Source organism: Rhodoglobus sp. GW821-FHT12B09 (assembly GCF_058809925.1).
In genome coordinates this window covers 753,810-809,422 of record NZ_JBXATB010000001.1, presented here as the reverse complement: position 1 = coordinate 809,422, position 55,613 = coordinate 753,810, and the positions used below count along the sequence as shown (strand labels likewise).

Below are 55,613 nucleotides of genomic sequence, written 5' to 3'. Positions count from 1 at the left end.
GGTCGCAGCGGCCCGCAACGAGGACCCGGCGGCGATCGCCAAGCAGATGGCGTCAGACCAGGACGGCGCGGATGCGACGGCCTACGCGGTCGACGGTGTCATCACCTTCGAGCGCGCGCGCAGCAGGGGCATCATCGTCGAGGCCTGGAACTTCAGCACGGGCCGCGGTGCCCGCATCGGGCTGCGCTACGAGCTCAAGGGCGCCATGCGCAAGAGGGCCACGCTTCTCGGCAGCACGCTGTACCTCGCCCGCAACGGCTGGTACGACCCCGAGGACGGCGAGCCGCCCGAGGCGCCGACGTTCCCCGAGATGTGGGTCAGCCCCGCGCCGGATGCCCCTCGGCCCAAGCTCAGCGACCCACAGGACTTCGCGCCGCCGCCCGCCGCCTCGCTCGCCCCCGCGGAGCCGCCGGCGCTGCCGATAGCGTTCTCGGCGCCCGCAGCGCCTGTTGCAGCCGAGCCCGCGGCGCCGCCCTCCCGCCCGCTTCCGCAGTGGGACCCGCCGGTGCTGCGCGTCGCGCCGGGTGCTTCGGGGGCTGCCGGTACTGCCGCCCCGGACTTCGGGCCGCCGCCGACCACGGCGCCGGTGCCGGGCTTCGACCCTCCGGCCTCTGCCCTGCCGTCCGCGCCGGCCGTTGCGCTGCCCGCCGCGCCGCCGCCGCCGGTTCCGGTGCCGCCGGTTCCGGTGCCGCCGGTGTCGGTGCCTTCCGTCGTTGAAGCGCCGCGAGCCGCGCCTGCGCCCGCTGCTCCCGTCGCCCGACCTCCCGTTGACACCGCGCCGCCGACCGCCGCTCACCCGGTCGATGTGCCGTCCGGTCCGGCAGCCGTCCCCGCCTACGTGCCCGTGCCCCTCCAGCGCAACGAGACGCCGCTGGGCAACCGCGCGATGTTCGCCGGCATCATGGAGCTCGCCACGAAGGGCCGCTCGTTCCCCGCCTTCGCCATCGTGCAGAAGGACGGAGCCTGGGAGCAGGTGACCATGACCGATTCGAGCCTCGCGGATGCCGCGGCATCCGTTCGCGTCTATGCCAGTAGCCGCACCGACGCCGAGTTCATCGCCTTCGCCGTCGACGGCACCGTGCCCGTGGACGGCGCCGCCGCTCCCGCCGTGATCGTCGAGGTGTGGGAGTACGCGACCCGCGTGTCGTTCTCGGTCGCACAGCGCTACGTGCCGACCGGCGACCCGCCGTCGCCGCGCCTCAGCGGCCGGCCGCTGATGCGCACCCAGGCGGGATGGATCGACGTACCCTCCTCGATGATGCTGGGCGGCCAGGTTCAGTTCGGCTACCGGGACCCCGACTCGGCATGAGGTCCATCGAGATGTGGGTGTTCGGCGTCGTCTCCGCGGTGCCGGAGCTGACGCCGCTCTACGAATCGCACGTGCGTGCGAACGGCAGCCTCGACGGCGAGGTGTTCCTCGGCATGGCGAGCCGCTGGGCGGGCAAACAGGGCCCCACGGAGCCCGTCCTGCGCCTGCTCGCCGCGCTCGAGCGCGACTACGCCCGCAGCGGTCCGAAGGTGCGCGGAATCATCGAGGGCTCGTTCGTCGAGCCGCTCGCGGCCGACCCGCTCGTACACCACTTCGGCCCGAGCCTGCGCAGGGCCGGGCGGCCGCACTCGCTGGGGCACGGTTCGCCCGGGGAGCGCTAGCAGTTCTGGGGCGCGTCCCGTTGGCCTTCCGGCGCGGAGGCTGTGACGTCATGCGGAGGTTTCGGCGACCGCATGGTGTCGAAACCTCCGCGTGAGCGGACGGCCGGTTCAGTGCTTTCCCTGTGTCGGGATGCCCGTGCGCGCCGATACCGTTGGCCGCATGTCGACTCCGCCAGCGCCGCGCCCGAGTAGGGCTATCGGGGCGTGGGCGCTCGTGTGCGCTGTAGTCGCGCCGGCGTGGTTGGCCGCGGGGTTCGCGTTCGTGATCCTCGCCATGGCGGACACGGCCCCAACAGCGGTGGTCGTGCTCGCCAACATCTTCGCCTGGGGCTGGTTCGTGGCGCCGCTCGCGCTCATCGGGGCTCTTGTGCTGGGCATCCTCGCCGTGGTCCGCCGGCGCGGCAGGGCGCTCGGCGTCGCCGCCTTCGTGGTGCTGCTGCTCGCCGCCGTGGGCGTCGTGCTCTACGTCGTGGCGGCGTTCAACTGCTGGGTGTGCTGACCGGTCAGGACACGCCGTTGGATGTCGGCGGCAATTGACACACTCGAACATATGTTCGACTATGAACAGGTGTCCCCTGCTGCCTCGTTGACCGCTGTGCTCAATAGAAGCGCTGTGCTTAATAGAAGCGCTGTGCTTAATAGAAGCGCTGTGCTGAGCAGAAGCGCGGCGCTCGAGAGAGGCGCGCTCGAGCCTGCACAGGACACGGTGGCAGAGCTGCAGGCGCGCATCAGGGCGATGCAGGCCACCAAGCTCGACTCGAGGCTCATCCCCACTCATCCCGCGCTCGCGGGGCTGCTGCCGGGTGGCGGGCTGCAGCAGGGCGCCGCTTACTCGGTAGACCGGTCCGCGATGCTGCTCATGGCGCTGCTGGCCGCGCCCTCCGCCGCCGGCACGTGGTGCGGCATCGTCGGCATGCCCGAGTTCGGCGTCGAGGCCGCCCAGCACTTCGGCGTCGACCTCGCCCGGCTGGTGCTCGTGCCGCACCCCGGCGACCAGTGGCTCGCCGTCACGGCCGCCATCGCCGACATCATGGGCGTTGTCGTCACCCGCCCGCCGAAGCGCGCCTCCGACTCGAGCGTGGCGCGCCTCGCCGCGCGGCTCCGGCAGCGCGGCACCACCCTGCTGGTGCTCGGCCCGTGGCCGCAGACAGAGGCGATGCTGTCGCTCTCTCAGAGCGAGTGGCACGGCATCGGCGAGGGGCACGGCCATCTCGCCGCGCGCGAGGTGACGGTGACGGTGACGAGCCGCACGGCGAGCCGCCCTCGCAGTGCGCGGCTGTGGCTGCCCGACGCGGGTGAGGGCGTGCGGCAGGCTGCGACCCCGCTGCAGGAGCGGCAGTTGGCATGAGCAACAGCCTCGGTGCCGACCTCCCGGGCGCCCAGCCGCCCAGGGTCGCCGTGCTCTGGTGCCCCGACTGGCCAGTCACCGCTGCCGCCCAGCACGAGAAGCTTCCCGTGGAGGCCGCGGTGGCCCTGGTGGCCAAGAACCTCGTGTTCGCCTCGTCCGCGGCGGCCCGCGCCGAGGGCGTCGTGCGCGGGCTCCGCGTGCGCGAGGCCCAGGCGCGTCAGCCCGGCCTCGTCGTGCTCGACTACGACCCCGCGCTCGACAGCCGCGCGTTCGAGCCGGTCATCGCCGCGATGGAGGAGCTCGTGCCCGGGGTCCAGGTGCTGCGGCCGGGGCTGTGCGCGGTCCGCGTGCGCGGGGCGGCGCGCTACTACGGGGGCGAGAAAGCCGCGGGACTGTTCCTCGCCGGGCGCGCCGACGAGGAGGGCGCGGGCGGCGCGCGGGTGGGTATCGCCGACGGCATCTTCACGGCAGACCAGGCTGCGCGCCGGACCGACTCCGTGAACGTGGTGCCCGCCGGTGGGGCCGCGAGCTTCCTCGCTCCCCTCGGCATCGGACTCCTGGAGGACCAGCAGCTCGTCACGCTGCTGCGGCGGCTGGGCATCCGGACCCTCGGGGCTTTCGCGCAGCTCGCCGCCGACGACGTGTTCACCCGGTTCGGGCCGAGCGGCGCGCGGCTGCACACCCTGGCGAGCGGGCGCGACTCGTGGCCGCTCACACCGCGCACTCCCCCGCGCGACCTCGACGCGGTTGTGCAGTTCGAGCCCGCTCTCGACCGTGTCGACCAGGTCGCGTTCGGGGTGCGCACGGCTGCCGAGGACTTCATCGACGCGCTCACGGCGGCGAAACTCGTGTGCACGGCGATCAGGGTCGAGCTCGACTCCGACTCGGGCGAGCTGTCGGAGCGGGTGTGGCTGCACCCGCACTCGTTCACCCCGGCCGACGTCGTCGACCGCGTGCGGTGGCAGTTGCAGGGCTCTGGCGAGGTCGGGCTCAAGTCCGGTGTCACGCGCGTGCGAGTCTCCCCGGAGGCGGTCGACGCGATCGGCAACCACGAGGGCGGGCTGTGGGGCACCGCACCGGACGAGCGCGTGCACCACGGCCTCTCCCGCGTGCAGAGCATGCTCGGCCACGGGGCGGTGCTCATGCCCTCGGTGGGCGGCGGGCGCACGCTCTCCGACCGCCAGCAGCTGGTGGCGTGGGGCGACCGGCCCGTGGGGGCGAAGCCCGTCGACCAGCCCTGGCCGGGGCGGCTGCCGAACCCGCTGCCCGGCACCGTGTTCAGCCCGCGGCATCCGGTGCACGTGCTCTCGTCCGACGGCGCGAGCGTCGCCGTCGACCCGCGGGGCGCGGTGTCCTCGCCGCCCGTGCGGTTCTCCGCCAATGGCAGCGAGGTACGGCGGCTCACCGCCTGGGCGGGGCCGTGGGCGATCGACGAGCGCTGGTGGTCGGCCGATGCGCGCAGTGCCTGGCGCTTCCAAGCCGTCGACGAGACCGGGTGCGCGTGGTTGCTGGTGCTCGACGCCGGCGGCTGGTGGGCCGAAGCACGGTACGACTGATGGGCTGGAGCAACCCGCCGATCTCATGGTCGGAGTTCGAGAAGAAGCTCAGCGACGCCTCGCGCCCGGGCAGCGCACCGCCCGTCGGCGCTGACGGCGGCGACAGCCCGGCATGGTCGCTCAAGCGAAAGGCCTACCGGGCTCCGGATGCCGCGGCTCCTCCTCCCGACAGCATCGTGCCCTACGCCGAACTGCACGCCCACTCGAGCTTCAGCTTCCTGGACGGCGCGAGCATGCCCGAGTCGCTCATGGAGGAGGCATCCCGCCTCGGCCTGCACGCCCTCGCACTCACCGACCACGACGGCTACTACGGCATCGCGCGGCTCGCAGAGGCGGCTGCGGCGATGGCCCGGCGCGACACCGCGGCGGGGCGCCGGCCCACGGCGACGGTCTTCGGGGCCGAGCTGTCTCTCGGCCTGCGCACTCCGCAGAACGGCATCCCCGACCCGGAGGGCACCCACCTGCTCGTGCTGGCCCGCGGCGAGGAGGGCTACCACCGGCTCGCGCTGGCGATCACCACCGCGCAGCTCCACGGCAGGGAGAAGGGCAGGCCGGTCTACTACCTCGAGGATCTCGCACGGCAGGCGGGGGGCAACTGGCTGGTGCTGACCGGATGCCGCAAGGGCGCCGTGCGGCAGGCGCTCAGTACCGGTGCCGAGGCCGCCGGCACCGAGCTCGACCGGCTCGTTGCGCTGTTCGGCAGCGAGAACGTGGCCGTGGAGCTGTTCGACCACGGCGACCCGCTCGACAGCGACTACAACGACGCGCTGTACGAGCTGGCCGTGGAGCGCGGCCTCCGCGTGGTCGCGACCGGCAACGTGCACTACGCGACCCCGGCGCAGCACCCGCTGCACACCGCCCTCTCCGCGGTGCGCGCCCGCCGCAGCCTCGACGAGCTCGACGGGTGGCTGCCCGCGTCCGGAGGCGCCTACCTGCGCTCGGGGGCGGAGATGGCCGCGCGGTTCGCGAGGTACCCGGGTGCTATCGAGAACACTGTGCTGATCGCCGACGAGCTCGCCTTCGAGCTGCGCACGGCCAAGCCCGAGCTGCCCGACACGGAGGTGCCGGAGGGCCACACTCCGGACAGCTACCTCGCCGAGCTCGTGTGGGGCGGGGTCGCCGACCGTCGCATCGAGCTGACTCCGGAGAACCGCGCCCGGATCAGCGGCGAGCTCGCGGCGATCGAGAAGAAGCACTTCGCGGGCTACTTCCTGATCGTGTGGGACATGGTCAGGCACGCCAGGAGCCTGGGCATCCTGTGCCAGGGCCGCGGGTCTGCCGCCAGCTCGGTCGTCTGCTACCTGCTCAAGATCACCGCTGTCGACCCGATCAAGTACAAGCTGCCCTTCGAGCGGTTCATCTCGAGCATGCGCGAGGAGGAGCCCGATATCGACGTGGACTTCGACTCCGAGCGGCGTGAGGAGGTCATCCAGTACATGTTCGACAAGTACGGCCGCGAGAACGCAGCGCAGGTGTCGAACGTCATCCAGTACCGTCCGAAGTTCGCGGTGCGCGACATGGCGAAGGCGCTCGGGCACAGCCCCGGCCAGCAGGACGCCTGGTCGAAGCAGGTCGAGCGGTGGGGAGCCACGATCTCCAGCGACGACCACGACATCCCCCCGGTCGTCATCGACCTCGCCATGCAGACGATGAAGCTGCCGCGGCACCTGGGCATCCACTCGGGCGGCATGGTGCTCACCAAGCGGCCCGTCGGCGAGGTGGTACCGGTCGAGTGGGCGCGCATGAAGAACCGCACGGTCGTGCAGTGGGACAAGGACGACTGCGCCTTCATGGGCCTCGTCAAGTTCGACATGCTCGGGCTCGGGATGCTCTCCGCGCTGCAGTACACGTTCGACCTGGTCCGCGGCTCGCTCGGTGAGAGCTGGGACCTCGACAGCCTCCCGAAGGAGGAGGCGGGGGTCTACGACCAGCTCTGCCGCGCCGACGCGATCGGGGTGTTCCAGGTGGAGTCCCGGGCGCAGATGGGCCTGCTCCCCCGGCTGCAGCCGCGCGAGTTCTACCACCTCGTTGTGGAGATCGCGCTCGTGCGGCCCGGTCCGATCCAGGGCGGGGCCGTGCATCCCTATGTCAGGCGCAAGACCGGCGAGGAGGACATCACCTACCTCCACCCGAAGCTGGAGAAGGTCCTCAAGCGCACTCTGGGCGTACCGATCTTCCAGGAGCAGCTGATGCAGCTCGCGGTGGAGGTGGGCGGCTGCACCGCCGATGACGCCGACCTGCTCCGTAGGGCCATGGGCTCGAAGCGCGGCGTCGAGAAGATCGAGAAACTGCGCGCGAAGCTCTACGAGGGCATGGCTGGCCACGGCATCCACGGGGAGAACGCGGACAAGATCTACGGCGCTATCCAGGCCTTCGCCGGGTTCGGGTTCGCGGAGAGCCACGCCCTGAGCTTCGGCCTCCTCGTCTACGCGAGCGCCTGGCTGCGGCTGCACTACCCCGCCGCGTTCCTCGCGGCCATGCTGCGCGCGCAGCCGATGGGCTTCTACTCCTCGCAGAGCCTGGTGGCGGATGCCCGGCGCCACGGTGTCGAGGTGCTGCGGCCCGACATCCTGAAGTCGGGGGCGTACGCCGGTCTCGAGGGCGCCGGCGGCGCCACCGGCCAGGGCTCGTGCCTGCTCCACGAGCAGCCGCCCGTGCCCACGACGTTCGACCGCACCGCGCACTTCGACACTGACGACCACCGCCGGGACGGGGCGTTCGCCGTGCGCCTCGGGCTCGACGAGGTCAGCGGCATCGGAGAGAAGGTCGCGCTGCGCATCGTCGCGGAGCGGGAGCGCGGCGGGGCGTTCACGAGCATGAACGACCTGGTGCGGCGTGTGGGCCTCACCACCGCCCAGCTCGAGGTGCTCTCGGCGGCCGGCGCTTTCGACACGTTCGGGCTCGAGCGGCGCGAGGCGATGTGGAACGCCGGCAACGCCGCCCAGGACCGCGCCGAGTTCCTGCCCGAGAGCATCGTGGCTGTGCAGCCGCCGTTGTTCACGCTGCCCTCGCGGCTGGAGGAGCTCATGTCCGATCTGTGGGCGACGGGGCTCTCGACCGACAGCCACCCTGTGCAGCACGTGCGGCCGGCGCTGGAAGGCCGGGGCGTCCTGACCGCCGCGAGCCTTGCCAGCGCGGAGAGCGGCCGGCGCATCGAGGTGGGCGGCGTGGTCACCCACCGGCAGCGGCCCGCGACCGCGAGCGGCATCACGTTCCTCAACCTGGAGGACGAGACGGGGCTGGTCAACGTCATCTGCAGCGTCGGGGTGTGGACCCGCTACCGGCGCATTGCGCGGGAGGCGCCGGCGATGATCATCCGCGGGATTCTCGAGCGCTCACCGGAGGGGGTCATCAACGTGCTGGCCGACCGTTTCGAGGTACTGGACATGGCGCCGAAGACCCGATCACGGGACTTCCGCTAGATGAACGTTTGTTACCATCTCGCACCGATTCTGAAATACATGGCGCTCGCAGCCGTCTCCTGCTATAGCCTTGGCTCATCATCGACTGTTCTCTCGGGAGCGGTAGATGTGGCCTCGACTGTCGGGGCCAGAAGAACGCTCCTGGAGGAGTTTTAAATGGCATTAGGCACCGTCAAGTGGTTCAACGCGGAAAAGGGCTTTGGTTTCATCGCCCCTGAGGACGGAAGTCCCGACGTGTTCGCCCACTACTCGGCGATTTCGACCAGCGGTTACAAGTCTCTCGACGAGAACCAGAAGGTCGAGTTCGACATCACACAGGGACCGAAGGGTCCCCAGGCGGAGAACATCCGCCCCCTCTGATCTTGATAGTTCAGTAACGGGAACGCCCCGGCACTGCCTTTCACAAGGCAACTGCCGGGGCGTTTTCATGTGCACGGCGAGGGTGCCCTAGGCTCGGCGCGTGACATCGCTGCGCGCCCCGATCGCCCTTGCACTGGCCTCCGTCCTCGCCCTCTCGGGCTGCACGGGCCTCCTCTTCCCGCGCACCGTGGAGCCCGGCGGGTACGACCCCTCCCAGGGCGACCCGATCGGCGACGACACCCTCGACGTGCTCGGCATCTACGCGGTCGAGGGCGACGAGATCATCGGCTCGATCCCGTCCCAGTACGAGGCCGTGTGGAACCGGTTCACCCAGCTCTTCCCCGCCGACACCCACCCCGAGATCACCCTGTTCGTGGCGATCGACGCTGAAGGGTCGGACAACACCGACGGCGCGATGCAGCCCAACCTGCTCCACCCCGGCGAGCAGTACCTCGCGCTCGACACGACCGGCTTCGACAGCCCTTCCGAGGCCGACCGCACCATGATCCACGAGTTCGGGCACCTGCTCACTCTGCGCACGACGCAGGTGCCGCTGAACGTCGGCTCGTACGATTGCGACGTCTACAACGACGGCACGGGATGCCCGCTGCCCGACTCCTACCTGTACGCGTGGGAGTCGGAGTTCTGGCCCGGCCAGGTCGACGTCGACGAGTCCGACGACGCTATTGCCGAGCGGCACGTGTCGGGCGGTTACGTGAGCCAGTACGCGGCCACGAACCCCTACGAGGACATCGCCGAGTCCTTTGCGGAGTGGGTGCTCGACGACGACGTCTCGGCCGCGGGCGGCGTGATCGGCGACAAGCTGCGCTTTTTCGAGGCCTACCCGGAGGTCGTCGCGCTCAAGGACGAGGTGCGCGCCGCGCTCTAGCTGCGCAGCCCCTTGCGCAGGTAGTCGATGCGCGACTGCAGCTGCGTGACCGTCGCCTGCGCGACCGCCGGGCCGCCGCAGATGCGCCGGAGCTCGGCGTGGATGAGCGCGTGCGGCTCCCCCGTGCCCTTCGCGCGGATCCCCACGAGCGCGTTGAGGAGCTTCCGCTGCTCCTTGAGGTTGCGGAACAGCGCCGGCTCGCGCTCCTCCTGTGGCTTCGCCGCTGATCGGCGGGACTGCCGCTGCTGGCGGTGCCACAGCAGCTCGCGCACCTGCTCGGGCTCGAGGATCCCGGGCAGGCCGATGAAGTCGAGCTCCTCATCGCTGCCCGGCTCGGCGGCGAAACCGAACTCCTCCTTGCCGAAGTAGACGCGATCGAAGTTCGCATCGGACTCGAGGGCCTCCCAGACGAACTCCTCCGTGAGCTCCTCGCTGGTCTCCTCCTCGCGGTTCTCCTGCTCGAGCAGCGAGTCGTCCAGCAGCTGGTCGTCCTGCTGCTTGCGGTCGATGGCGTGGTCGCGCTCGAGCTCCAGCAGTCCGGCGAGCTCGACGAGGGTGGGCACACTCGGCAGGAAGATCGACGCCGTCTCACCGCGGCGCCGGGCCCGCACGAAGCGCCCGACGGCCTGGGCGAAGAACAGGGGCGTTGAGGCGGAGGTCGCGTACACGCCGACCGCCAGGCGGGGCACGTCGACGCCCTCGGACACCATGCGCACGGCGACCATCCAGCGCTGCTCCCCCTCGGAGAACCTCTCGATGCGCGCGGACGACTCCTTCTCATCGGAGAGCACGATCGTGGCGGGCTCCCCGGTGATGTCGCGCAGCAGCTTGGCGTAGGCGCGGGCGGACTGCTGGTCCGTCGCGATCACGAGGCCGCCGGCATCCGGAACCAGGTGCCGCACCTCGGTGAGCCGGCGATCTGCCGCCCGCAGTACCGCGGACATCCAGTCGCCCTTGGGGTCGAGGGCGGTGCGCCAGGCCTGGGACGTCACGTCCTTCGTGTCCGGCTCGCCGAGCCGCGCCTCCATCTCGTCGCCCATGCGGGTGCGCCAGCGCATCTTGCCCGCGTACGACATGAAGATCACGGGGCGCACGACGCCATCGGCGAGGGCCCGGCCGTAGCCGTAGTTGTAGTCGGTGACGGAGGTGCGAATGCCCTTCTCGTCGGGTGCGTAGGTGACGAACGGGATCGGCGCGAGGTCGCTGCGGAACGGCGTGCCCGTGAGAGACAGCCGCCTCGTGGCGGGGCCGAAGGCCTCTCGGATGGCGTCGCCCCAACTCAGGGCGTCCCCGCCGTGGTGCACCTCGTCGAGGATGACGAGCGTGCGCGCCGACTCGGTGATCTCGCGGTGCAGGGATGCCCGCACCGCGACCTGCGCGTAGGTGACGGCCATCCCGTGGAACCGCCGGCCGCCGTAGCCGTCGCCGTTGTTGTACTCGGGATTCAGGCGCAGGCCGACCTTGTGCGCGGCATCCGCCCACTGGCGCTTGAGGTGGTCGGTCGGCGCCACGACGGTCACCCGGTCGACGACGCGGCGCGCGATGAGCTCCACGGCGAGCCGCAGTGCGAACGTGGTCTTGCCGGCGCCCGGGGTCGCGGCCGCAAGGAAGTCTCTCGGCTCGCGCAGGAAGTACTCGTCGAGCGCCTCGGCCTGCCAGGCCCGCAGCTTGTCGGCGGTGCCGCGGGCGGCCCGCTCGGGGTAAGAGGGTGAGAGGTGCTCCGCCGCGAAGGTCCCGACTGTCGGGCTCGGGAAGGGGGTGCTCACTTGATAAGACGATACCCGAGGGGTGTGACGTTCAGTCGCGCTGCCCCAGCCGCGGGCGGTCGTGGGCGGAGTGCCCGAGAAGGCGGGCGGGCTTGACTGCGCCCCTGCCGAAACGGGCGCTGGCGGCATCCATGACATCTTCCGCCTCCCGCCACCCCTCAGACTCGTCCCACAGGCCCAGCTGGGCGGAGGAGGCCTCCTGGAGCTGCTCGGCGCGCACGCCGACGAGGCGGATCGGGGCGTCGTGCTTGCCCAGCGCCTCGTAGATCTCGCGGACCTCCTCGTAGATCTTCCTGCCGAGGTCGGTCGGCTCGGCGATGGTGCGCGAGCGGGTGATCGTGGTGAAGTCGCCGAAGCGCAGCTTGAGCACCACCGTGCGGCCGACGAGCTGCGCCTTCCGGAGGCGGACAGCGACCATGTTCGACATGCGCAGCAGCTCCGTGCGGATGACCGCCGGGTCGGTGATGTTCGTCTCGAAGGTGAGCTCGTGGCCGACGCTCTTCTCCTCCGCGCGGGTGTGCACCCGCCGCGGGTCGATGCCCCATGCGAGGTCGTGCAGCCGGTCGGCCCCGGCTTCCCCCACGGCCTTGAGCAGCATCTCCCGAGAGGCGTGCGCGACATCGCCGATGGTGTGCAGCCCGCGGCCGCGCAGGTTCTCCTCCGTCTTGCCGCCCACTCCCCAGAGCTTGGCGATGGGGAGTGGGTGCAGCAGCGCGATGGTCTGGTCCGCGGGGACTACGAGCAGCCCGTCCGGCTTGGAGAGCCCCGAGGCCAGCTTCGCCACGAACTTGGTCGATGCGGCGCCGACGGAGCAGACGAGCCCCGTCTCGGCGCGAACCCGCGCACGGATGAGCTCGGCGACCCGCATGGGCGACCCGAAGACGGTGCGCGCACCGGCGACGTCGAGGAACGCCTCGTCGATGCCCAGGCGCTCCACGACCGGGGTGATCTCGTCGAAGATGGTCATCACCATCGAGGAGAAGTGGGTGTAGCGCTCGAAGTGCGGCTCGAGCACGATCGCATCCGGGCACCGGCGCAGCGCGATCGACATTGGCAGCGCCGAGTTCACGCCGAACTTGCGCGCCTCGTAGGTGGCAGCCGTGACGATCGAGCGCGCGGACCGGTGGCCGACGATCACCGGCTTGCCCACCAGCTCGGGGTGGTCGAGCAGCTCCACGGAGGCGAAGAAGGCGTCCATGTCGACGTGCAGGATAGTCGCCGTGCTGTCGTCGACGCCGGCGGGGGTGACGTGGCGCCCCGTGCCGTCCTGCTTGCCCATGCCGTCATCCTGCCACCTGCCTGCGACCTAGCAGCGACCGGCCCCGGGCATGCAGAAGGCGGGCGCCCGTGAGACGCCCGCCTTCCGGTGGTCTAGGCCTTGCGACGGCCGAAGATCAGGCCCTGGATGAGCAGGACGACGATCGCGCCGCCGAGCGCGAAGAGCCAGGTGAGCGGCGAGGTGAGGCCGCCGTCGCCGAAGACGTCGTAGCCGAGCACCGCGCTCGCGACCCAGGCACCGAGGGCGGCGCCGAGCAGGCCGAGGATGATCGTGAGGAACCAACCGACCTTGCGGCGCAGGATCAGCTTCGCGATGATCGCGGCGACGATTCCGACGAGGAGGAAGGGAAAGAAGCTCATACGAGTACTCCAAGGGGTAAGGGTTGCGCACGCGAGCGCGTGCGCACCTCAGTGTGGCAGGAGCCGGGCTCCGGCAACAGCATTCCGGCAACAGCAGAAGGGCGGGGGCCGAAGCCCACCGCCCTTCTGATGTCTGTCGCTCTCGCGGGGTTAGGCCCGGCGACTGCCTCGCGTGACGAGGCCGTAGATCAGCAGGACGACGATAGCGCCGCCGATCGCGAGCAGCCACGTCTGGATGGAGAAGAACCCCTCCAGGCCGATGCCGAACACGGCGCTTCCGATGAAGCCACCGAGCAGTGCACCCACGACGCCGAGGATGAGGGTGATGATCCAGCCACCACCCTGAGTTCCGGGCAGGATTGCCTTTGCGATAGCACCGGCAACCAGTCCCAGTACGATCCAGCCGATGATTCCCATGACGACCTCCCAGTCGTTCTTTTACTCCGGCTCCGGGTCTCGGTGCCTCAACAACACAATCACAGACCCTCATTCGGGGGATGCCCCTTGCCCTAGACCGCCGTGTCTGGTAGCTGTGCGTGCGCAGGGTGAGTAATGCTGGACTCATGGCACAGCAGCATCCCTGGAGCAGGTACGTCGCGATCGGTGATTCGTTCACCGAGGGGATCGGCGACCCGGAGCCCGAGAGCCCCGGCGGGCACCGGGGGTGGGCCGACCGGGTGGCCGAGGTACTCGCCGAGCAGACGGAGGATTTCGCCTACGCGAACCTCGCGATCCGCGGCCGGCTGCTGCAGCAGATCTCCGACGAGCAGGTGGATGCCGCACTCGAGCTCAAGCCCGACCTGATCACGGTCTCGGCGGGCGGCAACGACATCATCCGCCCTGGCACGGACGCTGACGACGTCTCCCGCCGCTTTGAGTCCATGGTCGAGCGCCTCCGCTCCGACGGGGCGACCGTGGTGATGTTCAACGGTCCGGACATCGGCATGACCCCGGTGCTGGGCCGGGTGCGCGGGAAGGTCGCGATCTACAACGAGAACCTGCGCGCGATCGCGCAGCGGCACGACTGCATCGTGGCGGACATGTGGGCCCTGCGGGAGCTCGCCGATCCGCGGATGTGGGCGCCTGACCGGCTGCACTTCTCCCCCATCGGCCACAACACGATCGCGACGATGGTGCTCGACTCCCTCAACGTGGAGCACACGCTCGAGCCGTTCAACCCGGAGCCGCTGCCGCCTCGGCGCTGGCGCCAGGCGCGCGCGGAGGATATCGGCTGGGCGCGGGAGTACCTGGTGCCGTGGGTCCTGCGGCGCGTGCGCCATCAGTCCTCGGGCGACAACGTGACGCCGAAGCGCCCGGGCTACTAGGGCCCGAGCGCTCGGTGAGAGCTAGATGCCGGCGTAGCCGGTGCGGCCGGCGGCCGGGCAGTCGAACGGGTCGGTGTTGCGGCCGACCTCATTGAGGTAGCGCACGACGGTTCCGTACGCGGTGGTGAGCCCCACCGCGGTGTACTCGATGCCCTTGGCCTCGCAGTACTCCTTGGTGATCTCGGCAGCGCGCCGCAGGTTCGGTCGCGCCATGCTCGGGAAGAGGTGGTGCTCGACCTGGTAGTTGAGCCCGCCCATGAAGTGGTTCATGACGTGCCCGCCGCGGATATTGCGGCTGGTGAGCACCTGGCGGCGCAGGAAGTCGACCTTCGAGCCCTTGGGCAGGATCGGCATCCCGATGTGGTTCGGGGCGAACGACGCGCCCATGTAGAGGCCGAAGATGGCCAGCTGCACGCCCAGGAAGGCGAACGCCATTCCCAGCGGCATGAACGTGAAGATCACGGAGACGTACACGATGTTGCGCACTGCGAGCAGCACGATCTCGAGCGCCCGCTTGTCGACCTTGCCCTTGGAGAACACGGTGATGAACGCGTGGCGGTGGAGGTTGATGCCCTCGAGCAGCAGCACCGGGAAGAACAGGTAGCCCTGCTTGTGGGCGAGGAACCTGCTCAGGCCCGTGAGGCCCTGCGCCTTCTGCTCCTGGAAGATGATGAAGTCGGTCTCGATATCGGGATCGCGGTCGACCGTGTTCGGGTTGCCGTGGTGGCGAGTGTGCTTGGTCATCCACCACGAGTAGCTGATGCCGACGAGCAGGTCGGCCATGATGCGTCCGCCGAAGTCGTTTGCCTTGCCCGACTCGAACACCTGGCGGTGGGCGAGCTCGTGGGCCATGAACGCGTACTGCGTGAAGATCACGCCGAGCACGCCCGCGATGAGCAGGACGTACCAGGTGTCGTTGAGCAGAGCGAAGCCGAACCACGCGGCGACCATTGCCGTCGTGATGACGGCGAACGTGAGGCCGTAGAACCGCTTGCGGCGCCGAAGGAGGCCCGCATCGCGAACTGTGTGCAGCAGAGCCGAGAACTCCGAGAGCGGATTCGGCAGGCCGCGGTTGCCCGTCTTGATGATGCGGGTGGGTTCGGCAGAAGCAGCAGCAGTAGTCACGTGGCCTCAAGGGTCGAATGACTTCACAGCCACAGCGGATGAGCAGATGCTCGATACGGCAAGCGTAGCGGTGGAGCCTGTGAACACCCCGCTTATCGGCTAGAAGAGTTCTGCGGGATTCGTCAGGCGCCACCACGGACCGGGGTCGTCGATGGTCGCGGACAGCTCGAGGGGCACTGTGACCCGCTGGGTGCCGACCGCGAAGAGGAGCGTGCCGACCCGGGTGCCGGCGTCGGCGAGGTGGACGTCGTCCACGGTGACATCTACGGTCACGGGCGTAGCCGACCAGACCGCCACCGAGGAGTCCTTCGCCGCAACCGCCGCCGCGGCATCCCCCCACGGCGTTTCGTAGCTCGCGAACTCCTGTCCGGCGGTCGTGAGCGTGACCTCCGTGAAGCCCGCGTCCACCTCGGCGAGCAGAGAGCGGATCGCGGCGTCGATCGTGTCGTGGTCGGGCCCGCCGAGAACGACGCCGACGACGGTGATCGTGGTCGAGCCGACCGCGTGCTCCTGCGAGAACAGCAGGCACGCACCGGCCTCGTCGAGCGTGCCGGTCTTGATGCCGTCGACGCCGTCAACCCCGAGGAGTTCGTTCCGGTTCTCGATGGTGCCGATGTCGGGGACGTCCATGGTCCGGGTGGCGACGATCTCGGCGATGACCGGGTTTGCCTCCGCGAGTTTCGCGAGCTCGACGAGGTCGGCGACCGTGCTGCGGTTGTTGGGCGAGACGCCGGTGGGCTCCTCGATCGTCGTGCTGGTGAGGCCCTTCGCAGCGAGCCAGGCTTTCGCTGCATCGATGAACGCCGACTCGGAGCCGTAGCCCCAGGTGGCGAGCGACTCGGCGTAGTTGTTCGCCGACTCCATGAGCATCACGTTCATGACGTTGCGCTGCGACATGACCTGGCCGACGGACACGGACTCCACGACTCCCCCGTCGGCGAGTTGCGCGTCGTAGTACCCCTGGTCGACGTCGCCGAACGTGATATCCGGACCGGACTCGCCGAGGGCCAGCGGATGCGCGTCGAGCACGACGAGGGCGGTGATGACCTTCGAGATCGAGGCGATCGGCAGCGGATCGGTGGACCCGGCGCTCGCCAGCACCCCCGGGTAGCCGACGGCCCCGACGCCCGACGCGCCGTACTCGGGGAAGGCGACAGCCGGCTGCGATGCCGCGGGCGGCGTGTACGACTCGAGCGCTGCCGCGACCGGCTTGAGCGGCGCGAGCAGGGTGAGCGGGAGGTAGAACGCCGTCGCGAGCACGACGGCCGCGCCGCCGAGCACGGCGATCCGACGGCGCCGGTAGATCTGGCGTCTGGTCAGCGGCACGCTAAAAGAATAGGCGAACGGCTAGGCGAGCCCGCCGTCGACGGAGCGCCGGGCGGGCACAGTCTCCTCCGGGACGAGCACCTCCGTCGACTCGTTGAGGGACTCCCCGCGGAAGAACGGCCGTGCCCGCACGAAGAACGACCACACGATCATCAGCACGATGCCCACCGCGAGGGATCCGATCCCGACCACGAACACCCCGCCGACGCCGAAGAGCACGGTGTAGCCGTAGTCGGGGTTGAACATGTCGATGGCGGAGAAGATGAACGCGGCAGACAGCATGAGGGCGCCCAGCAGCGGGAAGAGGAACTTGAAGAACACGTTGTGTGCGTTGTCGAACAGCTCGCGGCGGAAGAACCAGACGCACGAGAATCCGGTGATCGCGTAGTAGAACGCAATCGCGAGGCCGAGAGAGAGGATCGTGTCCGAGAGGAAGTCCTCGCTGATGAGCGTGAGCCCGACGTAGAAGACGGTCGAGACGATGCCCATCACGATCGTCGAGAACGCGGGCGTGTGGTACTTGGGATGCACGACGCCGAACCGCCGCGGAAGCGCGCGGTACGCCGCCATCGCCAGCGTGCCGCGGGCGGTCGGCAGGATCGTGGTCTGCGTCGACGACACCGCCGAGACGAGCACCGCCACCACCAGCAGCCACGCGAACGGGCCGAACAGCACGTCCTTGAGGGCGAAGAACACGTCCTCCGAGTTGTCCTCGTTGCCGAGGCCCAGGCCGCTCGACCCGAGCCCGGCGTAGGCCATTGCCGCAACGGTCACTCCCACGTAGGTGACGAGCAGGATCAGGGTGGAGAGGATCGCAGCGCGGCCGGGCGTGCGCTGCGGGTCCTTGGTCTCCTCGTTGAGCGCGAGGCAGGTGTCCCAGCCCCAGTAGATGAAGAGGGCCAGCAGCACCGCCTCCACGAAGCCGGACGCCGACTCGAAGGCGAACGGGTTGAACCACGAGAGATCCGGTGCCGTTGCGCCCGCCGGGGCCGTGCCGGTCGCGACCGCGACGATCGCCGCGACCACGAAGACTCCGAGGGCGAGGTACTGGATGCCCAGCAGCACGTTCTGCAGCTTCTCCCCGATCTCCGTCCCGCGGTAGCTGATGAAGGTCATGAGCGCGATGAAGACCACGCCGGTGGCCGTGACGATGACCGGGTTGGCCGCGAGCTCCGGGTTCACCAGCAGCCAGAAGTACTTGCCGCCGATCTGGGCGAGGTTGGCGAGGACGACGATGCCCGCAACTGCGACTCCCCAGCCGCCCATCCAGCCGACCCGCGGGCCGAACGCCTTCGTCGCCCAGGTGAACGTCGTGCCGCAGTCAGGCACCGCGCGGTTGAGCTCCCGATAGGCGAAGGCGATGAGCAGCATCGGTACGAAGGCGATGATGAACGCGATCGGCGCCTGTGCACCCACGGCGAGCACGACGAACCCGAGCGTCGCCGCGAGCGAGTACACGGGGGCCGTCGAGGCGAGCCCGATGACCGTGTACCCGAACAGGCCGAGAGTGCCGGTGGCCAGGCCTTTTCCGCCGAGATCTGACATTCTCAACCTCCGTCGTTGGGGTAGTCGCGAGCCTACACAGGCTTCGGGTTATGGTCGATCCATGGAGACGGCTCCGTTCGAGACCACGGCGATCGACGCCTATCCGACCAGGTCGGCGTGGGATGCCGCGGCCGCCGAGCTCGTCGGCACGATGCTCCACCGCTGGAACCTCACCCCCGGCACCGCGTTCGTCGGCGGAGAGGCCGCCTCCGTCCTCCGGGTCACCACGGCGGACGGCACCTCGGCCGTCCTCAAGGTCGGCTTCCCGCACGTCGAGGCGATCTGGGAGGCTGTCGCGCTGGAGGGCTGGGGCGCCGAGCTCGCGCCGCGCGTGCTCCGGCAGGACCCGTGGACGTGGAGCCTCCTCCTCGAGGACGTGCAGCCGGGCATCCCGCTGCTGCGCTACCAGGTGCCAGCGAAGAACGCGCTGCGCTCCGCGGCCCGGCTGCACCGCGTGCTCTCCGCGATGCCGGTGCCGGACGGCGTACCGCGGCTGGACGAGTCGATGCGCCCCTTCTACGACAAGGCCGTGTCGCGGCTGCGCCAGCACCTGCCGCTACTGGGCGAGAACGGCGCCGTTCTCGAGGAGGGGCTCGCGGTGCTCAGCGGGCTTCTCGACTCGGCGGCCGGCGACGCGTTCCTGCACGGCGACTTCAACCCCGGCAACGTGATCAGCAGCGACCGGGGCTGGCGGGCGATCGACCCGAAGCCCATGCGCGGGGATGCCGCGTTCGACCTGTGGCCGCTCGTGAGCCAGTTGGGCAGCCCGTGGACGGACCAGCACCCCGAGCGCGTGCTGCTGGATCAGCTGCGGTTCGCCTGCGAGCTCGCCGAGGTCGACTCCCAGCGCGCCGCTCAGTGGGGATTCGCCCGCGCGGCGCTCAACATCAGCTGGTTCCTCGATGACGAGGACGGCCGCGCGGCACTCGTCGCGATGCGCGAGGCGAGGGCGTGGCGGGCGGTCCGCGGGTTGAGTAGCGCCCTCTAGGGCGCGTATCGAAACCGGGAGGTGCATGGTTTCGATACGGCCGCGGGCGGCCTACTCAACCCGCGGGTAGGGCGCGTATCGAAACCGGGAGGTGCATGGTTTCGATACGGCCGCGGGCGGCCTACTCAACCAGCCTGAGCGCGTAGACGCCGACCGCGCTGGCGGCCGCGACGTTGAGCGAGTCCACGCCGTGCAGCATCGGGATCGTCACGACCGTGTCCGCGGCCTCGAGCGCCGCGGCACTCAGGCCGTCGCCCTCCGTGCCGAGGACCAGCGCGATGCGCTCCGGCTGGCGGGCCGCGAACTCGTCGAGGGTCACGGCGTCGTCGGAGAGCGCGAGCGCGGCGATGTGGAACCCTGCGGCCCGTAGCTCCTCGGCACCCAGGGGCCAGTCGGGCAGGCGGGTCCAGGGCACCTGGAGCACCGTGCCCATGCTCACGCGCACGCTGCGGCGGTAGAGCGGGTCCGCACAGCGGGGCGTCACGAGCACGGCGTCGGCGCCGAGCCCCGCGACCGAGCGGAAGATCGCGCCGACGTTGGTGTGGTCGACGATGTCCTCCAGGACAACCACGCGCCGGGCATCCCGCAGCAGCTCTGCGACCGGCAGAAGAGCGGGGCGGTGCATGGAGGCGAGCGCACCCCGGTGCAGGTCGAAGCCGGTGAGCGACTCGAGCAGCGGCCCCTCGCCCACGAAGACGGGCACGTCGTACGGTTCCAGCAGCGGTGCGAGCTCGCCCAGCCACTTCTCCAGCATGAGCACCGAGCGCGGCCGGTGGCCCGCCGCGAGGGCCCGGGCGATGACCTTCGCGGACTCGGCGATGTAGAGCCCGCCCTCGGGCTCCGTGCGGCGGCGCAGCGCGACATCCGTGAGGTTGGCGTAGTCGGCGAGCCGGTCGTCCGACAGGTCCGTGATGGTCACAACCTGCACACGAACCTCCGGATCAGGGCGCGGGGAAACATATCCGCAACGTCCGTTGTTTAGTCTTGCAGAGACCGGAGGGAGTGGCATGTCGCAGACTGCAGTGGAGTCCCCCGCGTTCGAGGCGGCGGTCACGGCCCTTCGCGGCAAGACCCTTGCCGTTCTGACCGGGGCCGGCGTGAGCACCGACTCGGGCATCCCGGACTACCGGGGCGAGGGCGCACCCGTGCGCACGCCGATGACCTTCCAGCAGTTCCTCGCCGATCTCGACTACCGCAAGCGCTACTGGGCGGGCAGCCACTTGGGCTGGAAGCGCTTCTCCGCGGCCTCGCCCAACGCCGGCCACCGCGCCCTCGCCGACCTCGAGCTCGCCGGCCACGTCGACGGCATCATCACCCAGAACGTCGACGGCCTCCACCTCCGCGCCGGCTCCCAGCGGGTGGTAGACCTGCACGGCAGCATGGACCGCGTCGTGTGCCTCACCTGCGGCCAGTACTACGCGCGCGGCGGGGTCGCCGACCAGATCGCGGCGGCCAACCCCTGGCTCGAGTCCCCGGAGGCGGTGGAGCTCTCCCCCGACGGCGATGTCGAGATCAAGGATGTCGCGGCCTTCGTCCTCCCCGAGTGCACGGTGTGCGGGGGCATCCTCAAGCCCGACGTAGTGTTCTTCGGCGAGTTCGTGCCGAAGGAGAAGTTCGCGGAGGCCAGCGCTCTCCTCCAGGCCGCCGACGCCCTCGTGATCGCGGGCTCGTCGCTCGTCGTCAACTCGGGCATCCGGCTGCTCGAGCAGGCCAGCCGCCGCAAGATCCCGATCGTGATCATCAACCGCGGGGTCACGAAGGGCGACAATCGCGCCTCCGTTAAGATCGACGCAGGGACTTCGGAGACACTGGTGTCACTCCTGGAGCGACTCGGCGACTGACCGGGCATCCCCGCCCGGAAGGATCGATGTGCTGCTCTACCTTGTTCGCCACGGTGAGACGGACTGGAACAGCCAGCGCCGCATCCAGGGCACGACGGACATCCCGCTGAACGATGTCGGCCGCGCCCAAGCGGCCCGTACCGGCCGGCTGCTCGCCCGTCGGCAGTGGGACGCCGTGGTCTCGAGCCCGCTCTCGCGCGCGTTCGAGACCGGGAGCATCATCGCCGCCGAGCTCGGTCTCCCCATCCCCACCACCGACGGCCGTCTCGTGGAGCGAAACTACGGCGAGGCCGAGGGGCTCGACTTCGAGGAGATGCAGCGGCTCTTCCCCGAGGACACGAAGGTGCCGGGCCGGGAGCGGCGCTCGGTGGTCGCGGCCCGGGCGCTGGAGGCGCTCATGGACATCGCGCACGCCCATCCCGAGGAGTCGGTGGTCGTCGTGAGCCACGGCGGGCTCATCCGCTCGGTGCTGCGCAAGGTCGACCCCGACGGCGACCACGGCATGATCACCAACGGCTCGGTGCACAGCTTCCGGTACGAGGACGGCGCACTGAGCCTCATCGCGTTCGACGACCCGATCGAAGACGAGTCCCTCGAGGGCGAGGATGTGCGCCAGCAGAACCCGATGGAGGCGCGCAAGTGACGGACCCGCGGGCCCTCGCCTTCCAAGCGCGCCTCGCCGAGCGCGGTATCGACATCGAGCCGCGCGAGATGGACGAGAGCACCCACACCGCCCAGCAGGCCGCCGATGCCCTCGGCTGCAGCGTGGCGGCCATCGTCAAGAGCCTGCTCTTCGAGGCCGACGGCGAGCCCGTGCTCGTCCTCGCCTCCGGCCCGAACCGGGTCGACACCGCGCTGATCGAGGAGCTGCTCGGGGTCTCCGTGACCATGTCCGACGCCAAGCGCGTGAAGGCTGTCACGGGGTCGTCGATCGGCGGAGTACCGCCGTTCGGGCATCCCGAGCCCCTTCGTACCGTGCTCGACGAGACGCTGCTCTCGCTACCGGTGGTGTGGGCGGCGGCCGCCAGCGCGCACTCGGTCTTCTCGATCGAGCCCCAGCGCCTTGCCGAGGTGACCGGCGCTACTGTCGCGCGCGTTTCTTGACCGAGCGGCGCTCGTAGGTCTCGGTGAGCACCTCGAGGAGGGCCTTCGCGGCATCCGGCCAGTTGAACCTCTTCGCCCACTCCGCAGACGCCGCCGAGCGGCGCGCCCACTCCGCCGGGTCGTCGAGCTCGTGGACGGCCGCCACGAACGACGCCGTGCTCGACGGGTCGAAGTAGCCGGCGGCCGGGCCGCCGATCTCGCGGAATATCGGGATGTCGCTCAGCAGCACGGGGGTGCCGAGTGCCTGCGCCTCGACGACGGGCAGGCCGAAGCCCTCGTCGCGCGAGGCGGTCACGAGGGCGGTCGCGCCGAGCATGGCCTTCTCGTAGTCCTCGTCGCTGGCCCCGTTGTAGAACACGACCGAGCCCTCCGGGGCGAGCGCGGTGAGGCGCGCCTGCTCCTCCGGCGAGACGCGGCTCATCAGCAGCAGCCGGTAGCCGGGCAGGTCCCGCATGGAGTTCACGAGCAGGTCCACGTTCTTGTAGGGCATGAACGACCCCATGTAGACGAGGTCACGGGATGCCGCGGCGCTGCGCCTCGGCGCGGACTCGGGCTGCTCGGTGCCGAGTAGCACCACCCGCACGGGGTTCTTCGTGAGCCGGTGCCGCTCCATGAGCTCGCGCGTGGTCTCGGAGTCGACGAGGTGCGCGTCCGCCCGGTTGAGCAGGGCGCGCTGGAAGCCCCACCAGAGGTGGTAGCCGCGCCACAGCAGGCGCAGTGCGGGGTTGAGGTCGCGGGGCGGCGTTCGGTGCGTGTAGTAGATCAGGTCGTGGACCGTCGTCACGAGGCCGTACTTGCGGAAGCCCGGGCCCATGGTCTGCATGGGCGTGAACACGACGTCGGGCTCGTACTTGTTGACCGTGAGAGCCACCCAGGGCTCCCCCGGGCTCGTCGAGGAGGGGCCCATCACCCAGGGCAGGTCGGGAAGCATCTCGAGCTGCTTCTCGTCCTGGATGAGCATGGTGACCGGGTGGAGCTTGCTCAGCTCCTCCACGAGGCGCGCGCCGTACCGGCTGATGCCGTCGTGGCGGCCCAGCCGCGTGTAGCGGTTGTCGAAGATGATCTTCACGCGGCGACCGTGCCGTCGCCGAGGAAGTCCACGATCTCTCGCGCGGCCTCGCGCGGCTTCTCGTAGTGCACGAGATGGCCGACGCCCTGAAGGATCGTGAGGCGGGCATCCGGGAACAGGGTTGCGAGCTTCTCCTGGTCGGCGACGGACGTGATCGGGTCGCGGTCGGCGCCGATGAGAAGGGTGGGGACCGTGATCGTCGAGGCGAACATGCTCACATCATTGCTGATGGATGCCTCGAAGCCCTCGACGACCGTGTCGCGATTGGCGTAGCTGCTGAAGTAGGTGTCGTGCTGGTCGTGGATCCAGCGGCGCAACGGCCTGCTCTTCGTCTGCACGAGGAAGGCGCTCATGCCGCGCACGATCGGCGGGAAGGAGAGCAGGCCCTTGCCGATGCGCTCGGGCAGCGCCCGCGCGACGCGGTAGAAGCCGAGGGTCAGCTGGCTGCCGAACCGGTTCGGGCCTTCGAGCGCCGGTGCGGCGATCGGGTTCACCAGGATGAGCTTCGGCGTCGCGAGGCCGCCTGCGACCGCGGCCGAGGCGACTATCGAGCCGAACGAGTGGCCGAGGATGACGGCGGTGCCGCGCAGCTCGAGCGCGTCGGCGAACGCCTCCAGCCACTCGGAGTACGCGGCGATGTCGTGCGTGCGCCCGGGCAGCGGGGTGGACGCGCCGAAGCCCGGGAGATCCGGGCTGATGACACGGAGGCCGCGCAACTGGGCGACGACCGGCTCGAGCCCGTGGTGCTCGCCGCGGTAGCCGTGGACGACGAGGACGGTGGTGCGGGCATCCTCGGGGCCGTAGTCCCAGTAGGCGGTGGTGCTGCCGAGCACCTCGACGGAGCGCTCGCGCACCGGGATTTCGGCGAGCAGCGAGGAGTACGGGGAATCGACGGGCACGGTCGCAATTCTAGGCAACGCGAACTGCACAAGCGCTTGCAGAGCGGCCCTAGACTCGAACGGTGACCTTCACCGCGCCCATCCAACTGCCCGGACTGGCCCTCGACCCGCAGTGGTACAAACGAGCGGTCTTCTACGAAGTGATGGTGCGCTCGTTCTACGACAGCAACGGCGACGGGTCCGGGGATATCGCGGGCCTCGTGGGCAAGCTCGACTACCTGCAATGGCTCGGCATCGACGCGCTGTGGATCCCGCCGTTCTACAACTCGCCGCTGCGCGACGGCGGCTACGACGTCTCCGACTTCACCACCGTGCTGCCCGAGTTCGGCACCCTCGACGAGTTCAAGGACCTCGTCACGAAGGCGCACGAGCGCAACATGCGCATCGTCATCGACTACCCCCTCAACCACACCTCCGACCAGCACGACTGGTTCCAGCAGTCCCGGGAGGACCCGGAGGGGCCCTACGGCGACTTCTACGTGTGGAACGACACCGACGACAAGTACCCGAACATCCGCATCATCTTCGTCGACACGGAGGAGTCGAACTGGACGTTCGACCCCGTGCGCCGCCAGTTCTTCTTCCACCGGTTCTTCTCGCACCAGCCCGACCTCAACTTCGAGAACCCGGCGGTGCGCCAGGCGGTGCTCGACACGATCCGGCACTGGATGGACCTCGGGGTCGACGGGGTGCGCCTCGACGCGATCCCGTACCTGTTCGAGTCGGACGAGGGCAACGGCGAGGGCGAGCCGAAGACGCACGAGTTCATCAAGGAGATCCGCGCGATGGTCGACCGGGAGTACCCGGGGCGCGTGCTGATCGCCGAGGCGAACCAGTGGCCGCAGGAGGTCGTTGCGTTCTTCGGCACCGAGGAGGAGCCGGAGTGCCACATGGCCTTCGACTTCCCCGTCATGCCGCGCATCTTCTACTCCCTCCGCTCGCAGCACGCCGGCGAGCTGGTCCGAGTCCTCACCGAGACGACGGAAGTGCCCGCGGGCGCCGCCTGGGGCGTCTTCCTGCGCAACCACGACGAGCTGACGCTCGAGATGGTCAGCGAGGAGTACCGGCAGGCCATGTACGGCTGGTACGCCTACGACCCGCGCATGCGCTCCAACGTCGGCATCCGGCGCCGGCTCGCGCCCCTGCTCGACAACTCCCGCGCGGAGACCGAGCTCGCCCACGCGCTGCTGTTCTCCCTGCAGGGCTCTCCCTTCCTCTACTACGGGGATGAGATCGGCATGGGCGACAACATCTGGCTGCCGGACCGCGACTCGTCGCGCACCCCGATGCAGTGGACGCCCGACCGCAACGCCGGCTTCTCCACCGCAGACCCGGGCAAGCTCTTCCTGCCGGTCGTGCAGTCGCTCGTCTACAACTACAACCTCGTGAACGTGGAGTCGCAGCTCGCTCAATCGCGGTCGTTGCTCCACTGGGTGCGCAACGTCATCCACGTGCGGAAGGGGCATCCGACCTTCGGGCTGGGCTCGCTGCGCGTCCTGGACACCAACCACGAGTCGGTGCTCGCGTTCGTGCGCGAGTACGAGGGTGCCGGCACTCAGTTCGGCGACTCTCCCGAGTCGGTGCTGTGCGTGTTCAGCTTCGCGCACAACCCCGTCGCGGTCACGATCGACGTGGAGGGGTACGAGGGCGCGACGTCCTTCGATCTGTTCGGCGGCGGCGAGTTCCCCAACATCGGCGAGGACGGAAAGCTCACCCTCACGCTCGGCACGCAGAGCTTCTACTGGCTGCACCTCGGCGACGCGCACTTCGCCGGAGGCCGAACGTAGGCACAGTGCCGGAGGGCGAACGTAGGCACAGTGCCGGAGGCCGAACGTAGTGACGGCTTTCCACCGTGCAGCGAGCCTCCCGGCCGCTGTCAGGTGCCCCGCTTAGCCTGTCAGCATGAGCAATTGGGGCCGTCTGGCCGTCTTCGACCTCGAGACGACAGGCATCGACGTCGAGACGGCCCGTATCGTCTCCGCGTGCGTCGCCGTCCTGGAGCCTGACGGCTCGGTCGTCGACCGGTGGGACTGGCTGGCTGACCCCGGCATCGAGATCCCCGAGGGGGCGTCCGCCGTGCACGGCATCACCACCGAGCGGGCGCGGGCGCTCGGCCGGCCCGCGGTCGATGTCATCGGCGAGATCACCCAGACGCTCCGGGTGCTCGTCGGGCTGGGCATCCCGCTCGTCGTCTACAACGCCCCCTACGACCTGACGCTGCTCGACCGGGAGTGCCGCCGCCACGGCCGCGCGCCGCTCGCACCTCCGACCCTCGTGATCGACCCGCTCGTGCTCGACAAGGCCGTCGACCGGTACCGCAAGGGCAAGCGCACCCTCGAGGTCACCGCGGAGCTCTACGGGGTCGCCCTCGACGACGCGCACGACGCCGGCTCCGACGCGATCGCGGCCGGGCGCGTCGCTCAGTCTCTCGCGCGGGCCTACCCGGAGGAGCTCGATGTCTCCCCCGCCGACCTGCACGGCCGCCAGGAGGTCTGGTTCGCGGAGCAGGCAGCGAGTTTCGCCGACTACATCCGGAACGTGAAGGGCGACGACACCTACGTCTCCAACGAGTCGTGGCCGCTCCGCGTGAGCGACCACCCCACGAGCGTTGTCGACACGCAGCCGATTCCGGCACCCGAGCCCCGCCCCAGTCGCACGGTGCCGCACCTCGACTTCAGCACCGGCGTGCTCGAGCTGGAGGGCATCCCCACCGCCCTTCCGGGCCTCGAGGTGGTGCCCGCCGTCGAGGTTGTCGAGGTCGTCGAGGAGGTGTACACGCCGCCCATGACAGGTGCGTATGCGAGTGCGCCGCCCCCCAAGCGCCAGACGGTCCTGCGGGTCGCCGCGGCGATCATCACGGATGCCGCGGGCCGCACGCTGCTCGTCCGCAAGACGGGCACGAGCGCCTTCATGCAGGCCGGCGGCAAGATCGAGCCCGGCGAGAGCGCGCTCGACGCCCTGGTGCGCGAGCTGCGTGAGGAAGTGGGGCTCGAGGTCGACCTCGACGCCACCGAGTACCTCGGCAGCTTCCGTGCTGAGGCAGCGAACGAGCCCGACACGGTTATCCGGGCCGAGGTCTTCGCGATGGCTACCGACCGCATCATCGTGCCCGGCAACGAGATCGAGCAGGTGGTGTGGATCGAGACCGACGAGCCCTTCGGCATCGAGCTCGCGCCGCTCACCCGCGACACCGTGCTGCCGCTGTGGATGTCGCGGCGGTCGGCTCTGTTCTAGAGGGACGTCGGCCCGAGCGGCTCGCCGTCAACGCCGAAACGACCGCCCGAGGGCGGCCGTTTCAGGGAAGAGCGAGGGACTACTAGTCCTTCTTGGTGCCGAAGCCCGCGTAGCGCGAGTTGAACTTCTCGACGCGGCCCGCGGAGTCCATGATGCGCTGCTTGCCGGTGTAGAACGGGTGCGACTCCGACGAGATCTCGACGTCGATGACCGGGTAGGTCACACCGTCGAGCTCGATGGTCTTGTCGCTCGTCGCGGTCGAGCGCGTGAGGAACGTGGCGCCCGACGCGAGGTCGCGGAACACGATCGCGTTGTACGTGGGGTGGATGTCGGTCTTCATGGTGATGTCCCTGTCGAAAGAAGAAGTCATTGGCCGCGAGGGCCAGCTATAAAGCCTACCAGATGGTCAGGCCGCGCGAGCTGCGAATCGTCCGTCGTGCTTGGTGACCTCGAGCGTGAGGCCGAATGCGCTGCTGAGGTTCTCGGCGGTGATGACCTCGTCGATCACCCCGGCCGCCTGGAGCTCGCCGCCAGCGAGAAGCAGGGCGTGGGTGAATCCGGTCGGGATCTCCTCCACGTGGTGGGTGACCATCACGATCGCCGGCGACTTCTCCTCGCGGGCGAAGCCGCCCAGCAGGCCGACCAGCTCCTCGCGCGCGCCGAGATCGAGGCTCGCCGCGGGTTCGTCGAGCAGCAGGAGCTCGGGGTCTGTCATGACGGAGCGGGCGATCTGCACACGCTTCTGCTCGCCGTCGCTGAGGTCGCCGAACCGGCGGTCCTCGAGGTGGCTGAGCTTCCACTCGGCAAGCACGCGCTGCGCACGGCGGAGGTCGACCTCCTCGTAGGCCTCGTTCCAGCGCCCGGTCACCGAGTACGCGGCGGTGAGCACCACGTCGATCACGCGCTCGTCGCGCGGCACGCGCCGGGCGAGGGCCGTCGAGGCGAAGCCGATACGGGGCCGCAGCTCGAACACGTCGGCCTTGCCGAGAGCGTCGTCGAGCACTTGCACGCGCCCGGAGGTCGGATGCATCTGCGCGGCGGCGAGCTGGAGCAGCGTCGTCTTGCCGGCGCCGTTGGGGCCGAGCACGACCCAGCGCTCGGCCGCGTCGACGATCCAGGAGACCGACTTGAGAATGGGGTTGCCATCGCGCACGACTGACACATCGGAGAACTGGAGAACACTTGCCATGGTGACTCCAGCCTAGGCGCTCGCGAGTGCGCCTCAGACGAGGCTCGCGTAGATCTCTCGTGTGCGTGCGGCGATCGTCGTCCAGCTGAAGTCGGTCTCCGCCCGCTGCCGGCCTGCGGCACCCATCCGCTTCGCCGCGGCGGGGTCGCTCACGACCTCGGTGAGGATGCGCGCGAGGTCGGCGACGAACTTGTCGGGGTCGATCGGCGTGCCGGTGCCGTCGTCGAGCTGCTCGATCGGCACCAGGCGCCCGGTGACGCCGTCGACGACGACCTCGGGGATGCCGCCGGTGGCCGTGCCGACGACCGGCGCCGAGCAGGCCATGGCCTCGAGGTTGACGATTCCGAGCGGCTCGTAGACCGAGGGGCACACGAACGTGGTGGCCTGGGTGAGCACGGCGGAGAGCTCGTTCTGGCTGAGCAGCCTGTCGAGCCACACCACTCCGGAGCGCTGCGCCTGCAGCGCGGCGACACCGGCCTGGACCTCCGCGAGGATCTCCGGGGTGTCCGGCGCGCCCGCGCACAGCACGAGTTGCACCTCCGGCGGGAGCAGGGCGGCAGCGCGCAGCAGGTACGGCAGACCCTTCTGGCGCGTGATACGGCCGACGAACACGACGGAGGGGCGGTCGGGGTCGATGCCGAGGCCGCGCACGAGGTCCTTGTCGTCGACGCTCTTCCACCGCTCGAGGTCGATGCCGTTGTGCACCGTCAGCACGCGCTGCTCGTCGAGCCAGGGGTAGGAGCGCAGGATGTCGCGGCGCATGCCCTCGCTCACCGCGATGATCGCGGCAGCGCCGGTGAACGCGGTGCTCTCGATCCAGCTGGAGACGCGGTAGCCGCCGCCGAGCTGCTCGGCCTTCCACGGGCGCAGCGGCTCGAGGCTGTGCGCGGTGACGACGTGCGGGATGCCGTGCAGCAGCGACGCGACATGGCCGGCCGCATTGGCGTACCAGGTGTGGGAGTGGACGAGGTCGGCCCCCTCGACGTCCTGCGCGATCTGCAGGTCGACGCCGAGCGTGGCAAGTGCGGGGTTGGCCGCCGTCAGTCCCGGAGGGACCAGGTAGGAGAACACGCCGACCTCATCGCGGGGCATCCCGAAGCATCGAACTGCCACGTCGACATCGCCGCGCAGCGCGCGGACGAGCTCGGCGACGTGCACGCCGGCGCCGCCGTACACCTCCGGCGGATATTCACGGGTGATCAGGTCTACTCGCATCTACATGACGGTAGTACACGGCCCGTCGCTATCCGCGCACGCACTCGCCGCCTTACTGTTGCTCCATGGCGTCGAAGAAGATTTTCGGGATAGTGCTCGCTGGTGGCGAGGGCAAGCGGCTGATGCCGTTGACGGCGGACCGGGCGAAGCCCGCGGTGCCGTTCGGAGGCGGCTACCGCCTCATCGACTTCGCGCTCAGCAACCTCATCAACTCGGGCCTGCGCCAGATCGTCGTGCTCACCCAGTACAAGTCGCACAGCCTCGACCGGCACGTCTCGCAGACGTGGCGGCTGAGCGGCCTGCTCAACGCCTACGTCGCGTCGGTGCCCGCCCAGCAGCGCCTCGGGAAGCGCTGGTTCAGCGGCTCGGCCGACGCGATCCTGCAGAGCCTCAACCTGCTGCGCGACGAGAAGCCCGACATAGTGATCGTGGTCGGCGCCGACCACGTGTACCGCATGGACTTCAGCCAGATGATCGAGGCGCACATCGCGTCGGGCCTCGGGCTCACGGTAGCGGCGATCCGCCAGCCCATCGAGCTCGCCGACCAGTTCGGCGTGATCGAGGTCGACCCGGCGGATCCGACGCGCATTGCCGCCTTCCACGAGAAGCCGCAGAAGCCCATCGGACTGCCGGACTCCCCCGGCGAGGTTCTCGCGTCGATGGGCAACTACATCTTCGACGCCGACGTGCTCATCGACGCCGTGCTGCGGGACGGTGAGCGCAGCGACTCCAACCACGACATGGGCGGCGACATCGTGCCCGACTTCGTGTCGCGGGGGCTGGCGGGCGTCTACGACCTCAACCGGAACGACGTCCCCGGGTCCACCGATCGTGACAAGTACTACTGGCGTGACGTGGGGACCATCGAGTCCTTCTTCGACGCCCACCAGGACCTGATCTCGGCCCTGCCGATCTTCAACCTGTACAACACCGAGTGGCCCATCTTCAGCCAGCAGGTCAACTCGCCGCCCGCCAAGTTCGTGCGGGATGCGAAAGGCAACCTCGGCCAGACCATCGACTCGATAGTCTCGCTCGGCTGTGTGATCTCCGGCGCCCACATCGAGCGCAGCGTGATCGGTCCGTGGAGCACCATCGAGTCCGGTGCGAACGTCACCGACGCGGTGATCTTCGAGCGCGTCCACGTGCACGCGAACGCGACTGTGCGACGCGCTATCCTCGACAAGGACGTCGTCATCGCCGAGGGGGCGTCCGTCGGCGTCGACCACGAGGCCGACCGCGCACGCGGGTTCACCGTCACCGAAACGGGAATCACCGTCGTGGGCAAGGGCGTCACAGTCAACTAGCCCACTCCCGTAAGGAAGTCCCCCGCACCATGGCTCGCTTCCTCGTGGTCCTCGATGTCGACTCGACCCTCATCGAGAACGAGGTGATCGAGCTCCTGGCCGCCGAGGCGGGCTCGCTGCCCGAGGTAGAGCGCATCACGTTCCGCGCGATGAACGGCGAACTCGACTTCGAAGAGAGCCTGCGGGCGCGCGTGGCCACCCTCGCGGGCCTGCCCGACTCCGTGTTCGAGCAGGTCCGTGCGCTGGTGCGGGTCACGGCCGGAGTGCCGGACATGATCGCGGGCATCCACGCGGCCGATGGCTGTGTGGGGGTGGTGTCTGGCGGGTTCCACGAGGTCGTCGACCCCGTCGCTGCAGAGCTGGGGCTCGACTACTGGCGCGCGAACCGCCTTGAGGTGTCGGACGGCCGCTTGACCGGCGGCCTGACCGGGCCGATCATCGATGCCGCAGCGAAGGCGACGACGCTTCGCGAGTGGGCCGCGGAGTGCGCAGTGCCACTCTCGCGCACGGTCGCCGTGGGCGATGGCGCGAACGACCTCCCCATGATGGCGATCGCGGGTCTCGCGGTCGGCTTCGATGCCAAGGCCCCCGTGCGCGACCTGGCTGGCGTCCTCATGGACGCGCGCGACCTCTCGCAGGTGCTGCCGCTGCTGGGCCTGCGGGGCTAGTGGCCCATCCCCAGGCCGCCGTCCACCGGGATGACCGCGCCGGAGATGTAGCCGGCGTCATCGCCGGAGAGCCACACGATCACCTTGGCGACCTCGGCCGGGCTCGCGTAGCGGCCGGCGGGGATCTGCTTGATGTAGGCCTCCTGCAGCTCCGGTGACAGCTCGGCCGTCATGTCGGTCTCGATGAAGCCGGGTGCGACGACGTTGGCGGTGATGCCGCGCGAGCCGAGTTCGCGGGTCACCGAGCGGGCGAGGCCGATGAGGCCGCTCTTCGAGGCGGAGTAGTTGACCTGGCCCGCAGAGCCGAGCAGGCCCACAACGCTCGAGACCAGGATGATGCGGCCGAACCGCGCCTTGAGCATCCCTTTCGACGCGCGCTTGACCACGCGGAAGGAGCCGTTCAGGTTGGTGTCGATGACGTCGGTGAAGTCCTCCTCGGACATCCGCAGCAGCAGCAGGTCGCGCGTGATCCCCGCATTCGCGACGACGACCTCGACCGGCCCCAGCTTGGCCTCCACCTCCGTGAAGGCGGCATCGATGGATGCGGCATCCGTGACGTCCGCGATCACCGTGAGGCTGCCCTCGGGGCCGGATCCGGAGCGGGCGGTGACCGCGACCCGGTGCCCCTGGGCCACGAACTCCTCGGCGATGGCGTAGCCGATGCCTCGGTTTCCGCCGGTGATCAGAACAGTCCGCGTCGTAGAGGAGGGCGTAGTCATGCGCACCAGCCTATAGTCGGCCCCGAGCGGACGTAGGCTGGACCAAATGAACGAGCCGCAGTCGATCACCTCCCTCCCGGAGTCCCCTGACGACGAGCGCCATCGCCGCATGATCCAGTACGGCATCGCCATGGGAATCAGGGTGCTCTGCGTCATAGCGTGCTTCTTCGTGCACGGCTGGTGGCTCTTGGCCCCGCTCGCCGGTGCAGTTCTCCTCCCCTACGTCGCCGTAGTTCTCGCGAACGTCGGCACGAGCAAGAGCGGCACCGTGGTGCGGCCGGGCGGGCTCGTTCGCGTCTCGCGGCCCAAGCAGGGCGAGATCGACGGATGATCGGAGCGGAGGGCCCCGCAACGGAGCGCTGCTCGCGGGCGGGGTGCACGGCCCCGGCGGTGTTCGCCGTGCACTGGCGCAATCCGCGCATCCACGGTGAGGACAGGGTGAAGACCTGGCTGGCCTGCGACGAGCACGTGGAGTACCTGCGGGACTACCTCGCAACCCGTGACTTCCCGGTCGCAGTGACCCCGGTCGGCGAATCAGTGGAGCGAGTGTGATGAAGGGCTGGAGGTTCACGCTCTCCCGGCGCTGGCTGGGATATCTGGGGCTCGTCATCGTCTTCGCCGTCGCGTGCGCGGGCCTCGCGAACTGGCAGCTCGCCCGTCGCGACGAGGCGCGCGCCGAGATCGCGCGGGTGGAGGCGAACTGGGAATCGGCTCCCCGGCCGGTCGCGGAGGTCCTCCCGACGCTCGACGGGTTCGACGCCGATGACAAGTGGACGCGGGTGAGCCTCACCGGCCGCTACCTCACCGACGAGGAGCTGCTCGTCCGCGGGCGCCCGCTCGATGGGAATCCCGGCTTCGAGCAGCTGGTGCCGTTCCAGCTGGAGGACGGCACGGTGTTCGTCGTCGACCGCGGCTGGCTCGCGACCGGCAACTCGCAGGACCTGCCGGACACCGATCCCGCGCCGCCCAAGGGAGGTGTGACGGTGGTGGTGCGCCTGAAGGCGGGCGAGCCCACGGTCGCGGGCCGCTCGGCGCCGGAGGGCCAGATCGCCACGATCCACCTGCCGACGATCGCCGGTCTCGTCGGTGCGCCGATGTACACCGGCGCCTACGGGCTGCTCGACACGGAGAGCCCTGCCGCCGACCGGCCCAAGGCCTTTCCTAAGCCCGTGGCGGATGAAGGCCCCCACCTCTCCTATGCGTTCCAGTGGGTGGTCTTCGGCATCATGGCGTTCGTCGGGCTCGGCTGGGCGATCCGCCAGGAGTACCGCATCCGCAACGCGGACGATCCCGAGGAGCAGGCGCGAGCCGAGGTGCGCCGGCGGAAGGCCGCGGCCAAGCCCAAGACGGACGCCGAGATCGAGGACGAGCTGCTCGACGCCGGCCGGTGAACGTGGCTCAGGCCAGCGAGATCAGGTCCGCGTAGTCCTTGTTCCAGTGGTCCTCGACGCCGTCGGGCAGGATGAGCACCCGCTCGGGGTTGAGCGCCTCCACGGCGCCCTCGTCGTGGCTCACGAGAACCACGGCGCCCGTGTACGTCGCCAGGGCGCCCAGGATCTCCTCGCGGCTCGCGGGGTCGAGGTTGTTGGTCGGCTCGTCGAGCAGCAGCACGTTCGCCCCGCTCACGACGATCATTGCGAGGGCCAGCCGGGTCTTCTCGCCGCCCGACAGCACTCCCGCGGGTTTCGTCGCGTCATCCCCCGTGAACAGGAACGAGCCGAGCACTCGGCGCGCCTCCGTCTCGGTGATGTTCGGCGACGAGGACACCATGTTCTGAAGGACCGAGCGCTTGACGTCGATCGTCTCGTGCTCCTGCGCGTAGTAGCCGATGCGCAGGCCGTGGCCGGCCTCGATCACCCCGGTGTCGGGCTTGTCCGTGCCGGAGAGGATGCGCAGCAGCGTGGTCTTGCCGGCACCGTTGAGCCCCAGGATGACGACCTTCGATCCGCGGTCGATCGCGAGGTCGACCGCCGTGAAGATCTCCAGCGAGCCGTAGCTCTTGGAGAGGTTGTGGCCCAGCAGGGGCGTGCGGCCGCAGGGGGCCGGATCCGGGAAGCGCAGTTTGGCGACGCGGTCGACCGTGCGCACCTCCTCGAGCCCGGAGAGCATGCGCTCGGCGCGGGCCACCATCTGGTGCGCGGCGGCGGCCTTGCTGGCCTTCGCGCCGAAGCGGGCGGCCTGCAGCTGGAGCGAGGTCGCCTTCTTCTCGACGTTGACGCGCTCCTTCTTGCGTCGCTCCTCGTCGGCCTCGCGCTGCTTGAGGTAGTTCTTCCACCCCATGTTGTAGATGTCGATGCTCTGGCGGTTCGCGTCGAGGTAGAAGACCTTGTTGACTGTCTCTCCCACGAGCTCGACATCGTGGGAGATCACGATGAAGCCGCCGGAGTAGTTCTTGAGGAACTCGCGCAACCACACGACCGAATCGGCATCGAGGTGGTTAGTGGGCTCGTCGAGGATCATGATCTCTGCATCGGAGAACAGGATGCGCGCGAGCTCGATTCGCCGCCGCTGGCCGCCCGAGAGCGTCTTGAGCTGCTGGTCGAGGATGCGGTCGGGAAGGCTCAGGTTGCTCGCGATCGACGCCGCCTCGGCCTCGGCCGCATAGCCGCCCAGCGCCTCGAAGCGGTCGGTCAGTGCGCCGTACTTCTTCATGGCGGCCTCGCTCACGGCGGGGTCGTCGCTGCCCATCTCGCCGCTGGCCTTGGTCATGCCCAGAACGAGGTCACCGAGGCCGCGGGCGTTCAGGATGCGCGTGCGCGCCAGCTCCTCCGGGTCGCCGGAGCGCGGGTCCTGCGGCAGGTAGCCGATCTGGCCGCCGCGCTCGATCGTCCCGGCGGTCTGCGGCTGCTCCCCCGCGAGTACCTTCGTCAGCGTCGTCTTACCGGCGCCGTTGCGGCCGACGAGGCCGATCTTGTCACCGCGGTCGACGCGGAAGGACACCTCGTCCATCAGGAGGCGTGCGCCAACGCGCAGCTCGAGATCGTGCACAGAGAGCACAGCGAAAGTCCGTATCTTTTGGAGGGGAAGGGCGCGGTCCGTCAGCGCACCAGCCCACTAGTCTACTTCCATGACCAACCTGACCCTCGCCTTCGGACGCCAGACTCTCGCCGACCGCATCTTCAGCCGCCGCCTCGCCATCGACATCGTGCTCATCGTCTCCGGTGCCGCACTGACCGCGATCGCCGCGCAGGTCATCGTCCCGCTCTGGCCGGTGCCCATGACGCTACAGACGTTCGCGGTTCTCTTGGTGGGGACGACCCTCGGCCCGTTGCGCGGCGTCCTCTCGATGGGGCTGTACCTCGCTGTGGGCGTCCTCGGGCTCCCGGTGTTCGCCGAGGCCAAGTCGGGCAGTCTCTTCTCCCTCACCTCGGGCGGCTTCATCGTCGGCTTCATCCTCGCGGCGGCCCTCGTCGGCTGGCTGGCCCAGCGCGAGTGGGACCGCAAGGTCGTCGGCACCCTGGTGTCCTTCCTCGCCGGCACCGTCGTGATCTACGCGGTCGGACTCCCCTGGCTCTACGTCTCCCTTTCGAACCTCGGTGCCGGCGTGTGGCACGACTACCTCGGGTTCGACAGCGTGCTCAGCGCCACGATCGGCGCGGGCATCCTGCCGTTCCTCGTCGGCGACCTGCTCAAGGCGCTCCTCGCCGCGGCCCTGCTGCCGCTGGCCTGGCGCGGTGTGAAGCGCCTCGGAGCCCCCAAGGAGTAGATTCTCCGTATGCCGCCCGGTAGGGGGCGTGCCGCTGCGAGCGGCACGGCGGACGGCAGATCGGGGAGGTACGCGTGTCAACCGACGGCATGTCCATGGCTGCACCGTCGAACGAGCGCCGTCGGCGCGCGGGCGGCGTGTGGATCGCCGTCATCGGCCTCGTGCTGCTCGGCGCGGTCATCGCGGTCGTGATCACGGCCACGAAGGGCGGCGCCACCGCCGACAACCCCTTCACCGGGGCATCCCTCTACGTCTACCCGGACTCGTCGGCGGCCAAGGCGGCGAAGCTGGCGAACGGCACGGACGCCTCCGCGGCATTCGGCAAGCTCGCACGCACGCCCACCGCGATCTGGCTGCTTCCAGAGTCCCACCCCACCGGCGAGATCACCGAGTTCTTGTCGAAGATCGAGGCCGATGCCGCGGTCAAGGCTCAGCTACCGGTCTTCGTGGTCTACGGCATCCCCAGCCGCGACTGCGGCAACTACTCGGCGGGCGGCGCGGACGACCAGGAGTACCCGCTCTGGGTGTCCGCTATCGCGGCGGGCATCGGTGCGGGCCCCGCCGTCGTCATCCTGGAACCCGATGCACTCGCGCTCTCCCCCTCGTGCGGCACCGAGAAGGCGACCGCGGCCCTGATCAAGGACGCCGTCTCGCGCCTCGTCACCGGCCCCGCCACGACCGTCTACCTCGACGGTGGGCACTCCGACTGGCTCGAGCCCGCGCAGATGGCCGACCTGCTGAAGGCGGCGGGCGTCAGCGCGGCGCGCGGCTTCGCGACGAACGTCTCCAACTTCAACACGACTCAGGATGAGCGCGACTACGCAACTGCCGTCAGCGAGCTGTTGGGCGGCGCTCACTTCGTGATCGACACCTCGCGCAACGGCAGTGGATCCACCGGAGAATGGTGCAATCCCCCCGGCCGCTCGGTCGGAGACACCCCTTCTGGGGTTGACGATGGGAGCGCCCAAGACGCTAGCCTGTGGATAAAGAATCCGGGCGAAAGCGATGGAGAGTGCAACGGCGGGCCCCCTGCGGGCCAGTGGTGGCCCTTACAGGCGCTCGAACTCACACGCGGCGGGGTGTGACCGGGTTCAGACCTGATTCGGGGGAATCGAATGACCAACGACGTCCCAGGCACGACACCGCGCGTCGCGGTCGTGATCGAGGACGACGCCGACATCCGCCACCTGCTCGAGACCGTCCTGACCCAGGGCGGGTTCCAGGTGATCAGCGCGGGCAACGGACTCGACGGAATCGAGGCCGTGCGCCGCTATGAGCCGCTCGTCACCACGCTCGACGTGAACATGCCGGGCATGGACGGCTTCGAGACCGCGCGCCGCATCCGCGACTTCAGCGAGACCTACCTCATCATGCTCACCGCGCTCGGGGAGGAGATCGACGCCATGCAGGGCCTCGACGCCGGTGCCGACGACTACATCCTCAAGCCGTTCCGGCCGCGCGAGCTCCGGGCGCGCGTGGAGGCGATGCTCCGCCGTCCGCGCTCCATCGCCACGGCGGCCCCTGTTGCACCGGCACCTGCGCCGCCCACGGTCATCGCCGCCCCTGTGGCTGCTCATCCTGTGGAGGTTGCCGCGCCGGAGGTCGTGCATCCGCCCGTTGTCGAAGCGCCCACGGCCACTCAGCCCGCCGAGCAGCCCTTCCCCGCGGCATTTCAGCCGCGACCGGCGGCGCCAGCACCCGCCGCTCCCCCACCGGTCCACGTGGCCGTGGCCGACGACGACGGCTGGCTCGAGCACAACGGCCTGTGGGTGAACCCGCAGACGCGGGTTGTTCAGCAGGACGGCGTGGAACTCGAACTGACCAGGAGCGAATTCGACCTGCTCGCGGGGCTCATGACCACGACGCGGCGCGTACGGACCAAGGCCGACCTCGTGCTGCTCCTGCGCGGCGAGAGCTACGTGACGTCCCACTTCGTGAGCGACGCGGACAAGCGCGCCATCGAGGTGCACCTCGCCAACCTCCGCAAGAAGCTCGGTGAGAACCCGTCTTCCCCGCGGTGGATCGAGACCGTGCGCGGCGTCGGATACCGCCTCACGGCCGCCGATCCCACCTGATCGGCCTTGAGGAAATCCTGAGCCAAAGCTGCGCGAACTCCGCCGCCGGTCCTGATCTTGATGCCGAACACTGGACGTAGGCACTGACCGCGCCGAATCGCAGACCAGAACGGAACGCCCCATGACCACTCTCGACAACGGGTACGTCTCGCAGGAGAGGCTCCCCGCCAACCCCGACGAGTACCTCGACTCGGTGGGCATTCAGGCTCGCTTCCGCCCGACCATCGGCTGCGTCATCCCGGCGTACAACGAGGCCGACTCGATCGCCTCCGTGCTTGAGTCGCTGCTCGCGCAGACCAGACTCCCCGACGTGATCCACGTGATCGTCAACAACTCGACGGACGACACGGTCGCGATCGCCAGTGCCTTCGCCGGCCCGCACACCGTCGAGATCGACGGCGAGGAGCAGTTCACCGAGATCTACGTCCACGACATCGGGCAGAACCCCGACAAGAAGGTCGGCGCGCTCAACTACGGCTATTCGCTCGTGGAGGGCTGCGACTACCTGCTGGGCGTCGACGGCGACACCACGGCCGCTCCCAACGCGGTCGCCGCTCTCGAGGCCGAGATCGCCTCGGACACCCGGATCGGCGGCATCTCCGCGATCTACAGCATCGACGACCGACCGTTCACCGGGGTCATGGCGCCGTTCCTCATCGCCGGCCAGCGCGCGCAGTTCGCGGCCTTCAACATGCAGAACATGCTGCGCGGGCGCAACATGGCAGTTCTCGGCGGCCAGTTCTCGATCTTCTCGATGAAGGCCCTCCTGCAGGTCATGGTCGACAACCACCAGCAGACCCCGTGGGTCAAGGACTCCGAGGTGGAGGACTCCCTGCTCTCCCTCCAGATCAAGAGCGCCGGCTACCTCACGAAGATCAGCGCCCAGGCTCGCGCGGACGTGGGCGGGATGACTACGCTTCGCGGCCTCGACGGCCAGCAGGTGAAGTGGAACTTCGGAGCCATCGAGCTCATGTGGCCGGGGCAGCGCGGCGACACGAAGGGCCAGCCCTTCCACCCCAACCTGCGACTGCGCTGGTTCGAGAACTTCTCCATGCTCGTCAACGGGTTCACGCGCGTGATGTTCATCGTGCTGCTCGTCGCCTCGCTCTCCATCAGCGCGTTCGTCTTCAGCCCGATCTGGCTGATCCCGCCGGCCGTCGCGATCCTGCTGAACCTCCGGATCGCGATCTCGATGAAGAACCGCAACTGGAAGGACATCCTGTTCGCCCTCGCGGTCGTCCCGGCCGAGGCGTACATGCTCGTGCGCCTGGGGCACTTCTTCCGGGCGTGGAGCAAGTTCCTCAGCCGCAAGCAGACCGACAACTGGGCCGAGCAGGCCAAGGCCGAGCGCGGCTCGGGCAACGCGTACCTGACGCCGGTCATCATCGCAGCCCTCGTGATCGTCGGCCTCGTCGTGCTCTGGTTCCAACTCGACGTGGTCGTGCAGTCCTCGATCCTCTGGGTCGGCTGGCCGATCCTGGGCGTCATCACGGGCCTGCAGACCTTCTCCATGTTCCTCAGCCTCGCGCGCCGCCACCGCGGCTACCGCGTCTAGCCCGAAAGGCAGCCCATGGCTCTCCGACTCTCCCGCCGCCTCGCCGGCGCCGCCCTGGCCGCCGTCGTGGCCGTCACCCTGAGCGCCTGCGGCACTCCGCCCTGGGAGGATGCCGCGACGCCGGCTCCCACTGCGACGCCGAAGCCCACCAGCACTGAGATCACCACCGTGGTCAACGAGCTCGCGAACGGGTCGACCAAGCACCAGCTCACCGCCGGCAGCATCGGCCTGGCGGTGGACTACTTCTCGACCCTGTCGATGGACCAGTGGACCGCGGATGCCAACAAGCCGCTGAGCATCTCGATGATCGCGAGCATTGCCAACGACGAGAAGCAGGCGGTCTACCTGTCGAACATGACCCTGCTGGTGTCGGTGTACGGCCCGGACGGCAAGCTCGACGGTCCCCCGGAGCTGGCCGATCGCGCCACCGTCAACCCGGGCTACCTGGTGAAGACGCCGTACAGCTACAGCCAGACCTTCAACCTGCCGGCGGTCGACCCGGCCGCGACGTACGTCCAGGTCTCGCTGACCTACGAGCTTCTGCTCCAGTCGACACCGACCTCGTCCCAGTACGCCAAGCAGACCGCGTCAGACACGCTCACGATCGCGATCGCACCGCCGAAGGCGGGTTGAGTAGCGCGCTCTGGCGCGCATATCGAAACCGAGGTTTCGATACGGCCGCGGACGGCCTACTCAACCCACCGGGTTTCGATACGGCCGCGGGCGGCCTACTCAACCCACCGGGTTTCGATACGGCCGCGGACGGCCCACTCAACCAGCTAGATCGAGAAGCCCAGGGCGCGCATCATGTCGCGCCCGTCGTCGGTGATGTTCTGCGGGCCCCACGGCGGCATCCAGACCCAGTTGATGCGGAAGGCCTCGACCACCCCGTCGAGCGCCTGCGCGGTCTGCTCCTCGATCACGTCGGTGAGCGGGCACCCGGCCGAGGTGAGCGTCATGCTGATGATGAGCGCGTTGTTCTCGTCGTCCCAGCTGAGGTCGTAGATCAGCCCGAGATCGACGACGTTGACGCCGAGCTCGGGGTCCATGACGTCCTTCAGGGCCTCTTCGACCTCGTCGAACTTCGCGGGCGCTAGTGCGGTAGCCATACTTCTACGCTACGACTTCGTCGGTGAGAAAGCGATCATAGCCCTCGTTCTCGAGGCGCTCCGCGAGCTCCGGGCCGCCCTCTTCGGCGACGCGACCGTCGACGAAGACGTGCACGAAGTCGGGCTTGATGTACCGCAGGATGCGCGTGTAGTGGGTGATGAGCAGCACACCCAGGTCGTTGGCCTCGTGAGCACGGTTGACACCCTCGGAGACGATCTTGAGCGCGTCGACATCCAGACCGGAGTCTGTCTCGTCGAGGATCGCGAACTTCGGCTTCAAGAGCTCGAGCTGCAGGATCTCGTGGCGCTTCTTCTCGCCGCCCGAGAAGCCCTCGTTCACGTTGCGCTCACCGAAGGCCTTGTCCATGCGGAGGGACTTCATCGCCTCGTTGACCTCCTTGATCCACGGGCGGAGCGCGGGGGCCTCCCCGTCGAGCGCGGTCTTCGCCGTGCGGAGGAAGTCGGTCATGCGCACGCCCGGGATCTCCACGGGGTACTGCATGGCGAGGAAGAGGCCGGCGCGGGCGCGCTCGTCCACGGACATCGTCAGCACCTCGACGCCGTCGAGCAGCACGGAGCCGCTCTCGACGTGGTACTTCGGGTGCCCGGCGATCGAGTACGCGAGGGTGGACTTGCCCGAGCCGTTGGGGCCCATGACGGCGTGCACCTCGCCCTGCGCGATCCGGAGGTCGACGCCCTTGAGGATCTGCTTCGTGCCCTGCTCGGTCTCCACACTGACGTGGAGGTCCTTGATTTCAAGTACTGACATGGTTCTGTTCCTGGTCTGCTAGACAGTCAAAGTCTGGGTCGGGTCGACGTACACGACGCCGTCGTCGTCAACGGTCACGGTGAAGACCGGGACCGGCTCGTAGGCGGGCAGGCTCAGCGGCTTGCCGGTGTCGAGCGCGAAGAGGGAGCCGTGCGCCCAGCACTCGATCGCGTCATCCTCCACGAAGCCCTCGGCCAGGGAGATGTCGCCGTGCGTGCAGGTGTCGCCAATGGCGTGCACCTTGCCCGCGGAGTCCTTCACGATAGCGATCGCGATGCCCTCGAGCACGACGCGGTACGCCTTGTTCTCCTCGAGCTCGTCGACGGTGCCGATGCGTTCCGCGGTCATGCTGCGCTCCCGGGGGTCGATGAGGCGGTGAGCTCCGCCTCGATGGCGGCGTGCAGGTGGCCTTCAAGCTCGGCGTTGCCGATCTTCTGCACGATCTCGGAGAGGAATCCGATGACGACCAGGCGCCGCGCCTCCGCCTCGGAGATGCCCCTCGCCTGCAGGTAGAAGAGCTGCTCGTCGTCGAAGCGGCCGGTGGCGCTCGCGTGGCCTGCGCCGAGGATATCGCCGGTCTCGATTTCGAGGTTCGGGATCGAGTCCGCCCGGGTGCCCTCGCTCAGCACGAGGTTTCGGTTCTGCTCGTAGCTGTCCGTGCCGGCGGCCTTCGGGCCGATGAGCACGTCGCCCACCCAGACGGTGTGCGCTCCCTCGCCCTGCAGGGCGCCCTTGTAGTTCACACGGCCCTTGGTGTTCTCGGCCTGGTGGTGGAGGTAGACGCGCTGCTCGAAGTGCTGGCCCGCGTCGGCGAAGTAGAGGCCGAGGAGGTCGCCGTCGGAGCCCTCGCCCGAGAGGTGCACCGCGGGGTTGAGCCGCACGACCGAGCCGCCGAGAGTGACCACGATGTGCTTGAGGCTGGCGCTGCGGCCGACCTGCGCGAAATGGCTCGCGAGCTGGGTCGAGCTGTCAGACCACTCCTGCACGGAGACGACGGTAAGGGCGGCGCCCTCTTCGACGATGATCTCGACGTTCTCTGCGAGCTGGGCATCGCCACTGGACCGCAGGATGACCGTGCCGCGGCTGTTCGGCCGCGCGGTGATCACGGTGTGCGCTGCGCGCGGGGCGCTGCCGAGGCTCGAGCGGGACAGAACCACGTCCACGTGCTCCTCGGAGGTGAGCGTGATCGACAGGGCTTTCTCGAAACTGCTCCAGGCGTTCGCCGAGCCGCGATCCTCGGGCGTGCCCGCACTGCCGACCCGGGCATCCGTGCGATCGATCCAGTCGACGGATGCCCCGGCCGCGTCATTCACGAGGTACGCGTACGGCGAGCCGTCGAGGGCGTCGTCGAGGAGCGGCTTGACGCGGGCAACCGGAGTGAGCTTCCAGTCGCCCTCGATGCCCTTGACCTCGGGGAAGTCGTCGTGGTCGAAGGAGGTGAAGCGCGCGTCCCGGGTCTGAACTGGGACGTAGCCGGGCTCGTTGGAGTCCCAGCCGCCGTCGCTGTGGGCCACTGCGCCAGTCTGGGCGGGCCCGTGCTGTTCGGGTGTGAGTACGGTCATCGCCTAGCCGACACTGCCTTCCATGCTCATCTCGATGAGCTTGTTGAGCTCGAGGGCGTACTCCATCGGCAGCTCGCGCGCGATGGGCTCGATGAACCCGCGCACGATCATGGCCATGGCTTCGTCTTCCGGCATGCCGCGCGACTGCAGGTAGAACAGCTGCTCCGCACTCACTCGCGAGACCGTCGCCTCATGGCCGAGCTGAACGTCATCGACACGGATGTCGATGGCCGGGTAAGTGTCAGAACGGGAGATGGTGTCGACGAGGAGCGCGTCGCAGCGCACGGTGTTGGCGGAGTGGTGGGCCTTCTCGTCCACCCGCACCTCTCCGCGGTAGCCGGCGCGGCCGCCGCCGCGGGCGATGGATTTCGAGACGATCGACGACGTCGTGTACGGCGCCATGTGGATCATCTTCGCGCCGGCGTCCTGGTGCTGGCCGGGGCCGGCGAACGCCACGGAGAGGGTCTCGCCCTTGGCGTGCTCTCCCACCAGGTAGATCGACGGGTACTTCATCGTCACCTTGGAGCCGATGTTGCCGTCGATCCACTCCATGGTCGCGCCCTCGTGCGCGATCGCGCGCTTGGTGACCAGGTTGTAGACGTTGTTCGACCAGTTCTGGATCGTCGTGTAGCGAACGCGGGCGTTCTTCTTCACGATGATCTCCACGACGGCCGAGTGCAGCGAGTCGCTCTTGTAGATCGGCGCGGTGCAGCCCTCGATGTAGTGCACGTACGAGCCCTCGTCCGCGATGATCAGCGTGCGCTCGAACTGGCCCATGTTCTCGGTGTTGATGCGGAAGTAGGCCTGCAGCGGGATCTCCACGTGCACGCCCTTGGGCACGTACACGAAGGAGCCGCCCGACCATACGGCCGTGTTGAGAGCCGCGAACTTGTTGTCTCCGGCCGGGATGACCGTGCCGAAGTACTCCTCGAAGAACTCGGGGTGCTCGCGCAGGGCGGTGTCGGTGTCCATGAAGATGACGCCCTGGGCCTCGAGCTCGGCGTTGATGGAGTGGAACACCACCTCCGACTCGTACTGGGCCGCGACGCCCGACACGAGGCGCTTGCGCTCCGCCTCGGGGATGCCGAGCTTCTCGTACGTCAGGCGGATGTCCTCCGGGAGGTCCTCCCACGACTGGGCCTGCTTCTCGGTGGAGCGGACGAAGTACTTGATGTTGTCGAAGTCGATGCCCGACAGGTCGGCGCCCCAGGTCGGCATCGGCTTGCGGAAGAAGTTCTTGAGGCCGGAGAGGCGGGTCTTGAGCATGCTCTCAGGCTCGCTCTTGAGCTCCGAGATGTTCCGGACTACGTCCTCGTTGATACCGCGTCGCGCCGATGCTCCGGCTACATCGGAATCGGACCACCCGAACTCGTACTGCCCGAGGCCGTTGAGCTCCGGGCGGTCGATCAGCACGTCTGACATAGATACCTCTTTCCTACCGTGGGCAACCGAGGTGGCTGCGACGGCATTCCCTCCCACAGCCCACGCTCATACGAGCAGCCGGATGTTTTCGCGAGGTGGCCAGTTACGCAGAAAATGCTGATACTGGGCGGAAACAGGACACGGGAGCGTGGTGCTTATTCAAGCTCCGGCGTCAACGTTGACTCCCCGGCATTGGGCTGTGTTCCTGAACCGCTTAACTCTACAGTCCGTAGAGGAATCTGTCAGGAACTAGGTGCCGATTCCCTGCTTCCGCCGACTCGGGCGAAGAGCGCGGGATGCACGTCGAGCAGCACCCGCAGCACTCCGACCCACACCAGGGCCGCGCCGAGCAGGTGGAACGAGACGAGCGTCGCCGGCAGGCCCGTGAGCGCCTGAACGGTGCCGACGAGGCCCTGGGCGAGCACGACCACCACGAACACGATCAGTCGTCGGCGGATGAGGCGCGCCCGGGCATCCGTGCCCCGGTTCGTCACGAACAGGGCGATCGCGAGGCCGAGGACCAGCGCACCGAGTACCCCGTGGATGATCGTGAACGTGGTCCAGTCGAGCTGCATGCGGGGCACATCCGCAGAGTCCCCGGAGTGCGGCCCCGCGCCCGAGACCATCGTGCCGAACACGATGAGCGCCACGGTCACGCCGACGAGGAGCCACGCGAGCACCCCCGTCCCTCGGGAGACCGCGCCCGCCGGCCCCGGCCGCTTCTCGTGCACTCGGTGCCACGTGAGCGTGGTGGTGGCGAGAAGGGCGATCGCCAGCACGAAGTGCAGGGCCACCACCCAGGGGTTGAGCTTCACCAGCACCGTGATCCCGCCCGCTACCGCGTTCGCGACGACGAGCCAGAACTGCGACCAGGCGAGGCGGGTGACGGAGCGGACGCGCGGGCTCTGCAGTCGCGCCGCGATGATGACCCAGCCGACCGCGATGACGATCACCGTCGTGAGCATCCGGTTGGCGAACTCGATGACGCCGTGGATTCCGAGCTCAGCGCTCGGCGCGATCGAGGTGCCGTCGCACGTGGGCCACGTCGGGCAGCCGAGGCCCGACCCGGTCACGCGGACCAGTCCCCCGGTGAAGACGATGATGATGCTCACGATGAGCGCGGCCGTCGTCGCCCAGCGGAGGGCGCGCGGCGAGAGGGTCCAGCGGTCGGCAGCCCAACCGAGCGGCGTCTTCATCTAGAAGGGCAGCAGCGGGTCGATGCCGACAGCGATGAACACGAGGGTCAGATAGCTGATCGAACTGTGGAAGACGCGCATCGGCCGCACATCGCCGTGCTTGATCGCCGAGTTGTAGAGCAGGTGCGACTCCACGATGAACCACCCGCCCGCCAGGATCGCCACGACCGTGTAGACGATTCCCATGTTCGCGACCGGGATGAGCAACAGCGAGCACGCCACCGTCGCCCACGCGTACAGGATGACCTGCAGGCCCACGACCGTGCGGCCCCGGACGACGGCGAGCATCGGCACATTCACCGACTGGTAGTCGGCGCGGTACTTCATCGAGAGCGGCCAGTAGTGCGGCGGCGTCCACAGGAAGACGATGCCGAACAGGATGACCGGGGCCCAGCTCAGCGAGTCCTGCACGGCGGCCCAGCCGATGAGCACCGGCATGCAGCCCGCGGCGCCGCCCCAGACGATGTTCTGCGGGGTGCGGCGCTTGAGCACGAGCGTGTAGACGAGCACGTAGAAGAGGATCGCCGCGAGCGAGAGCGCCGCCGAGAGCCAGTTGATGAGCAGCCCGAGCCACAGCACCGAGGCCACGCCGGTCACCCACGCGAAGACGAGGGCCTCGCGGTCGGTCAGCTCCCCCGTGACGAGGGGGCGCTTCTTCGTGCGGTTCATCACGCGGTCGATGTCGCGGTCGATGTAGCAGTTGAAGGCGTTGGCCGAGCCCGCGCTGAGCGAGCCGCCCACGAGGGTGCCGAGCACGAGCCACAGATTCGGGATGCCGTTCGCCGCGAGCACCATGACGGGCGCGGTGGTGACGAGCAGCAGCTCGATCACGCGGGGCTTAGTGAGGGCGATGTAGGCGAGCACCTTGCGGCGGAAGCCGATACGGTGTCGCTCGGTGCGGGCCTCGATCGCGACATCCATGGTCTCGATTGTATGTCGACCCCGTCGGCGGCCCGGTACACCGTCGGGAGTAAGAGGGCCGGGTTCTCTATACTTGAATCGCCTGCTGGCCGATGATTCGCTCTCCCCCTATGAAACCCTGCGTAGTGTTTCGCGTGCTGTGGTGTGAGCTATCCGTACCGGCGGACTTCCACCAAGTGAACGAAGGGTCAGACCCCGTGGCAACTCTCCAATGGGATCCCATTGACGACAAGGCAGTAGACACAGCTCGGATCCTCGCGGCAGACGCCGTTGAGAAGGTCGGAAACGGCCACCCGGGCACGGCGATGAGCCTGGCTCCCGCCGCGTACCTCCTCTTCCAGAAGGTCATGCGCCGTGACCCCTCCGACAACGAGTGGATCGGGCGCGACCGCTTCATCCTCTCGGTCGGCCATAGCTCGCTCACGCAGTACATCCAGCTCTACTACGGCGGCTACGGCCTCGAGCTCGACGACCTGAAGGCGCTGCGCACGTGGGGCTCCAAGACCCCGGGCCACCCCGAGTACGGCCACACCGACGGCGTCGAGATCACCACCGGCCCGCTGGGCCAGGGCCTCGCCTCTGCGGTCGGCTTCGCCTACGCGGCCCGGTACGAGCGCGAGCTGTTCGACCCGGCGGCAGAGCCGGGCAAGAGCCCGTTCGACCACTTCATCTACGTCATCGCCGGCGACGGCGACCTGCAGGAGGGCGTGACCAGCGAGGCGTCGTCGCTTGCCGGCCACCAGGAGCTCGGCAACCTCATCGCGATCTACGACTCGAACCAGATCTCGATCGAGGACGACACGAACATCGCCTTCACGGAGGACGTGCACGCGCGCTACCTCGCCTACGGCTGGGATGTGCAGGTCGTCGACTGGAAGAAGACCGGCGTCTACCAGGAGGACGTGCACGAGCTCAACGCCGCGATCGAGGCCGCGAAGGGCGTGACCGACAAGCCGTCGCTCATCATCCTGCGCACCATCATCGGCTGGCCTGCGCCCCACAAGCAGAACTCCGGCAAGATCCACGGGTCCGCCTTGGGCGCCGACGAGCTCGCTGCCACCAAGCGCACTCTCGGCTTCGACCCGGAGCAGACCTTCGAGGTCGCACCCGAGGTCATCGAGCACACCCGCAAGGCACTGGAGCGCGGCAAGGCCGCCCACGACGAGTGGAACGCGCAGTTCGACGCCTGGGCGGCGGCGAACCCGGAGAAGAAGACGCTGCTCGACCGCATCCTGTCCGGCGCGCTGCCCGAGGGCGTCGAGGATGCCCTTCCGGTGTTCGAGGCGGGCAAGGACGTCTCCACCCGGGCGGCCTCCGGCAAGGTGATCAACGCCATCGCGGGAGTCATGCCCGAGCTGTGGGGAGGCTCGGCCGACCTCGCCGAGTCCAACCTGACGACCATTGAGGGCGGCGGATCGTTCGTGCCCCAGAAGTGGTCGACCCACGAGTGGACCTCGAGCCCGACCGGCCGCGTGCTGCACTTCGGCATCCGCGAGCACGCGATGGGCTCGATCCTCAACGGCATCGTGCTGCACGGCAACACGCGCCCGTTCGGCGGCACGTTCCTCATCTTCAGCGACTACATGCGCCCCGCGGTCCGCCTCGCGGCGCTCATGAAGGCGCCGGCGATCTACGTCTGGACGCACGACTCCGTCGCCCTCGGCGAGGACGGCCCGACGCACCAGCCGATCGAGCAGCTCGCCTCCCTGCGCCTCATCCCCGGCATGGACGTCGTCCGCCCGGCCGATGCCAACGAGACCGCCTGGGCGTGGAAGACGATCCTCGAGCGCCGCAACGGCCCCGCCGGCATCGCCCTCAGCCGCCAGAACCTCCCCGTGTTCGAGCGCGGCGAGGGCGAGGCATCCGGCGACACGCTCGCCTCTGCCAAGGGAGTCGCGAAGGGCGCCTACGTGCTCGCCGAGGCGCCGGGAGGCACGCCTGACGTGATCTTCCTCGCGACCGGCTCCGAGGTGCAGATCGCCGTCGAGGCCCGCGAGGTGCTGAAGGGCCAGGGCATCAACGCCCGCGTCGTCTCCGCACCGAGCCTCGAGTGGTTCGAGGAGCAGGATGCCGCGTACCGCGAGGCCGTGCTCCCCGCCGCCGTCAAGGCGCGCGTCTCCATCGAGGCGGGTGTCGCGGCCTCCTGGCGCGCCTACGTCGGCGATGCGGGCCGCAGCGTCTCGATCGAGCACTTCGGTGCCTCGGCCGACTACAAGACCCTGTTCCGCGAGTTCGGGATCACCACCGAGGCCGCCGTGGCCGCAGCCAAAGAATCGATCGCGGCCCTCTGAGGCCTCGGCAAGGAAAGAAGACAGCAATGAGCACCCCCACCGAAGACCTGTCCGCCCTGGGCGTCAGCATCTGGCTCGACGACCTCTCCCGCGACCGAATCCAGTCGGGAGGGCTTCAGAAGCTCATCGCCGACCGGAACGTCGTCGGCGTCACGACCAACCCGACGATCTTCGCCACGGCGCTGGCCAAGGGCACGACGTACGACGCGCAGGTCACCGAGCTGGCGAAGGCGGGCAAGAGCGTCACCGAGGCCGTGTTCGAGATCACCACGGACGACGTGGCCGCCGCGAGCGACATCTTCCGCCCCGTCTACGACGCGACCAACGGCCAGGACGGCCGCGTGTCGATCGAGGTCGAGCCCGGTTTCGCCCACGACGCCGCCGCGACGATCAAGCAGGCCAAGGAGCTGTGGGCGAAGGTCAACCGCCCCAACGCGATGATCAAGATCCCCGCGACCATCGAGGGCCTCGAGGCCATCACGGAGACCATCGCCGCGGGCATCAGCGTCAACGTCACGCTCATCTTCAGCCTCGAGCGCCACCGCGCGGTCATCAACGCCTACCTCCTCGGCCTCGAGAAGGCCAAGGCTGCGGGCCACGACCTGTCGGGCATCCACTCGGTCGCCTCGTTCTTCGTCTCGCGCGTCGACACAGAGATCGACAAGCGCCTCGAGGCCATCGGCACGGACGACGCCCTCTCGCTCAAGAGCAAGGCCGGCGTGGCCAACGCCCGCCTCGCGTACCAGGTGTACGAGCAGGAGTTCTCCTCCGAGCGCGCTCAGGTGCTCCTCGCGGCTGGTGCGAACAAGCAGCGGCCGCTGTGGGCGTCGACCGGCGTGAAGGACCCGGCGCTCCCCGACACCCTCTACGTCACCGAGCTCGCCGTGGGCGAGACCGTCAACACGATGCCGGAGAAGACGCTCGAGGGCACCTTCGACCACGGTGTGATCGAGGGCGACCAGGTCACCGGCAACTACAAGGCCGCGAACATCACGCTCGACGCGCTCGACGCGCTCGGCATCTCGTACGACGAGGTGACCGCGCTGCTCGAGAAGGAGGGCGTGGAGAAGTTCATCGTCTCGTGGAACGAGCTGCTCGACACCGTCTCCGCCGCTCTGGAAGCCGCCAAGTGAGCGTCAAGATCGCTGTCAGCGGCGCCGCCGCTGAGGCCGTGGAGCGCATCGTCCCGCAGCTCGTCAGCGACCTCGTCGCGAGCGGCATCACCTCGGGCGACGGGTCCCTCTGGGGCCCCGACGCCGAGGAGGAGTCGAACAAGCGGCTCGGCTGGGTCGAGGCTGTTGCCGTCGGCCGTCCGATGGTCGACGACGTCTACGCGCTGCGCGACAAGTTCCGCCATGAGGGCATCAACCACATCGTGCTCGGCGGAATGGGCGGCTCCTCGCTCGCCCCCGAGGTCATCACGCGCACCTACGGAGTCGAGCTCACCGTGCTCGACTCGACCGACCCCGGCCAGGTGCTCTCAGCGGTCAACGACCGGCTCGCAACCACCGCGGTGGTCATCTCCTCCAAGTCGGGCTCGACGCTGGAGACCGACAGCCAGAAGCGCATCTACGAGCAGTACTTCACCGCGGCGGGAATCGACCCGCTCGAGCGCATCGTCATCGTGACCGACCCGGGCTCGCCGCTCGACGTCGCCGCCCGCACGGCGGGCTACCGCGTCTTCAACGCCGACCCCAACGTGGGCGGCCGCTACTCGGCGCTCACCGCGTTCGGCCTGGTGCCGTCCGGGCTCGCCGGGGTCGACCTCAACGAGCTCCTCGACGAGGCCGAGGCCGTCATGGTCGAGCTCGCGGTCGACAACACGTCAAACCCCGGGCTCATTCTCGGCGCGGCGATGAGCAGCAAGAGCAAGCTCGGCATTGTGCCCGACGGCACCCACATCCTCGGCTTCGGAGACTGGGCTGAGCAGCTCATCGCCGAGTCGACGGGCAAGCTGGGCAAGGGCGTCCTGCCGGTCGTCCTCGATGTCGACTCCCCCGAGCTCGGCGAGAACCTCCCGGACCTCCAGATCATCCGCCTTGTCGGCGACTGGGACGACACCCGCGAGGTGGCCGACGGCGAGATCGAGATCGCTGGCAGCCTCGGCGGCCAGATCCTGGTGTGGGAGTACGCCACGGCCGTCGCCGGGCGCATCCTCGGGATCAACCCGTTCGACCAGCCCGACGTGGAGTCCGCGAAGATCGCCACCCGCGCCCTCATCGACAACCCCTCGAAGCCCGCTGAGCCGGCCTTCGTCGTGGGCGACATCGAGGTCCGCGGCACGCCGAGCGTCGTCGCGAACGCCACCGATCTGGAAGGCGCCCTCTTCGCGCTGCTCTCCCAGCTCCCGGAGGACGGCTACGTCTCGATCCAGGCCTACGTCGACCGTGTTGCCCACCCCGGACTGGTCGCCCTGCGCGACGAGCTCGCCGCGCGCGCCAAGCGCCCCGTGACCTTCGGCTGGGGACCGCGCTTCCTGCACTCCACGGGCCAGTTCCACAAGGGAGGCCCCGCGGTGGGCGTGTTCCTGCAGATCTTGACCGACGAGGACGCCGACCTGCAGATCCCCGACCGCCCGTTCACGTTCGGCCAGCTCATCCGAGCGCAGGCCGAGGGTGACGCGAGCGTGCTCGCCGACCACGGCCGCCCCGTCCTCAGCCTGACGCTGAGGAATCCTGCGGCATCCCTGCCGGTTGTCATCAGCGCCCTGAAGTAACTTCGGGCACGAACCACTAGGAGCACCATGTCGCCCGTCGACATCACGGCAGATTTCAATCCGCTCCGGGATCCCTCGGACCGCCGGCTCAACCGCATCGCCGGGCCGAGCGCCCTGGTCATCTTCGGGGTGACGGGCGACCTGTCCCGCAAGAAGCTCATGCCGGCGGTCTACGACCTCGCGAACCGGGGGCTGCTGCCCCCGGGCTTCGCGCTGGTCGGTTTCGCACGGCGCGAGTGGGAGAACCAGGACTTCGCCCAGGTCGTGCACGACGCGGTCAAGCAGTACGCGCGCACGCCGTTCGACGAGGATGTCTGGACGCAGCTCGCCCAGGGCATCCGCTTCGTGCAGGGCGAGTTCGACGACGCCGCCGCGTTCACCCGCCTCAAGGCGACCCTCGAGGAGCTCGACCGCGATCGCGGCACCATGGGCAACCACGCGTTCTACCTGTCGATCCCGCCGAAGTCGTTCCCCGAGGTCACCGAGCGCCTGCGCGACTCCGGCCTCGCGGAGCAGCGGGACGGCCAGTGGAGCCGCGTGGTCATCGAGAAGCCGTTCGGCAGCGACCTGACCACGGCGCGCGAGCTCAACGCGGTCGTCGAGTCGGTGTTCCCGCCCGACAGCGTCTTCCGCATCGACCACTACCTGGGCAAGGAGACGGTCCAGAACATTCTGGCGCTGCGCTTCGCCAACCAGCTCTACGAGCCCATCTGGAACGCCAACTACGTCGACCACGTGCAGATCACGATGGCCGAGGATGTCGGTGTCGGCGGTCGTGCCGGCTACTACGACGGCATCGGCGCAGCGCGGGACGTCATCCAGAACCACCTCCTGCAGCTGCTCGCGCTCACCGCCATGGAGGAGCCGGTCTCGTTCGACGCGGCTGACCTCCGTGCAGAGAAGGAGAAGGTGCTCTCCGCGGTGCGCCTCCCGAAAGACCTGGGCAAGCACACCGCGCGCGGCCAGTACTCGGGCGGCTGGTCCGGCGGCGAGAAGGTGCTCGGCTTCCTCGACGAGGACGGGATGAACCCGAAGTCCACGACCGAGACGTTCGCGGCAATCCGTCTCGACATCGGCACGCGCCGATGGGCCGGAGTGCCGTTCTACCTCCGTACCGGCAAGCGCCTCGGGCGCCGAGTGACCGAGATCGCGGTCGTGTTCAAGCGCGCTCCGCAGTACCTGTTCGCTGAGTCTCAGACGAGCGCGCTCGGCCAGAACGCCCTGGTCATCCGGGTGCAGCCCGACGAGGGTGTGACGATCCGCTTCGGTTCGAAGGTCCCCGGTGCCGGCATGCAGGTGCGCGATGTGACGATGGACTTCGGCTACGGGCACGCCTTCACCGAGGCGAGCCCCGAGGCGTACGAGCGCCTCATCCTCGACGTGCTGCTCGGCGATCCGCCGCTGTTCCCGCGCCACGAGGAAGTCGAGCTCAGCTGGAAGATCCTCGACCCGATCGAGGAGTACTGGGCCACCCAGGGGCAGCCCGAGCAGTACCGTCCGGGAACGTGGGGCCCGGCATCCGCCGACGACCTCATGGCCCGCGACGGCAGGACTTGGAGACGACCGTGATCGTAGATCTTCCCAACACCACGACGAGCGCTATCTCGAAGACGCTCGTCAAGATCCGCGAAGAGGGCGGCGCTGTAGCCCTCGGCCGCGTCCTCACCCTCATCATCACTACCCATCTGGGAGAGGAAGAGGAGGCCATCGAGGCCGCCAACGAGGCCTCGCGCGAGCATCCGATGCGCATCATCGTGGTCTCCACCGGCCAGGACGACAAGAAGGCGCAGAGCCGCGAGAAAGAGCAGCCCCGCGTCGACGCGCAGATCCGCGTGGGCGGCGACGCCGGTGCGGGCGAGGTCGTCGTCGTGAAGGCCTACGGCGACGCGGCCTCCGACCAGGAGAGCCTCGTCACGGGCCTGCTGCTCCCCGATGCACCTGTCGTCGCGTGGTGGCCGGGCGCCGCTCCCGCCAATGTCTCGCAGTCCCCCGTGGGCCGCATCGCCCAGCGGCGCATCACGGATGCCGCGGCGAGCACCAACCCGGTGAAGGCACTGGCCACGATCACCGAGACGTACCGCCCCGGCGACACCGACTTCGCCTGGACCCGTCTTACGCTCTGGCGCGCTCAGCTCGCCGCCGTGCTCGACCAGCCTCCGTTCGAGCCGGTGACCGCGGTCGAGGTCCACGGCACGGCGGACTCGCCCTCCACGGTACTGCTCGCCGCGTGGCTGCAGCAGTCGTTGCAGGTGCCGGTGACACTCGGCGTCTCGGGCAAGTCGCACGGCAGCAGCGGCATTCAGGGCGTCAAGCTCGTCCGCGCGTCAGGCGCCATCGAGCTCGAGCGCACGATGTCGAACATCGCGACGCTCGTGCAGCCGAACCAGCCGACCCACGACATCTCTCTTCCCCGCCGCAGTCTTCGCGACTGCCTGGCAGAGGAGCTGCGCCGACTCGACCCGGACGACCTGTTCGGCGAGGTCATCGTGCACGGCGTCGGTAAGCTGGGGAAGCCGGGCAGGGTCAAGCGCCCGGCCCGAACAAAGGCATAGCTGCACCATGAGCAACGAACGCAGGGTCATCGTCCACCCCGACAAGGCGGCCCTCGCGGCAGCAGTGGCGGCACGCTTCATCACCAAGGTTGTGGACCTGGTCGACGAGTTCGACGAGGCATCCATCGTGCTCACCGGCGGAACCATGGGCAGCGCCGTGCTCGAAGCGGTGAACGTGAACCCGGCGCGCGACTCGATCGACTGGTCGCGGGTCAACGTGTGGTGGGGCGACGAGCGCTGGCTGCCGGCCGGCGATCCCGAGCGCAACGACACGCAGGCCCGTGCGGCGCTCCTGGACCACGTCGCACTCGACCCCTCGCGGGTGCACCCCTTCGCGGCATCCGACTCCGGTATTGAGCTGGATACCGCGGCAGCCCTCTATGCGAAAGAGCTCGCCGACCACACTCCGGCCAACGCGAGCATGCCGCACTTCGACATCACGTTCCTCGGCGTCGGGCCCGACGGGCACATCGCGTCGCTGTTCCCCGAGCGCGGCGGGATTCGCGAGAAGGAGCTCACGGTCATCTCCGTCCGCAACTCCCCCAAGCCCCCGCCCGAGCGGCTGAGCCTCACCCTTCCGGTGATCAACTCGTCCGCGCGGGTGTGGCTCGTGGTGGCCGGGGCCGACAAGGCGTCAGCGCTCGGACTCACCCTTGCCGGCGCGAGCATCAACGAGGTGCCCGCAGCGGGTGTCGAGGGACGTCGCAAAACCCTGTTCTTCGTCGACGCGGATGCCGCGCAGGAAGTTCCCGAGAACCTCATCACCCCCGGCCAGTTCTGGACCGGGGCGGACGACAACTAGCGGGCTAGACCGTCGTCCCGCGGCGGGCGCGCAGCTGCACGAGTGCCTCCTCGAGAAGAGCTGCAGCCTCTTCCTCGCTGCGGCGCTCCTTCACGTAGGCGAGGTGCGTCTTGTACGGCTCGAGCTTGGCGACCGACGGGGGGTTGTTCTTGTCGCGACCGGCGGGCAGGCCCGTGGACGGTGAATCGATGGTCTCGGGGATCTCTTCGTCGGGCAGGTTCGCCGCGAAGTTCCGGACCGTCTCGTTGCCCATCTCATCCCAGTAGGAGACCTGGATGCGGTCCGCGTGGAAGCCGCGGTCCTGCTCGCCCATGGGTCCCGCACCTACGCGAGAACCGCGAATTGCACTACCGCCTGATGCCACTGCTGCCCCTAAATGAGTGAATGTGAGTGTTGGCTACGCGCCGTCGAACTTGGTGATGAGGCCGAGGACCACGATGCAGCTGATCCAGACGACCCCGAGGATGACCGTGATGCGGTTGAGGTTCCGCTCCGCGACGCCCGAAGCGCCGAGGTTGGAGGTGACGCCGCCGCCGAACATGTCGGAGAGGCCGCCACCGCGCCCACGGTGCAGGAGGATCAGGAGGGTCAGCAGGAGGCTCGTGATACCGAGGATGACCTGCAGCACGACCTGGAGAATTTGAATCACGAAGAGAACCTTTCGAAAGCCTCAGTAAGTGTAACTGACGGGGTCACGTTCCTACGTGCTTCTGGAAGCGTGCAATGCTCGCGAATTCGGCGACGTCGAGGCTGGCGC

56 protein-coding genes (2 of these 56 cut by a window edge) are annotated in these 55,613 nt (G+C 68.9%); 31 read left to right on the top strand and 25 right to left on the bottom strand.

Annotation, left to right across the window (positions count from 1 at the left end; genetic code table 11):
* From AC1RTC_RS04025 to AC1RTC_RS03990, 8 genes are all read left to right on the top strand, one after another.
* Positions 1 to 1,309, top strand: the 3' portion of a protein-coding gene (locus AC1RTC_RS04025; protein ID WP_493154164.1) for a hypothetical protein. The gene continues 128 nt to the left of window position 1, outside the view; 1,309 of the gene's 1,437 nt are visible here — the last part of the coding sequence; its start codon lies off the left edge, out of view; its stop codon occupies positions 1,307 to 1,309.
* A complete protein-coding gene (locus tag AC1RTC_RS04020; protein WP_493154163.1) occupies positions 1,306 to 1,650 on the top strand; it encodes a hypothetical protein in 345 nt (114 codons plus the stop codon). The genes AC1RTC_RS04025 and AC1RTC_RS04020 overlap by 4 nt, the downstream gene beginning before the upstream one ends.
* Positions 1,651 to 1,810: 160 nt before the next feature.
* Entirely contained in the window at positions 1,811 to 2,149 is a 339-nt protein-coding gene (locus AC1RTC_RS04015) for a hypothetical protein (RefSeq protein WP_493154162.1), read from the top strand.
* A 51-nt stretch (positions 2,150 to 2,200) separates the two neighbouring features.
* The gene (gene imuA' / locus AC1RTC_RS04010) at positions 2,201 to 2,998 is read left to right on the top strand and encodes a DnaE2-dependent mutagenesis accessory factor ImuA' (protein ID WP_493154161.1); all 798 of its coding nucleotides are present in this window, start codon (positions 2,201 to 2,203) and stop codon (positions 2,996 to 2,998) included.
* Positions 2,995 to 4,554 carry a DNA polymerase Y family protein gene (locus AC1RTC_RS04005; RefSeq protein ID WP_493154160.1) on the top strand — a complete coding sequence of 520 codons (1,560 nt, stop codon included), beginning with the start codon at positions 2,995 to 2,997 and terminating at the stop codon, positions 4,552 to 4,554. The genes imuA' and AC1RTC_RS04005 overlap by 4 nt, the downstream gene beginning before the upstream one ends.
* Complete coding sequence (locus tag AC1RTC_RS04000) at positions 4,554 to 7,976, top strand: error-prone DNA polymerase (RefSeq protein ID WP_493154159.1); 3,423 nt, start codon at positions 4,554 to 4,556, stop codon at positions 7,974 to 7,976. Before AC1RTC_RS04005 ends, AC1RTC_RS04000 begins: the two co-directional genes overlap by 1 nt.
* A gap of 156 nt (positions 7,977 to 8,132) precedes the next feature.
* Positions 8,133 to 8,336 (top strand): cold-shock protein, encoded by a 204-nt coding sequence (locus AC1RTC_RS03995; protein ID WP_493154158.1) that lies wholly within the window; start codon positions 8,133 to 8,135, stop codon positions 8,334 to 8,336.
* A 100-nt stretch (positions 8,337 to 8,436) separates the two neighbouring features.
* The gene (locus AC1RTC_RS03990; protein ID WP_493154157.1) at positions 8,437 to 9,225 is read left to right on the top strand and encodes a hypothetical protein; all 789 of its coding nucleotides are present in this window, start codon (positions 8,437 to 8,439) and stop codon (positions 9,223 to 9,225) included.
* On the opposite strand, the gene AC1RTC_RS03985 is transcribed toward AC1RTC_RS03990, so the two are convergent.
* From AC1RTC_RS03985 to AC1RTC_RS03970, 4 genes are all read right to left on the bottom strand, one after another.
* Complete coding sequence (locus AC1RTC_RS03985; protein WP_493154156.1) at positions 9,222 to 10,991, bottom strand: DEAD/DEAH box helicase; 1,770 nt, start codon at positions 10,989 to 10,991, stop codon at positions 9,222 to 9,224. The two genes, AC1RTC_RS03990 and AC1RTC_RS03985, sit on opposite strands and share 4 nt — an antisense overlap.
* A gap of 31 nt (positions 10,992 to 11,022) precedes the next feature.
* Positions 11,023 to 12,270: a DNA polymerase IV gene (gene dinB, locus AC1RTC_RS03980; RefSeq protein ID WP_493154155.1), complete on the bottom strand. Its 1,248-nt coding sequence runs from the start codon at positions 12,268 to 12,270 to the stop codon at positions 11,023 to 11,025.
* Between the two features lie 92 nt (positions 12,271 to 12,362).
* Entirely contained in the window at positions 12,363 to 12,629 is a 267-nt protein-coding gene (locus AC1RTC_RS03975; RefSeq protein WP_493154154.1) for a GlsB/YeaQ/YmgE family stress response membrane protein, read from the bottom strand.
* Positions 12,630 to 12,779: 150 nt separating this feature from the next.
* Positions 12,780 to 13,046, bottom strand: coding sequence for a GlsB/YeaQ/YmgE family stress response membrane protein (locus tag AC1RTC_RS03970; RefSeq protein WP_493154153.1), 267 nt, complete (start codon positions 13,044 to 13,046; stop codon positions 12,780 to 12,782).
* A 146-nt stretch (positions 13,047 to 13,192) separates the two neighbouring features.
* On the opposite strand from AC1RTC_RS03970, the gene AC1RTC_RS03965 reads away from it, so the two are divergent.
* On the top strand, positions 13,193 to 13,954 hold the full coding sequence (locus tag AC1RTC_RS03965; protein WP_493154152.1) for an SGNH/GDSL hydrolase family protein: 762 nt from the start codon (positions 13,193 to 13,195) through the stop codon (positions 13,952 to 13,954).
* 21 nt (positions 13,955 to 13,975) lie between these two features.
* Here AC1RTC_RS03965 and AC1RTC_RS03960 read toward each other — a convergent pair whose 3' ends face one another.
* The 3 genes from AC1RTC_RS03960 to AC1RTC_RS03950 form a co-directional block, all read right to left on the bottom strand.
* Positions 13,976 to 15,079, bottom strand: a complete 1,104-nt coding sequence (locus tag AC1RTC_RS03960) for a fatty acid desaturase family protein (RefSeq protein ID WP_493154151.1) — start codon at positions 15,077 to 15,079, stop codon at positions 13,976 to 13,978.
* A 99-nt stretch (positions 15,080 to 15,178) separates the two neighbouring features.
* Positions 15,179 to 16,405 carry a D-alanyl-D-alanine carboxypeptidase family protein gene (locus tag AC1RTC_RS03955; RefSeq protein WP_493154150.1) on the bottom strand — a complete coding sequence of 409 codons (1,227 nt, stop codon included), beginning with the start codon at positions 16,403 to 16,405 and terminating at the stop codon, positions 15,179 to 15,181.
* A 21-nt stretch (positions 16,406 to 16,426) separates the two neighbouring features.
* The gene (locus tag AC1RTC_RS03950) at positions 16,427 to 17,950 is read right to left on the bottom strand and encodes an APC family permease (RefSeq protein WP_493154149.1); all 1,524 of its coding nucleotides are present in this window, start codon (positions 17,948 to 17,950) and stop codon (positions 16,427 to 16,429) included.
* A gap of 61 nt (positions 17,951 to 18,011) precedes the next feature.
* Between AC1RTC_RS03950 and AC1RTC_RS03945 the strand changes: the two genes are divergently transcribed.
* Positions 18,012 to 18,938, top strand: a complete 927-nt coding sequence (locus AC1RTC_RS03945; RefSeq protein ID WP_493154148.1) for an aminoglycoside phosphotransferase family protein — start codon at positions 18,012 to 18,014, stop codon at positions 18,936 to 18,938.
* 121 nt (positions 18,939 to 19,059) lie between these two features.
* Here AC1RTC_RS03945 and AC1RTC_RS03940 read toward each other — a convergent pair whose 3' ends face one another.
* Entirely contained in the window at positions 19,060 to 19,866 is an 807-nt protein-coding gene (locus AC1RTC_RS03940; RefSeq protein ID WP_493154147.1) for a TrmH family RNA methyltransferase, read from the bottom strand.
* 79 nt (positions 19,867 to 19,945) lie between these two features.
* Here AC1RTC_RS03940 and AC1RTC_RS03935 point away from each other — a divergent pair, with 79 nt between their 5' ends.
* From AC1RTC_RS03935 to AC1RTC_RS03925, 3 genes are read left to right on the top strand one after another with little or no spacing between them, the layout of a single operon-like run.
* A complete protein-coding gene (locus tag AC1RTC_RS03935; protein ID WP_493154146.1) occupies positions 19,946 to 20,779 on the top strand; it encodes a Sir2 family NAD-dependent protein deacetylase in 834 nt (277 codons plus the stop codon).
* A 28-nt stretch (positions 20,780 to 20,807) separates the two neighbouring features.
* Positions 20,808 to 21,422 carry a histidine phosphatase family protein gene (locus tag AC1RTC_RS03930; RefSeq protein WP_493154145.1) on the top strand — a complete coding sequence of 205 codons (615 nt, stop codon included), beginning with the start codon at positions 20,808 to 20,810 and terminating at the stop codon, positions 21,420 to 21,422.
* The gene (locus AC1RTC_RS03925) at positions 21,419 to 21,883 is read left to right on the top strand and encodes a YbaK/EbsC family protein (RefSeq protein WP_493154144.1); all 465 of its coding nucleotides are present in this window, start codon (positions 21,419 to 21,421) and stop codon (positions 21,881 to 21,883) included. Before AC1RTC_RS03930 ends, AC1RTC_RS03925 begins: the two co-directional genes overlap by 4 nt.
* Here AC1RTC_RS03925 and AC1RTC_RS03920 read toward each other — a convergent pair.
* Positions 21,861 to 22,952, bottom strand: coding sequence for a glycosyltransferase family 4 protein (locus AC1RTC_RS03920; protein ID WP_493154143.1), 1,092 nt, complete (start codon positions 22,950 to 22,952; stop codon positions 21,861 to 21,863). The genes AC1RTC_RS03925 and AC1RTC_RS03920 overlap by 23 nt on opposite strands.
* Positions 22,949 to 23,851: an alpha/beta fold hydrolase gene (locus tag AC1RTC_RS03915; protein ID WP_493154142.1), complete on the bottom strand. Its 903-nt coding sequence runs from the start codon at positions 23,849 to 23,851 to the stop codon at positions 22,949 to 22,951. The genes AC1RTC_RS03920 and AC1RTC_RS03915 overlap by 4 nt, the downstream gene beginning before the upstream one ends.
* Before the next feature lie 62 nt (positions 23,852 to 23,913).
* Here AC1RTC_RS03915 and treS point away from each other — a divergent pair, with 62 nt between their 5' ends.
* Together treS and AC1RTC_RS03905 are read left to right on the top strand one after the other, a co-directional pair.
* Positions 23,914 to 25,638, top strand: coding sequence for a maltose alpha-D-glucosyltransferase (gene treS, locus AC1RTC_RS03910; RefSeq protein WP_493154141.1), 1,725 nt, complete (start codon positions 23,914 to 23,916; stop codon positions 25,636 to 25,638).
* Between the two features lie 115 nt (positions 25,639 to 25,753).
* On the top strand, positions 25,754 to 27,085 hold the full coding sequence (locus AC1RTC_RS03905; RefSeq protein ID WP_493154140.1) for an NUDIX domain-containing protein: 1,332 nt from the start codon (positions 25,754 to 25,756) through the stop codon (positions 27,083 to 27,085).
* Positions 27,086 to 27,167: 82 nt separating this feature from the next.
* On the opposite strand, the gene AC1RTC_RS03900 is transcribed toward AC1RTC_RS03905, so the two are convergent.
* From AC1RTC_RS03900 to glgA, 3 genes are all read right to left on the bottom strand, one after another.
* Complete coding sequence (locus tag AC1RTC_RS03900) at positions 27,168 to 27,425, bottom strand: type B 50S ribosomal protein L31 (RefSeq protein ID WP_493154139.1); 258 nt, start codon at positions 27,423 to 27,425, stop codon at positions 27,168 to 27,170.
* Between the two features lie 66 nt (positions 27,426 to 27,491).
* Positions 27,492 to 28,274 carry an ABC transporter ATP-binding protein gene (locus AC1RTC_RS03895; protein WP_493154138.1) on the bottom strand — a complete coding sequence of 261 codons (783 nt, stop codon included), beginning with the start codon at positions 28,272 to 28,274 and terminating at the stop codon, positions 27,492 to 27,494.
* A 33-nt stretch (positions 28,275 to 28,307) separates the two neighbouring features.
* A complete protein-coding gene (glgA, locus tag AC1RTC_RS03890; protein WP_493154137.1) occupies positions 28,308 to 29,489 on the bottom strand; it encodes a glycogen synthase in 1,182 nt (393 codons plus the stop codon).
* Between the two features lie 65 nt (positions 29,490 to 29,554).
* On the opposite strand from glgA, the gene AC1RTC_RS03885 reads away from it, so the two are divergent.
* Complete coding sequence (locus AC1RTC_RS03885) at positions 29,555 to 30,793, top strand: glucose-1-phosphate adenylyltransferase (RefSeq protein ID WP_493154136.1); 1,239 nt, start codon at positions 29,555 to 29,557, stop codon at positions 30,791 to 30,793.
* A 29-nt stretch (positions 30,794 to 30,822) separates the two neighbouring features.
* Positions 30,823 to 31,461, top strand: coding sequence for a phosphoserine phosphatase SerB (serB, locus tag AC1RTC_RS03880; protein ID WP_493154135.1), 639 nt, complete (start codon positions 30,823 to 30,825; stop codon positions 31,459 to 31,461).
* Here serB and AC1RTC_RS03875 read toward each other — a convergent pair.
* On the bottom strand, positions 31,458 to 32,180 hold the full coding sequence (locus AC1RTC_RS03875) for a beta-ketoacyl-ACP reductase (protein WP_493154134.1): 723 nt from the start codon (positions 32,178 to 32,180) through the stop codon (positions 31,458 to 31,460). The genes serB and AC1RTC_RS03875 overlap by 4 nt on opposite strands.
* Before the next feature lie 46 nt (positions 32,181 to 32,226).
* Between AC1RTC_RS03875 and AC1RTC_RS03870 the strand changes: the two genes are divergently transcribed.
* From AC1RTC_RS03870 to AC1RTC_RS03860, 3 genes are read left to right on the top strand one after another with little or no spacing between them, the layout of a single operon-like run.
* Positions 32,227 to 32,511 (top strand): DUF3099 domain-containing protein, encoded by a 285-nt coding sequence (locus tag AC1RTC_RS03870; RefSeq protein ID WP_493154133.1) that lies wholly within the window; start codon positions 32,227 to 32,229, stop codon positions 32,509 to 32,511.
* Positions 32,508 to 32,732 (top strand): hypothetical protein, encoded by a 225-nt coding sequence (locus tag AC1RTC_RS03865; protein ID WP_493154132.1) that lies wholly within the window; start codon positions 32,508 to 32,510, stop codon positions 32,730 to 32,732. Before AC1RTC_RS03870 ends, AC1RTC_RS03865 begins: the two co-directional genes overlap by 4 nt.
* Positions 32,732 to 33,571 (top strand): SURF1 family cytochrome oxidase biogenesis protein, encoded by an 840-nt coding sequence (locus AC1RTC_RS03860; RefSeq protein WP_493154131.1) that lies wholly within the window; start codon positions 32,732 to 32,734, stop codon positions 33,569 to 33,571. Before AC1RTC_RS03865 ends, AC1RTC_RS03860 begins: the two co-directional genes overlap by 1 nt.
* A 7-nt stretch (positions 33,572 to 33,578) precedes the next feature.
* On the opposite strand, the gene AC1RTC_RS03855 is transcribed toward AC1RTC_RS03860, so the two are convergent.
* Positions 33,579 to 35,177 (bottom strand): ABC-F family ATP-binding cassette domain-containing protein, encoded by a 1,599-nt coding sequence (locus AC1RTC_RS03855; RefSeq protein WP_493154130.1) that lies wholly within the window; start codon positions 35,175 to 35,177, stop codon positions 33,579 to 33,581.
* Between the two features lie 70 nt (positions 35,178 to 35,247).
* Between AC1RTC_RS03855 and AC1RTC_RS03850 the strand changes: the two genes are divergently transcribed.
* From AC1RTC_RS03850 to AC1RTC_RS03830, 5 genes are all read left to right on the top strand, one after another.
* Positions 35,248 to 35,886 carry a biotin transporter BioY gene (locus AC1RTC_RS03850; protein ID WP_493154129.1) on the top strand — a complete coding sequence of 213 codons (639 nt, stop codon included), beginning with the start codon at positions 35,248 to 35,250 and terminating at the stop codon, positions 35,884 to 35,886.
* Positions 35,887 to 35,960: 74 nt separating this feature from the next.
* Entirely contained in the window at positions 35,961 to 36,971 is a 1,011-nt protein-coding gene (locus AC1RTC_RS03845; RefSeq protein ID WP_493154128.1) for a glycoside hydrolase family 6 protein, read from the top strand.
* A gap of 30 nt (positions 36,972 to 37,001) precedes the next feature.
* A complete protein-coding gene (locus AC1RTC_RS03840) occupies positions 37,002 to 37,961 on the top strand; it encodes a response regulator transcription factor (protein WP_493154127.1) in 960 nt (319 codons plus the stop codon).
* Between the two features lie 121 nt (positions 37,962 to 38,082).
* Positions 38,083 to 39,516 carry a glycosyltransferase family 2 protein gene (locus AC1RTC_RS03835; protein WP_493154126.1) on the top strand — a complete coding sequence of 478 codons (1,434 nt, stop codon included), beginning with the start codon at positions 38,083 to 38,085 and terminating at the stop codon, positions 39,514 to 39,516.
* 15 nt (positions 39,517 to 39,531) lie between these two features.
* Positions 39,532 to 40,149, top strand: coding sequence for a hypothetical protein (locus AC1RTC_RS03830; RefSeq protein ID WP_493154125.1), 618 nt, complete (start codon positions 39,532 to 39,534; stop codon positions 40,147 to 40,149).
* A gap of 146 nt (positions 40,150 to 40,295) precedes the next feature.
* Here the strand turns inward: AC1RTC_RS03830 and AC1RTC_RS03825 are convergent, their stop codons facing one another.
* The 7 genes from AC1RTC_RS03825 to AC1RTC_RS03795 all read right to left on the bottom strand — a co-directional run bounded on the left by AC1RTC_RS03825 (position 40,296) and on the right by AC1RTC_RS03795 (position 46,495).
* Entirely contained in the window at positions 40,296 to 40,625 is a 330-nt protein-coding gene (locus AC1RTC_RS03825) for a metal-sulfur cluster assembly factor (RefSeq protein WP_493154124.1), read from the bottom strand.
* Between the two features lie 4 nt (positions 40,626 to 40,629).
* Positions 40,630 to 41,394 (bottom strand): Fe-S cluster assembly ATPase SufC, encoded by a 765-nt coding sequence (sufC, locus tag AC1RTC_RS03820; RefSeq protein ID WP_493154123.1) that lies wholly within the window; start codon positions 41,392 to 41,394, stop codon positions 40,630 to 40,632.
* Positions 41,395 to 41,412: 18 nt separating this feature from the next.
* Positions 41,413 to 41,742: a non-heme iron oxygenase ferredoxin subunit gene (locus tag AC1RTC_RS03815; RefSeq protein ID WP_493154122.1), complete on the bottom strand. Its 330-nt coding sequence runs from the start codon at positions 41,740 to 41,742 to the stop codon at positions 41,413 to 41,415.
* Complete coding sequence (gene sufD, locus AC1RTC_RS03810) at positions 41,739 to 42,956, bottom strand: Fe-S cluster assembly protein SufD (protein ID WP_493154121.1); 1,218 nt, start codon at positions 42,954 to 42,956, stop codon at positions 41,739 to 41,741. The genes AC1RTC_RS03815 and sufD overlap by 4 nt, the downstream gene beginning before the upstream one ends.
* A 3-nt stretch (positions 42,957 to 42,959) precedes the next feature.
* Positions 42,960 to 44,378, bottom strand: coding sequence for a Fe-S cluster assembly protein SufB (gene sufB / locus AC1RTC_RS03805; protein WP_493154120.1), 1,419 nt, complete (start codon positions 44,376 to 44,378; stop codon positions 42,960 to 42,962).
* 242 nt (positions 44,379 to 44,620) lie between these two features.
* Complete coding sequence (locus tag AC1RTC_RS03800) at positions 44,621 to 45,574, bottom strand: COX15/CtaA family protein (protein ID WP_493154119.1); 954 nt, start codon at positions 45,572 to 45,574, stop codon at positions 44,621 to 44,623.
* Positions 45,575 to 46,495: a heme o synthase gene (locus AC1RTC_RS03795; RefSeq protein WP_493154118.1), complete on the bottom strand. Its 921-nt coding sequence runs from the start codon at positions 46,493 to 46,495 to the stop codon at positions 45,575 to 45,577.
* Between the two features lie 197 nt (positions 46,496 to 46,692).
* On the opposite strand from AC1RTC_RS03795, the gene tkt reads away from it, so the two are divergent.
* Genes tkt through pgl form a run of 6 tightly spaced genes read left to right on the top strand, consistent with a single transcriptional unit; the run spans position 46,693 to position 54,856 of the window.
* Positions 46,693 to 48,786, top strand: a complete 2,094-nt coding sequence (gene tkt / locus AC1RTC_RS03790) for a transketolase (protein WP_493154117.1) — start codon at positions 46,693 to 46,695, stop codon at positions 48,784 to 48,786.
* A 26-nt stretch (positions 48,787 to 48,812) separates the two neighbouring features.
* Complete coding sequence (gene tal, locus AC1RTC_RS03785; protein ID WP_493154116.1) at positions 48,813 to 49,919, top strand: transaldolase; 1,107 nt, start codon at positions 48,813 to 48,815, stop codon at positions 49,917 to 49,919.
* The gene (locus AC1RTC_RS03780) at positions 49,916 to 51,502 is read left to right on the top strand and encodes a glucose-6-phosphate isomerase (RefSeq protein WP_493154115.1); all 1,587 of its coding nucleotides are present in this window, start codon (positions 49,916 to 49,918) and stop codon (positions 51,500 to 51,502) included. The genes tal and AC1RTC_RS03780 overlap by 4 nt, the downstream gene beginning before the upstream one ends.
* 27 nt (positions 51,503 to 51,529) lie before the next feature.
* Positions 51,530 to 53,071: a glucose-6-phosphate dehydrogenase gene (zwf, locus tag AC1RTC_RS03775; RefSeq protein ID WP_493154114.1), complete on the top strand. Its 1,542-nt coding sequence runs from the start codon at positions 51,530 to 51,532 to the stop codon at positions 53,069 to 53,071.
* Positions 53,068 to 54,054, top strand: coding sequence for a glucose-6-phosphate dehydrogenase assembly protein OpcA (locus AC1RTC_RS03770; RefSeq protein ID WP_493154113.1), 987 nt, complete (start codon positions 53,068 to 53,070; stop codon positions 54,052 to 54,054). The genes zwf and AC1RTC_RS03770 overlap by 4 nt, the downstream gene beginning before the upstream one ends.
* Before the next feature lie 7 nt (positions 54,055 to 54,061).
* Positions 54,062 to 54,856, top strand: coding sequence for a 6-phosphogluconolactonase (pgl, locus tag AC1RTC_RS03765; protein ID WP_493154112.1), 795 nt, complete (start codon positions 54,062 to 54,064; stop codon positions 54,854 to 54,856).
* A 4-nt stretch (positions 54,857 to 54,860) separates the two neighbouring features.
* Here the strand turns inward: pgl and AC1RTC_RS03760 are convergent, their stop codons facing one another.
* The 3 genes in view from AC1RTC_RS03760 to tpiA are tightly spaced (at most 46 nt apart) and all read right to left on the bottom strand, a layout consistent with a single transcriptional unit that may run on beyond the window.
* Complete coding sequence (locus tag AC1RTC_RS03760; protein WP_493154111.1) at positions 54,861 to 55,220, bottom strand: RNA polymerase-binding protein RbpA; 360 nt, start codon at positions 55,218 to 55,220, stop codon at positions 54,861 to 54,863.
* 33 nt (positions 55,221 to 55,253) lie between these two features.
* A complete protein-coding gene (secG, locus tag AC1RTC_RS03755) occupies positions 55,254 to 55,502 on the bottom strand; it encodes a preprotein translocase subunit SecG (protein WP_493154280.1) in 249 nt (82 codons plus the stop codon).
* 46 nt (positions 55,503 to 55,548) lie between these two features.
* Positions 55,549 to 55,613, bottom strand: the 3' portion of a protein-coding gene (gene tpiA / locus AC1RTC_RS03750) for a triose-phosphate isomerase (RefSeq protein WP_493154110.1). It continues 730 nt past the right edge of the window; the window shows 65 of its 795 coding nt (coding positions 731–795); its start codon lies off the right edge, out of view; it ends in the stop codon at positions 55,549 to 55,551.

Bases quoted from the DNA above. Each gene is read 5' to 3' on its own strand.
- AC1RTC_RS03850 (WP_493154129.1), top strand. From the start codon at position 35,248: ATGACCAACCTGACCCTCGCCTTCGGACGCCAGACTCTCGCCGACCGC.
- AC1RTC_RS03825 (WP_493154124.1), bottom strand. From the start codon at position 40,625: ATGGCTACCGCACTAGCGCCCGCGAAGTTCGACGAGGTCGAAGAGGCC.
- tal (WP_493154116.1), top strand. From the start codon at position 48,813: ATGAGCACCCCCACCGAAGACCTGTCCGCCCTGGGCGTCAGCATCTGG.
- AC1RTC_RS03895 (WP_493154138.1), bottom strand. From the start codon at position 28,274: ATGGCAAGTGTTCTCCAGTTCTCCGATGTGTCAGTCGTGCGCGATGGC.
- AC1RTC_RS03905 (WP_493154140.1), top strand. From the start codon at position 25,754: ATGAGCAATTGGGGCCGTCTGGCCGTCTTCGACCTCGAGACGACAGGC.
- AC1RTC_RS03800 (WP_493154119.1), bottom strand. From the start codon at position 45,574: ATGAAGACGCCGCTCGGTTGGGCTGCCGACCGCTGGACCCTCTCGCCG.
- AC1RTC_RS04005 (WP_493154160.1), top strand. From the start codon at position 2,995: ATGAGCAACAGCCTCGGTGCCGACCTCCCGGGCGCCCAGCCGCCCAGG.
- glgA (WP_493154137.1), bottom strand. From the start codon at position 29,489: ATGCGAGTAGACCTGATCACCCGTGAATATCCGCCGGAGGTGTACGGC.
- sufB (WP_493154120.1), bottom strand. From the start codon at position 44,378: ATGTCAGACGTGCTGATCGACCGCCCGGAGCTCAACGGCCTCGGGCAG.
- AC1RTC_RS03795 (WP_493154118.1), bottom strand. From the start codon at position 46,495: ATGGATGTCGCGATCGAGGCCCGCACCGAGCGACACCGTATCGGCTTC.
- AC1RTC_RS04015 (WP_493154162.1), top strand. From the start codon at position 1,811: ATGTCGACTCCGCCAGCGCCGCGCCCGAGTAGGGCTATCGGGGCGTGG.
- AC1RTC_RS03950 (WP_493154149.1), bottom strand. From the start codon at position 17,950: ATGTCAGATCTCGGCGGAAAAGGCCTGGCCACCGGCACTCTCGGCCTG.
- imuA' (WP_493154161.1), top strand. From the start codon at position 2,201: ATGTTCGACTATGAACAGGTGTCCCCTGCTGCCTCGTTGACCGCTGTG.
- AC1RTC_RS03900 (WP_493154139.1), bottom strand. From the start codon at position 27,425: ATGAAGACCGACATCCACCCCACGTACAACGCGATCGTGTTCCGCGAC.
- AC1RTC_RS03995 (WP_493154158.1), top strand. From the start codon at position 8,133: ATGGCATTAGGCACCGTCAAGTGGTTCAACGCGGAAAAGGGCTTTGGT.
- serB (WP_493154135.1), top strand. From the start codon at position 30,823: ATGGCTCGCTTCCTCGTGGTCCTCGATGTCGACTCGACCCTCATCGAG.
- AC1RTC_RS03830 (WP_493154125.1), top strand. From the start codon at position 39,532: ATGGCTCTCCGACTCTCCCGCCGCCTCGCCGGCGCCGCCCTGGCCGCC.
- AC1RTC_RS03975 (WP_493154154.1), bottom strand. From the start codon at position 12,629: ATGAGCTTCTTTCCCTTCCTCCTCGTCGGAATCGTCGCCGCGATCATC.
- zwf (WP_493154114.1), top strand. From the start codon at position 51,530: ATGTCGCCCGTCGACATCACGGCAGATTTCAATCCGCTCCGGGATCCC.
- AC1RTC_RS03870 (WP_493154133.1), top strand. From the start codon at position 32,227: ATGAACGAGCCGCAGTCGATCACCTCCCTCCCGGAGTCCCCTGACGAC.
- AC1RTC_RS03875 (WP_493154134.1), bottom strand. From the start codon at position 32,180: ATGACTACGCCCTCCTCTACGACGCGGACTGTTCTGATCACCGGCGGA.
- dinB (WP_493154155.1), bottom strand. From the start codon at position 12,270: ATGGGCAAGCAGGACGGCACGGGGCGCCACGTCACCCCCGCCGGCGTC.
- AC1RTC_RS04000 (WP_493154159.1), top strand. From the start codon at position 4,554: ATGGGCTGGAGCAACCCGCCGATCTCATGGTCGGAGTTCGAGAAGAAG.
- AC1RTC_RS03885 (WP_493154136.1), top strand. From the start codon at position 29,555: ATGGCGTCGAAGAAGATTTTCGGGATAGTGCTCGCTGGTGGCGAGGGC.
- pgl (WP_493154112.1), top strand. From the start codon at position 54,062: ATGAGCAACGAACGCAGGGTCATCGTCCACCCCGACAAGGCGGCCCTC.
- AC1RTC_RS03965 (WP_493154152.1), top strand. From the start codon at position 13,193: ATGGCACAGCAGCATCCCTGGAGCAGGTACGTCGCGATCGGTGATTCG.
- AC1RTC_RS03835 (WP_493154126.1), top strand. From the start codon at position 38,083: ATGACCACTCTCGACAACGGGTACGTCTCGCAGGAGAGGCTCCCCGCC.
- sufD (WP_493154121.1), bottom strand. From the start codon at position 42,956: ATGACCGTACTCACACCCGAACAGCACGGGCCCGCCCAGACTGGCGCA.
- AC1RTC_RS03865 (WP_493154132.1), top strand. From the start codon at position 32,508: ATGATCGGAGCGGAGGGCCCCGCAACGGAGCGCTGCTCGCGGGCGGGG.
- AC1RTC_RS03945 (WP_493154148.1), top strand. From the start codon at position 18,012: ATGGAGACGGCTCCGTTCGAGACCACGGCGATCGACGCCTATCCGACC.
- sufC (WP_493154123.1), bottom strand. From the start codon at position 41,394: ATGTCAGTACTTGAAATCAAGGACCTCCACGTCAGTGTGGAGACCGAG.
- AC1RTC_RS03970 (WP_493154153.1), bottom strand. From the start codon at position 13,046: ATGGGAATCATCGGCTGGATCGTACTGGGACTGGTTGCCGGTGCTATC.
- AC1RTC_RS03815 (WP_493154122.1), bottom strand. From the start codon at position 41,742: ATGACCGCGGAACGCATCGGCACCGTCGACGAGCTCGAGGAGAACAAG.
- AC1RTC_RS03840 (WP_493154127.1), top strand. From the start codon at position 37,002: ATGACCAACGACGTCCCAGGCACGACACCGCGCGTCGCGGTCGTGATC.
- AC1RTC_RS03860 (WP_493154131.1), top strand. From the start codon at position 32,732: ATGAAGGGCTGGAGGTTCACGCTCTCCCGGCGCTGGCTGGGATATCTG.
- AC1RTC_RS04020 (WP_493154163.1), top strand. From the start codon at position 1,306: ATGAGGTCCATCGAGATGTGGGTGTTCGGCGTCGTCTCCGCGGTGCCG.
- AC1RTC_RS03935 (WP_493154146.1), top strand. From the start codon at position 19,946: ATGTCGCAGACTGCAGTGGAGTCCCCCGCGTTCGAGGCGGCGGTCACG.